Below are 54,407 nucleotides of genomic sequence, written 5' to 3'. Positions count from 1 at the left end.
AGGTCTCGGAGAAGCGCAGCCGCGCGCTTGTCCCGGGCTTCACCGTATCGAAACGGAACACGACCGCTTCGGTGTCTGCCGTCACGCCTTGTTCATGGGGGTCGGCTTTCAGTATGTCGGCCCCCTTCACGATTTCCCATTTGAGCGGCTGCCCGGTGTCGAGGTTGCGGCCCGACGGATTGGACGCGGCGCTGCCGGCGCGGACGATGTTCACATAGGTGCCGACGCCCGGCCGTGACTCGGTGTAATCGTGATACAGATCGAAGCTGTGCGTCTCGGGCGGGTTCAGGAAATAAACGATCTCGCGATTTTGGTGCGCACGCTCCTCGAGCAAATTCGCAATGCTGGAGGGCGACACCGCAAGAGCGGATGACGGCCGCGCCTTGATCACCAGAGGCGCTTGCGCCGGCGTGTTGTTCCAGAAGGCGACCTTGATACGGCCGTCCGCTTCCTGCAGCAGCTGCGCCGGATAGTTGCACGACACGAGTTCGTAGCCCGGCGGCAGCACGACGGCGTTCCGTTTCACGCCGAGCGGCCGGTCGAACACGATCGTGTCCCCTTCCCGGTAGTAGCTCTTTGCGTCCTCATAGGTCTTGTCGATGAGCACGCGGCCTTCGCCGCCGTCCGCCGGCACCGGGCGCGCAAGCTCGACGCGGATATAGTCCGTGTCCGGCGGGGCGCCGGAGACGCCGCCCGATTTCGCGACCGAGCCGGGGACGACACCGAATTTCAGCGGCTTTCCCGTCGCACGGTCGGTGACGCGCTCGTCGGAGGCGGTGCTCCCGGGTCGGATCGGATTGTAATAGGCACTCGCGCCGGGCGTGGTCGCCGTCACCTCATAGAGAATGCGGAATTTGTGGCTGTCGGGCGCGAGCAGCTCATAGCGGGTATAGTCATCGGATTCCGACTGCTGCGCCTGGGCGTGGGATGCGAGTGCAATCAGGGCGGCCGCGATCGGGCCTTTCCGGACGACCGGCTTCATCATCGCCTCTCCTCCTGCCGTATACGATATCTGGCTAGGCCGGGCGACGCGGTGGGTCAACGCGGGTGCGGCCTCAGCCGGTTTCGCCTTGCTGCGCGTCGGAGGGCGGTTCCCAGCCGAACACGCTACGGCCTCCGTACGCGTGCGAGCGGCTTCGCTCCTCTGCGATGAAAGCCTCGACCGACGGACCGGTCGCCCGCGCTTCCAGCAGCCGCGCTTGCCGGTCCAGCCGCCGAATCGCAGCAAGCTCCTCCTCCCGGCCGAGCTTGGCCTGGCGGACGGCATTGGTCAGGACCGCAACGGTGCGGTCATAGACCTTGGTGGGAACCGGGTAGGGATGCCGGTCCTTGCCGCCATGGGCGAGCGAGTAGCGCGCCGGGTCGGTGAAGCGGCACGGCGCGCCGTGCACCACCTCGGCGACCATCGCCAGCGCTCGCACCGTGCGCGCGCCGACTCCCGGCACCAGCAGCAGCTCGGGAAAGTCGGCCGGCCCGCATTCGGCGGCGGCGGCGAGCGTTGCGTGCAGGCGCCGCGCGACGACGTCCTGCGGGCGGACGTCGTGCCGGTCCGGCAGCACAAGATGCGGCAGGTCGAGCTGGGGCGGTGCGGGCGGGCGGCCCTCAAGCTTCGCCAGCATCGCCGCGATCGCGTCGGGCGCCTGCGATCCAAGCAGAGCAAGCTGGGCGGCTCGCGACGCTTCGGCGCGGCGATCGGCGAGATTGACGATCTCCCCCTGCCCGCGCCCATCGATCGCCGCGTGCGGCGAATCGACGAAGCTCTCCAGCCCTTCGGAGAGCCAGTGGTAGCGGCGGGCCTGGCGACGATCGCCGTTCATGCCCTGCTGCACCACCACCCATTTGCCGTCGTCGGCGACGATGAAGCCGTGCAGATAGAGGTCGAACCCGTCCTGCACGGCGGCGCTGTCGACCTTCGCGACGAGCCGGCTGGTGCGTGCAAGCCCGTGTCCATCGAGGCCGGTGCGATCGCCGATCGCGACCAGCTCCTCGGGCGTGCGCCGCGAATGCCTGCCGCGGCCGCCGCAGACATGCAGCCCGAGCTCGGCGGAGAGCGGCCCGAGCCCGCGCTTCAGCGCGCCCAGCACGCTGGTGGTGATGCCGGACGAATGCCAGTCCATCCCCATCACCGCGCCGAACGACTGGAACCAGAAGGGGTGGGACAAACGCCGCAGGAACTCGTCGCGGCCATATTCGATCACGATCGCCTGCGCGACGACGGCGCCGAGCCGGGCCATGCGCTGGCCCAGCCAGGCCGGCACGCGGCCGCCGTGCAGCGGCAGGTCCGCGCTTCCCGCACGGCGGCTCATCAGAGATGCTCCCGGATCACCGCCGTAGCATAGCGCCAGTTGAACAGATAGGGAACGGATTTTGACGCGGCAAAGCCTGCCGCTTCGGGCACGCCGCTGTCCGCGCTTGCCGGCGAGGCCTCAAACCGACAGCTTGGGGTCGCCTTCGATGATGCGCTGCTCGAGCCTGGGCGGCCCGCCGGCGCGCCATTTCGCGGCGCTGTGGACGACGCGGTAGCGCACCGGGCCCCCATCGGGGGCCGTCACCTCCGCCACCGGGCGCGGGATGCATACGAACTCGGTGTCGATCCGGTCGGCGGCCGCAGTCACGACCGAATAGCCGTGGCCGCCCATGTCGACGAACGTCAGGTGCGGCGCGAGGTCGGGATTGCTGAGCGCCCGCGCGCGGTCGATGTCGCCGCTCCGCGCATATTCGAGCGCGCTTCGAACGCCGTGGCGGAGCATGACGTTCAGCGTGCATTCCTGCTTCGGCTCGCCCGCCCGTTGGACGACGTAGAGCGGCCTCAGCGGATGATCCTTCAGGCCATGCTCCAAGGCTTCCTGCGCGCCCGCGGCGGAGATCGAGCCGGTGATGAAGGCGATGCCCACCGGCTCGAAGCGGGCCGGCGGCAAGGTCTTCGCCGCATAGCCGGCCCAGAAGCTGTGACGATCGCCCGACACGGTCACGAACCCGCCGATGCCGCGATCGCGCACGAAATCGTACAGCTCGGCGCGCTCGGTATAGGCGCCGCTGAGATCGCCGCCGCCGGAGCAGGCATAGCCGCGCCCGGGCCAGGGCTTGCCGAAACCGGCGGGCAGGTTCTGCGGGTCGGCGCGCCAGTCGAGCGTCCCGTTCGAGGCTGCCCAGATTTTCCAGGTCGCGCGGGAAGCCGAGAGCCGCTGCTTGAACCACGCCTTCTGCTCGCGGCCCAGCAGGGTGAAGGGCGGCTCTTCCTTGCGAAAGTTCGGCACGGCCGCGTCGCCGAACGCGATCGTGTCGGGCGCACCTCCGGGAAGCGCGCGGCCGGCGTCCAGAGCCCGCAGCGCCTCTTCGGGGAAGAACATCGGGAAGTCGCGCGAGGAGAAGACCGCCGCCTCGGGCCTCCCGGTCGGGTCCTCCATCATATAGCTGTGCATGTCGGTGATGATCAGGTCGACATGCGCGCCGTAGCGAAGCGCGCGATAGGCGGTCATGCTGCCGATCGCGGCGCGGTTGTTCGGCTCGTCGCCCAGCCCGTGATCGTCAAAGCGCGCGACTGCAGCCTTCTCGACCTTCGGACCGTCGAAGCGGTCGAGGTCTGGGCCCGATGCCTTGGAGACGCGCGAGGGGATATATTCCCACCACGCCTGGTTGGCGGCGACGCGGAGCGGCTGCGCCGGCTCGGGCAGCCCGCCATATTGGATGAAGCTCTGCCAGCCCTGCCACGAGAATTCGTGGTTGTCGCCGATGCAGACGAACGGGAAGCGGGCGCGGGCATCCTGGATGTCCGGATCGGCGATGTGCGCGCGATAGACGGTGCGATAGCCGTCCAGATCCGTCGGCACGTGGAAGTTCAGCACCTTTCGCGCATTGGGTACGCGGCCGATATCCCGGATCGTGCGGTCGTAGCGGTGCGTGACCTCGTCCGGATATTCGACGACTTCGTAGATGAAGTCGCCCAGATGGAGCACGAAGCCGAGCTGCCGTTCCGGCGGCGCCCGATCGTCTTCCCAGATCATCCGCCGATAGGCGTGCTGCCAGCCTTCGTTGACGCTCTGGCACGACACGAAGGCGAAGCGAACCGGGTCGGGATCGTCGGGCCGCGGCGCGGTGACGGTCCGCCCGGCCCGGCTGGCATTCCCTTCGTCGTCGATGAAGCGATACCAATAGACAGTGCGCGGCTTCAGGCCCGCGGCGAGCACGCGGCACGTCCAGTCCGCCTCGGCCAGAACGGGCGCGCGCCGCGTCGCGACGAGCTGCGCGAAGGCCGGGTCGCGCGCCAGCTCGACCGTCAGCTGGCGCCGCTCGCCTTCCGCATAAGGCCGGCGCGTCCACAGGATCACGCTGTCCGGCTCCGGATCGCCCGATGCGACGCCTTCGGGGAACAGGTCGCGCCGTTCGCGCGCCTCGATCCGCTTCGCCCGCACCGCTCCCGGCCAGAGCAAGGTGGCACCCATGGCGGCCGCGCCGGCCAGAGCGGTGCGACGGTCGATCTTCGGAAATGAGTCGCTCATGGAACAAGTCTATGCCGGACTCGCGAGGCGCGCGGAATGGCCCCCTTGCATGTGCTCGTGGCAAGGGCTTGATAGCGCAGTGACCGACGCAAATGCTCAACTCGACGCGATCATCGCCGCGCACCAGGGGCGCGAGGGGCCATTGCTGCCGATCCTGCACGAGGTGCAGCGCGCGTTCGGCTGCATTCCGGAAGACGCGATCCGCCACATCGCGCACGCGCTGAACCTCAGCCGCGCCGAAGTGTCGGGCGTGGTCGGCTTCTACCATGATTTCCGCCGCGCGCCGGAGCCGCTGCCGGTCATCAAGCTGTGCCGCGCCGAGGCGTGCCAAGCGCGCGGCAGCGACGCGCTCGCGCGCTGGGCGGAAGAGGCCGCCGCCGGCCGGGTCGCGATCGAGACGGTCTATTGCCTGGGACTCTGCTCGGTCGGGCCGTCCGCGATGGTCGGAAGCGAAGTCCATGCGCGGCTCGACCCCGCGGCGCTCGACCAGCTGATCGAGCGCGCCGCGTGAGGCTGTTCGTCTCCGACGACGCGGCAGCGGTGGCCTGCGGGGCGGACGCGGTTGCGGCGCGCGCGGATGCGCTGGGCGCCGAAGTGGTGCGCACCAGCAGCTGGGGCCTGCACTGGCTCGAGCCGCTGGTGGAGATCGAGACGGACGACGGCCGGATCGGCTACGGCCCGGTTGCGGCGGCTGACGTGGACGCGCTGCTGGCGGGAGAATTGGAGCAGCGGCGCATCGGCGACATCGCGTCGCACCCCTTCATCCGCCGCCAGACCCGCCTGACCTTCGCGCGCGCCGGCAGGACCCGGCCGCTGAGCCTGGACGACTATGCCGCCACCGGCGGCTGGGCCGGGCTGGAGCAGGCACGGGCGATCGGCCCCGAGGCCATCGTCCAGCAGGTGACCACGTCCGGCCTGCGCGGACGCGGCGGCGCCGGCTTCCCGGCCGGAATCAAATGGGAGACCGCGCGACGTGCGGCAGGCCCGCGCAAATACATCGTCTGCAATGCCGATGAAGGGGACAGCGGCACTTTCGCCGACCGGATGCTGATGGAAGGCGATCCATTCTGCCTGATCGAAGGCATGGCGATCGCCGGTCTCGCGGTCGGCGCAGACAAGGGCTTCGTCTATATCCGTTCCGAATATCCGCATGCGATCGCGAAGATGGAAGCGGCGGTGCGACTGTGCGCCCATCTGGTCGCGCCGTTCGAGATTGAGGTGCGGGTGGGAGCCGGCGCCTATGTCTGCGGCGAGGAGACGTCGCTGCTGAACTCGCTGGAAGGCAAGCGCGGCGAGGTGCGCGTCAAGCCGCCCTTGCCCGCGATCGAAGGCCTGTTCGGCCGTCCGACCGTCGTCAACAATGTGCTGACGCTCGCGGCGGTGCCGTGGATCCTCGCCAATGGCGGCCCGGCCTATGCCGATTTCGGGAGTGGCCGGTCGCGCGGCACCATGCCGGTCCAGCTGGCCGGCAATATCCGGCATGCCGGCCTGTTCGAAACCGCGTTCGGACTGACGCTCGGCGAGCTGGTGCACGATATCGGCGGCGGCACCGCGTCGGGCCGGCCGGTTAAGGCCGTGCAGGTGGGCGGGCCGCTGGGCGCCTATTTCCCGCCGAGCCTATTCGACACTGTGCTGGATTATGAGGCGTTCGCGGCGCGCGACGGCCTGGTCGGCCATGCCGGCATCGTCGTGTTCGACGACACGGTGGACATGGCGCGCCAGGCGCGCTTCGCCTTCGAATTCTGCGCGGCCGAAAGCTGCGGCAAATGCACGCCGTGCCGGCTGGGCTCGGTGCGCGGTTACGAGACGATGGCGCGGGTCCTCGCGGGCGAGGACGCGGCCGCCAATCTCGCGCTGATCGAGGAGTTGTGCGAGACGATGACGTTCGGCTCGCTCTGCGCGCTGGGCGGCCTCACGCCCTATCCGGTGCTGAGCGCGATCCGGCACTTTCCCGAGGATTTCGCGCGGTGAGCGTGCTGGGCGCGGTGCTGGCCGGCGGCCGATCGAGCCGCTTCGGCAGCGACAAGGCGCTGGCGTGCTGGCGCGGCAAGCCGCTGCTGGCACATGCCGTCGATGCCCTTGCCGGCCAATGCGATGCCGTGGTGGTCGTCGGCCGCGACGATCCCGCCTTCACCTGTGTGCCGGACTGGCCGGCGCCCGGACAGGGACCGCTCGGCGGTCTCGCCGGCGCTCTGCGCCACGCGCTCGACGCGGGATTCGACTTCGTGCTGACCTGCGGCGTCGACAGCGTCGGCGTGCCGCATGACTTGCGCAGCCGGCTCGCGCCGGCGCCCGCCTTCGTCGCCGCTCAGCCGGTGCTCGGCCTGTGGCCGGCAGAGGCGGCCGCACTGGTCGAGGAAATGCTGTTCGGCAGCGGCTCGCATGCGATGCACGCTTTTGCCGCAAGGATCGGCGCAAGGCCGGTGAAGCTGCCGCTGGAACCTGCTAATGTGAATGCGCCCGAGGATCTGGCGCGATTGGAGCAGCACCATGGGCTATGAGTTCCAGCCCGATTTCGGCACGCCCGCCTCACGCGCGGACGTGGACGTCACGCTCAGCATCGACGGACGCAGCGTCACCGTGCCGGCGGGAACCACCGTGATGCGCGCCGCCGCCGAGGCGGGGCTGGCGATCCCGAAGCTCTGCGCGACCGATACGCTGAAGCCGTTCGGCTCCTGCCGCCTGTGCCTGGTCGAAGTGGAGGGCGCGCGGGGCACGCCGGCTTCCTGCACCACGCCGGTTGCCGAAGCCATGGTGGTGCGCACCGACAGCGACCGGCTGCGCCGGCTGCGGCGCGGGGTGATGGAGCTGTACCTGACCGATCACCCGGCCGATTGCAGCGCCTGCGCCGAGGGCGATTGCGAGGTGCTGGCGCAGGCGGACGCGGCCGGGCTGCGCACCGTGCGCTACGGCCCGGGCGCGGACCACCAATGCGAGGCGATGGATGTCTCGAACCCCTATTTCGATTTCGATCCCGCCAAGTGCATCGTCTGCTCGCGCTGCGTGCGCGCCTGCGACGAGATCCAGGGCACGTTCGCGCTGACCATCGACGGCCGCGGCTTCGGCTCCAAAGTCGCGGCGGGGCTGCCGAGCGACGATTTCCTTTCGTCCGAATGCGTGTCGTGCGGCGCCTGCGTGCAGGCCTGCCCGACCGGCGCCCTGCAGGAGCGGTCGGTCAAGGAGCTCGGCATGCCCGACCGCGCGATCGTCACGACGTGCGGCTATTGCGGCGTCGGCTGCACCTTCCGCGCGGAAATGCAGGGCGAGCAGCTGGTCCGGATGGTGCCGTGGAAGGACGGCAAGGCCAATCGCGGGCATAGCTGCGTCAAGGGCCGCTTCGCCTGGGGCTATGCGAACCACAAGGAACGCATCCTGAACCCGATGATCCGCGCGTCGATCGACGAGCCGTGGCGCGAAGTGAGCTGGGGGGAGGCGTTCGCCCATGCCGCGTCGGAGCTGAAGCGCATCCAGGCGACATACGGCCGGCTCTCGATCGGCGGCATCACCTCGTCGCGCTGCACCAATGAAGAGACGTTCCTGGTCCAGAAGCTGGTCCGCGCCGGATTCCAGAACAACAATGTCGATACCTGCGCGCGGGTATGCCATTCGCCGACCGGCTATGGGCTGAAGACGACGCTCGGCACGTCGGCCGGCACGCAGGACTTCGATTCGGTCGAGCAGTGCGACGTGATGATGGTGATCGGCGCCAACCCGACCGACGGCCATCCGGTGTTCGCCAGCCGGATGAAGCAAAGGCTGCGCCAGGGCGCGAAGCTGATCGTCATCGATCCGCGCCGGATCGACCTGGTGCGCGCCCCGCACGTGGAGGCGGCCCATCACCTGCCGCTCCGCCCCGGCACCAACGTCGCGGTGCTGACTGCGATGGCGCATGTCGTCATAACCGAAGGGCTGGCCGACGAGGCGTTCGTCCGCGCGCGCTGCGACTGGGACGCCTATTGCGACTGGGCGGCGTTCGTTGCGGACGCCAGGCACAGCCCGGAGGCGCTTGCCCCGGTCACCCTGGTCGACCCGCCGGCACTGCGGGCGGCGGCGCGGCTCTACGCGACCGGCGGCAATGCGGCGATTTACTACGGCCTCGGCGTCACCGAGCACAGCCAGGGGTCGTCGGCGGTGATCGCGCTCGCCAACCTGGCGATGGCGACCGGCAATTTCGGCCGCCCCGGCGTCGGCGTGAACCCGCTGCGCGGCCAGAACAACGTCCAGGGCAGCTGCGACATGGGCAGCTTCCCGCACGAGCTGAGCGGCTATCGCCACATCGCCGACCCGGCGCTGCGCGCCCTGTTCGAAGCGGATTGGGGCGTCCCGCTCGATCCCGAGCCGGGGCTGCGCATCCCGAACATGCTCGACGCGGCGGTCGATGGCGCGTTCAAGGCGCTCTACGTCCAGGGCGAGGACATCCTGCAGTCCGATCCGAACACGAAGCACGTCGCCGCCGGGCTGGCGGCGATGGAATGCGTGATCGTCCACGACTTGTTCCTGAACGAGACCGCGAACTACGCGCACATCTTCCTGCCCGGCTCGACCTTCCTCGAAAAGGACGGCACCTTCGTCAATGCCGAGCGGCGCATCCAGCCGGTGCGCAAGGTGATGGCGCCGCTGAACGGGTTCGAGGATTGGCAAGTGACGCAGGGCCTCGCCAACGCGCTGGGGCTTGGCTGGACCTATACTCACCCGTCCGAGATCATGGACGAGATCGCGCGGCTGACGCCCACATTTGCCGGAGTCTCGTTCGCGAAACTGGACGAGCTCGGATCGATCCAATGGCCGTGCAACGACGCCGCGCCCGAAGGCACGCCGGTCATGCACGTCGACAGCTTCGTGCGCGGCAAGGGGCGGTTCGTGGTCACCGAATATATCCCGACGGACGAGAAGACCGGTCCGCGCTATCCGATGCTGCTGACCACCGGCCGCATCCTCAGCCAATATAATGTCGGCGCGCAGACCCGGCGGACGGCGAACACGGTGTGGCACCCGGAAGACCTGCTGGAAATCCATCCGCACGACGCGGAGCAGCATGGGCTGAAGGAAGGCGACTGGGCCAAGCTCGCCAGCCGGTCGGGCGAGACCACCTTGCGCGTGACCGTCACCGACCGCGTCGCGCCGGGCGTCGTCTATACGACCTTCCATCACCCGGCGACGCAGGCGAACGTCGTCACCACCGAATATTCGGACTGGGCGACCAGTTGCCCCGAATACAAGGTCACTGCCGTCCAGGTGTCGCCGTCGAACGGCCCGACGGAATGGCAGGAAGATTACGAGGCGCTGACCGAACGCTCGCGGCGCATTTCGGCAGAGGCCGCCGAGTGAGCGGCAGTCTCGAACGGCTGATCTACATGGCCAACCAGATCGCGCGGAATCTTGCCACCGATGCAGACCCGGTTGCGGCGACGGCCCAGCATATCCGAAGCTTCTGGGACCCGCGGATGCGCGCGATGATCCTCGCCCACCTCGCGGAAGGCGGGAGCGGACTGGACCCGACCAGCCGGGCGGCGTTGCTACGCCTTCGGGAAGCCGCATGACCGGCTGCCGGCCGCAGCGTTTCCGGGAGCAGCTGGCAGAAGGCGAAGCGCGGGAGGTCGAACGCGGCGTCGCGGTCGAAGATCCCTGCGCGGTCGAGCTGAACGGCCTCGGTTACGCCGTGATGATGCTCACGCCCGAGGATCTGGAGGATTTCGCCTATGGTTTCTGCCTGTCCGAGCGGCTGATCGACGGCGCCGAGGACATCGTCTCGGCCGATGCGCATGCGATGCCTGAAGGGACGTTGCTGCGGATCGGCACGCGTCCGGGTCTGCGCGAGCGCGTGGCCGAGCGGGTGCGGCACCGGATATCGGACAGCTCCTGCGGGCTGTGCGGGATCGAGAATCTGGAGCAGGCGCTGCGGCCATTGCCGAGAGTGGCGCCGCGGCGGCGCGAGATCGATCCTGCCGCGATCTTCACGGCGACGGCCGCAATGCGCGCGCACCAGCCGCTGAATCGCGCGACCGGCGCCGTGCATGCCGCGGCGCTCTGCTCGGAAGACGGGAGCATCCTCGTCGCGCGCGAGGATGTCGGCCGCCACAACGCGTTCGACAAATTGGTCGGGGCGATGCTCCGCGCCGGCCGGGGCTGGGGCGACGGCTTCGCGCTGCTCTCGTCGCGCTGCTCGTACGAGCTGGTCGAAACGGCGGCGCTTTCGGGCTGCCCGACGCTCGTCACCGTCTCCGCGCCGACGACGCTTGCGCTCGCGCGTGCCGAGGAAGCGGGGATCGAGCTGATCGCGCTGGCCCGCTCCGACTCCTATCTGACCGCCCGTTAGCGATAGCGCGCCAGCAGCGCCTCCACCTCGTCCCGATGCGCGGTAAGCCAGGCGTTCAGCTCGGCCCGCAATTTGTCGTCCTCGCGGCGCACGCCCATCGAGACGTCGAACTGCATCGGCAGCTGCGGCCCGTCGAGCCAGGGCGTCGGGGTGAGCTTCAGCGGGACGGCCGAGCTCTTCGCATACCACTGGGCGGTCGGCCCCCAGACCAATGCCACGTCCACCTCGCCCGCTGCGACGGCGCGAACGATCGCCGCCTGCGGGTCGTGCTCCGCATAGTCACCATAGATCAGATAGCCACGCACATTGTCGACGATCCCGCGCTTCGCCAGCGCATGGGCGGGCGGCGTGTTGGAGCCGTCGTCGCCGACCATCTGCACGCCGATCTTCAGCGTCCTCAGCCGCGGATCGTCGAAGCCGGCAATGTCCAGGCTCCGATCGGCTCGCGTCACGAACATGTAGCGCGCGCGGTAATAGGGGCGGGTGGTGCCGACCATCTCGACAGCGCTGCCGATGCCGGGAATCAGGTCGCATTCGCCCGCTTTCAACGTGTTGCGGACGTTGCCGCGCCGCTGCGCCCACCAGGTATATTGGACGGTCCGTCCCCAATCCGCCGCGATGCGTTCGACCAGCTTGTTTTCGAAGCCTTCGCCTTTGGCATTGGAGAAAGGCATGTTGTTCGGGTCCGCACAGACGCGCAGCTCCGCGGCGCCGGCCGGCGCGGCGGCGAGCGCCAGCATCAGCGCGAGACCGCGACGCCCCATGGCTTTCCTCCAAGTTGGACCGAGCGAACCTTGCCGCTCGCCACGTCGATGATGCTCAGGTCGCCGCTGAGGCCGTTGGCGGCGTAAACCCGCGCCCCGTCCGCCGATACGGCCAGCTCCCACACGCGTTCGCCGACCGGAAAGCGGCGCAGGATCGTGAGGCTCGCGGCGTCCACCTCCGCCACTGCGTTGCCGCGCCCCAGCGCGACATAGGCGCGGGCGCCGTCCGGGCGGAACGCGATCCCGACCGGCTGGGCGTTGGGGATGCTGGTAAAATCCACCTTGCCGGCCGGCTGCCAGGCCGCGGCATCGAACACCGTCACCGTCCCGCCGAGCTCCGACGACACCCATAGGTGCTTGCCGTCGCGCGTGAACTCGGCCCAGCGCGGCCGCGCATCGACGGGGAGATTCTCCTTCAGCGTCGCGGAAGCGCGGTCGATCACATGCGCCATGCTGCTGGTTTCCGACGTGGCGATCACGGTTGCGCCGTCCGGGCTGACGGCGACGCCCTCCGGCTCGATCCCGACCGGCACTTCGTGCGTCACCCTGGCGCTGCCCACGTCGATAAACGAGACCAGATTGTCTTCCTCGTTCGACACGAACGCAGTCGCCGCATCCGGCGCCACCGCGATCACTTCCGGGTCCGGCCCGGAGGGCAGGCGGCCGGCAACTTTGCCATTCGCAAGATCGACGATCGCCACGTCATTGTCGTTGCTGACAGCGACGAACAGCCGCTTGCCGTCCGGCGCCATCGCCAACCCGCGTGGCCGCTTGCCGACCGCTATGTCGCCGCGCCGCGCGCCGGTCGCGCCGTCGATCACATGCACCACGTCCGACGCTTCGTTGGAGACGTAGACGGTGTCGGCCACTGCCGGGGCAATCGTCATCGTCATCCCGGCGAAAGCCGAGGCCCACCTTTTCTTCAGGGTGGCGGTAAAGAAAGTGGGTCCCGGCTTTCGCCGGGATGACGGGGTCTCGCTCATAACGTGTACAAATAGGCCGCGATGTCGCGGGCCTGCGGTTCGGTCACGCCCAGTTCCGGCATTGCGGTCTGCGGGTCGACGGCGCGCGGATGCTGCACCCAGGCGATCAGGTTCTCGGGCCGGTTCTCCAGCCGGCCGGCGAGATAGACGCGCTCGCCGACTCCAGAGAGCGGCGGCCCGACCTTGCCTGCCGCCTGCGGCACGCGCGGGATGGTGTGGCAGCCGCCGCAGCCGTATTGCTGGATGAGCTGCCAGCCGCGCACCGGGTCGCCGCCGGTCAGCAGGTGCGCGCGCGTCGCGACCTGACGCTGCGCGTCGAGATAATTCCAGGTATAGCCGCCGGCGATCAGCAGCAGCGCCACGCCCCCGGTCCAGCCGATGATGCTAGCCGATCGCATCGGCCTGCCTTTCCGGGCGGAACAATCGCGCGAGCAGCACGAGAGCGGCGCCCGCATGGGCCATGCCGCCCGGAATCCACATCACGAGCCCGGCAAGCTGCTGGTCCTGGGCGGGCGTCAGCCCGAACGGCATCATGCCCATGGCGGCATAGCCCGCGTACCAGGGGCTGGTGGAGAAGGCCATCAAAGCGCCCAGCCCGCCGCCGATCAGCGACGTCACGAACAGGCAGCTCGCCGCGACCAGCGCGTTTCGCCCCGCCGCCCGCGTCATCGCCCACCAGAACAGCAAAGCCGTGACCAGGAACGACAGATGCTGGGCGATATGCCAGCCCTCATGCCCCAAGGCCCGGTCGAACAAGGGCGGGGCGTGCCAAAGGATCAGCGCCAGCGCCTGGAGCGCCGTCGCGACCACCGGGTCGGCCAGGCCCTGCCACCAGCGCGCTCCGCCGCCGAGGCCTTGGCGAAGCGGCAGGGGCAGCGCCCAGAACATCACGCCCAACGGCCGCGCGCTGGCGATCAGCAGCGCGGCGGGAACCATGATCAGCTCGTGCTCGATCATGTGCAGGGTGAAGCTGCGCTCCCCGCCTTCGTGCAGCGGCGAGACGATCGCCAAGGCCAGCACCGCCCAGCCCGCAGCGAAGCGCCACGCGTGGCGCCGGTGCTGCGGCCGCCCGGCGTCGGCGCGGCGTTGCAGCCGTACATAGCCGATCGCGTAAAGCGCGGCCGCAAGCAGCAGCGGCACCGTGACGCTCGGCGCCCAGGTCCAGCCCGGCGCCTCGTCCGGCAATCGGTGCGCGCCGGCATGCAGCATCGCGAGCGCGATCATCCGAAGCACCCGGGCAGGAGCAGGGCGGCCGCCGTCTGCATGAAGATCGCGACTGAAAGCAGCGCGGCCATCAGCACGCCCACATAGGCGACGAACTTCCGGCCGCCATGCTCGCCCGGCACCGCGCGCCAGCTGACCAGCCCGCCGAAGCCTGCGATCGCGAAGCCGATCAGGCCGATCAGGATCATCACCACCGGGTTCGCGGCATTGCAGTTGTCCTGCGCGAGATCCGATCCGACCTGATGCGACAGCGCCCAGCCGAAGCCGGCGCCCAGCATTCCCGCCCACGGGGCGAGCAGGTATTTGGCGCGCCGTATTAAGGGGGGAGGAGGGGTCACCACCGCGGCACCCAATAGATCAGCAGGTAGATGGGCAGCCAGGTCAGCCACACGAAACGCCAGTAGAGCGAGTTCTCGCTGACATCGACGAAGCGCTTGCCCGTCGGCCCATGCCGGGTGAACATCAGCGCGGTCAGCACCAGCGTGTCGACCCAGTCGGTTACAATGTGCGTCGTGTGCAGCACCAGCAGTGCCCAGACGATCGAGCCATAGGGATTGTCAGTCCACAGCACGTTCAGGCTGCCGAACTCGAACGCACGGATCACCAGCAGCAGCCCGCCGATCGCCGCGATGATCGGCAGCAGCAGCCGCACCGGCGCGATCTCTTCCGCCTCGGCCTTTTTCTTGACGATCGTGTTCGGGATTTCACTTGCCAGCATCACGAGCGTGAAAAGCGTGCCGGCAAGCAGGTCCGGCGGCAGGATGGGCGAGGGCGGCCAATCCCCCTGATGGCTTTTCAGGATAAAATAGGCGCCGCCCGCCAGCGCGAAGCCGGCTCCCTCCATCAGCATGAACAGGATCACGCCCCACCAGGTGAGGCTGCGGTTGCCGAACGCATGCGTCGGCAGCGCGGACACGTCCCGGACGAAGCGATGGGGCGCGCTCATGCGGACACCGGCTCCTCGCCCGGCTCCAGGGCCTTTTTAGGCCAGAACCAGGCGATCAGCGCGATCGCGACCGGGATCGAGCCCCAGACGATCGCCCATGGGGTGAAGACTGACCCGACGAACAGGATTGCCGTCACGATCGCGGCGACCAGCGGCCAGATCGAGGGTTCGGCCGACGCTTCGAGCACGTCGGGCTCGGCATCGATCAGCGTCGTCATCAGCGTTTCGCGCTCGTCGACCTGCAGGCCCGTCATCACGGGCAGCGGCCCGCCGTCCACGTCCCATAAGGGCGTCCGGCTCTCAACCACCGGCACATGTGCGAAATTGTAGGGCGGCGGCGGCGAGGTCGTCGCCCATTCCAGCGATGTGCCGCCCCAGGGATTGGGCCCGGCCGGTTCGCCTTTCCAATAGGAGGTGAAGACGTTCACCAGGAACAGGATCACCGCGACGGCGATGCCGAACGCGCCGATCGTCGAGACCAGGTTCAGCACGTCCCAGCCCATGCCGGCCGGATAGGTATAGACCCGCCGAGGCATGCCCATCAGCCCGGTCCAGTGCATCGGCATGAACGTCAGGTTGAACGCGGCAAACAGGAGGCCGAAGCCCCAGCGCCCCAGCCGCTCCGACATCATCCGTCCCGTGATCTTCGGGAACCAGTAGGTGACGACGCCCAGCAGCGGGAACACCGCGCCGCCGATCAGCACGTAATGGAAGTGCGCGACGACGAAATAGGTGTCGTGCATCTGCAGGTCGAGCGGCACGCTCGCGACCATCACGCCGGACAGGCCGCCGATCACGAAGGTGATGATGAACCCGACCACGTACAGCATCGGCACCGCGAAGCGCGGGCGCCCGCTCCACATCGTCGCGATCCAGCAGAAGATCTGGATGCCGGACGGGATCGCAACCGTCATGCTCGCGGCGGTGTAGAAGGCATAGCCCAGCCGCGGCAGCCCGGTCGCGAACATGTGGTGCACCCACAGCCCGAACGCGAGCAGCCCGGTCGCGACCAAGGCCAGCACCATGAACGGATAGCCGAAGATCGAGCGGCCGGAGAAGGTCTCGGTGATCTGGCTGACGAAGCCGGTGGCCGGCAGGAAGATGATGTACACTTCCGGGTGGCCGAAGAACCAGAACATGTGCTGCCACAGGATCGGGTCGCCGCCTTCCGCCGGGTTGAAGAACTGCGTCCCCACCAGCCGGTCCGAGATCAGGAAGGCGGAGGCGAGCGCGATCGCCGGCATCGCGAAGATCACCATGAACGACACGACCAGCATCGCCCAGGCGAACAGCGGCATCCGGTCCAGCCGCATGCCGGGCGCGCGCAGCTTGAAGATCGTGCCGATGATCGAGGCGGATAGGGCGAGCGCCGCGACCTCGGTGAAGGTGATCATCTGCGCCCACATGTCGGCGCGCTTGCCGGGATCATATTCGGGACCGGAGAGGGGCGTGTAGGCAAACCAGCCGATATCGGGGCCGATGTTCAGGGCAAAGGCGATCCAAAGCATCAGCCCGCCGCCCAGATACATGTAATAGCTGAAGGCGTGCAGGCGCGGGAAAGCGATGGTCCTGGCGCCCACCATCAGCGGGATCAGGTAGATCGCGATGGCGTCCATCACCGGCACGGCGAACAGGAACATCATCGTCGAGCCGTGCATCGTGAAGATCTGGTTGTAGCGGTCGGCGGAGATCAGCCCGCTCTCCGGCGTCGCCAGCTGCGTGCGCATGATCAGCGCCAACACGCCGGCCAGCGCGAAGAAGATGAACGCGGTGACGGCGTAACGCCGGCCGACTTCCTTATGGTCGACGGTCGAGAGCCAGCCGATCAGCCCGGGCTTGCGGCTCCAGGTCCGTGCCAGCCGGTCGTGCAGCTCCGCGCCCTGCAGCTCCGGCCCGTCGCGCGCGATCATTTGAGACTCTCGAGATAGGCAACGACCGCATCCAGCTCCCGCGCCTCAAGACCGATATAGGGCATGTGCGCGCCGGGCTTCACGCCCTGCGGGTCGGCGATCCAGGCATAGAGACCGCCCCGGCCCATCGGCAGCGTGCCCGCCGCGATCGTGCTGCGGCTGGCGACATGGGTGAGGTCCGGCCCGACCGACGCCGAGGCGCTGGTGCCCGCGATGGCGTGGCAGGTCGCGCATTCGCGCGTCGTCACATAGGCCATGCCGGCAAGCTGCTGCGCCGTGGTGGGCGTACGCGCAGTAGCGAGTTGCCGGCGCGACCAGGCACGGAACTGGGCCTCGGGCTCGACGATCACTGTCAGCGCCATGTGCGCGTGCTGGGCGCCGCAGAACTCCGCGCATTGTCCGCGAAACACGCCCGATTTCCGCGGCAGCAGTGCGATGTCTCCCGTGCGGCCGGGAATCAGGTCCTGCTTGCCGGCGAGGTTCGGCACCCAGAAGCTGTGGATCACGTCATTCGACTTGAGCTCGATCAGCGCGGGCCGCCCGACCGGCAGGTGCAGTTCGTTCGCCGTGCGGATATCCTCGCTGTGGCTGGCGCCGAAATAGGTCACGTCCCACCACCATTGGTTGGCGGTCAGGCGCACGCGGACCGGCGAGCCCTGCTCGCTATAGCTCGCCATCGCCCGGTCGGTGAGCCAGCTCGCGAAGGCGAGGCCGACCAGCGAGACGCTGACCAGCGCGACCCAGGCGCGGAACAGCATCGGCACGCCCGTATCGCCCTCGCGCCGCCGCCTGAGGATCGCCGCGCCGAGGAAGCCGATCACCAGCAGGTAGAAGAACCCGCACACGACCAGGAAAATGACGAACAGGTTGTTGAACGCCGCGGTGTGGGCGCCGCCCGAAGGCGCGATCGACTGGACGCCCGCACAGCCGGTCAGAAGCAGCAGGCCGCCTCCCATCCCGGCTTGGGTGGCTTTGCTCACCGCGCCGGGCCCTTCGCGCCCGCCGGGTCGGATGCACTCGGCGGCTCGGGCTCGGCCAGCGTGCGCGGATAGATGTTCGACATCGTATCGTTCCGGCTCGGCGCCGCGTCCTTGGGCACGTTCGCCGACAGCGTCCGCACATAGGCGGCGAGCTGCCACATCTGGGTCGGCGTGAGCTTGCCGCGCCAGCTGGGCATCCCGTTCGGCCTGCCCTGGTCTATGCTGGCGACGATCTGGTCCATGCGGCCGCCGTAGCGCCACTGGTCGTCCATCAGCGCCGGCCCCATCCCGCCGCCGCCGTTCGCGTGGCAGCCGACGCAGTTCATCTGGCGATAGAGGCGGCCGCCTTCGGAAATGTGATACGCGTTCTCGGCATACATTTCCGCGCGGGGGTCTTCGGGGCCGGCGCTGCCGCCGCCGGGGAACAATGTCGACGTCTGCGCGGCGACGGCCGTCTCGGGCAGCGGCTTGCCCCGCACTTCCCGCGCCTCTCGATCGCAGCCGGAAAGAAGGGCGAGGCCAAGAATCATCATTCCTCCCCAAGCTCGCTTGGGGAGGGGGACCGCGCGCCGTAGGCGCGTGGTGGAGGGGCCGCAGCGAAGCGAGGACTGCCGACCGCCCGCTCCGCGGTGGGCCCCTCCACCACTCGCTTCGCGAGCGGTCCCCCGCCCCTGCAAAGGCAGGGGAGGATTTCTAAGGCAGAACGAAGTCATACAGCATGCCTCCGCCCGTGGTCTTGCCCGGCAGGTCGGCGGTCGCGCCGGCAAAGCCCAGCGCCGCGGTCGGGTCGCGCGGGTCCAGCCCGCCCGCGACCACCGCGCCGGCCCAGCCGCCGACGCCGGCCAGCACCGCGATGTGCTGCTTGCCGTCGGGCGCGCGATAGCTGATCGGCTGGCCGATGATTCCGGAGCCGGCCTTGAACTGCCACAGGAGCTTGCCGTTGGTGGCATCGAGCGCCTTGAACCAGCCGTCCATGGTTCCGTAGAAGACCACGTCGCCGGCAGTCACCAGCGCGCCGCTCCACAGCGGCAGGTCCTCCTTGATTTCCCATACCGCCTTGCGCGCGCCCGGATCCCAGGCGGTGAAGACGCCGCGATTGCCGCCGGGCCCCGCGTACATCTTCACGTCCGCGCCGACATAGGGTGTGCCGGCGATGTAGTTCGCCTCCATCGCGCCATAGTCCATGCACAGGTTCATGTGCGGGATGTAGACGAGCCCGGTGCGGGGGGAGAACGCGGCCGGGTTCCAGTCTTTCATGCCGGGCGAGGCGGGGCAGATGCCGCGCACGACCTTTCCCTGCGTCGTTACCTTGTCCGGGTTGGGGATCAGCCGCCCGGTCTTCAGGTCCACCCCCAGCGACGCGTTGACGTTGCCGTAGGGATCGGCGGCGATCACCTGACCCGTCACCCGGTCCATCACGTAGAAATAGCCGTTGCGTTCGGCCCGCAGCAGCACTTTGCGCGGCTTCCCGTTGACCTTCATCGTGATCAGGATCTGCTCGTTGATCCCGTCATGGTCGAACAGGTCGTGCGGGGAGAATTGATAATACCAGCGCGCCTGGCCGGTGGTCACGTCGCGCGCGAAGATGCCCGCCGTCCACTTGTTGTCGCCGGGCCGCTGGTCCGGATTCCACGGCCCCGGGTTGCCGGTGCCGTAATAGACCAGCTTCAGCTCCGGATCGTAGCTGATCCAGCCCCAGACGTTGCCGCCGCCGATCTTCCAAGCCTCGGGCGGCCAGGTCTTGACGCCCAGATCCTTGCCGCGGTCCATCGCGTAGTAGGGCTTGAAGTCGGGACCGATCAGCACGTCCTTGTCGGGACCCGTCGACCAGGCGCGCCACACGATCTTGCCCGTTCCGGCGTCGAGCGCCGTCAGCCAGCCGCGCACGCCCATCTCGCCGCCGGAATTGCCGACCAGCACCTTGCCGTCGGCGACCAGCGGCGCCATCGTCATGGTCTCGCCCAGGTTGATGTCGCCCAACTTGGTGCGCCAGACTTCGGCGCCCGTCTCGGCATCCACCGCGACCGTGTAGTCGTCCAACGTGTTGAAGAAGATGCGGCCGTTCGCATAGGCCGCGCCGCGATTGACGACATCGCAGCAGGCGACGCCCTGCGAGGCAGCGGCGGGCTTGGGGTCATATTTCCATTTGAGCGGGGCGCCGGGCCGGTTGAGGTCCAGCGCGTAGAGGTAGTTCGGAAACGGCGTGACGATGTACATCGTCGACCCGACCACCAGCGGCGCCGCCTCATGGCCCTTCAGCAGCCCGGTCGAGAAAGTGAAAGCGATCTTCAGCTGGCCGACATTGCCGCGGTTGATCTGGTCCAGCCGGCTGAAGCGCGTGCTCGCATAGTCATGGGCCGGCATCACCCACTGGCCGTCGTCGGTGCCGTTTCCCTGCGCGCGTGCCTGCATCGCCGGCCATATCGCCAGCGCAGCCATTACGCACGCCCGCATCCGCCAGCGCACCCGCATTCCTCCCGATATCGGCTTGGCGCCGAACGATTATTTCAGCGCCTTAACCGATGTTGCGGGACAAAGTTCCGGGTGCGAATCGATGTCGAGAATAATCCTTGTCAGTTGCTCGCTGCCGGTCCGTAATAGATGCCGTTGAACAGCAGCTTGAACGTGGCGAACGGCTGCGCGCGGGAAGTGACTTCGGGCCCAAGCAGGAACACCCGCCCCTTGCCGAGCGACGCGTCGACGATCGCCGTCGTGCCCTTCAGCGCCTTCTGCCCCCAGGCCCAGCCGGAGCGGAGCGGCGCCTCGCTATCGAACCAGGCTACCTTCTTCGCGCCCGGCCCGGTCACGGTGAACACCGGGCTGTTGTAGAAGAACACGTCTGCCGTCTCCGGCATGCCATAGGCAAGCGGGTCGGTAACGTCGAACTTCGCGCTGAGGATCGATCCGGGAATGTAGAACTCGGTCGAAGGCAGCGGCACGCGCTTGCCGTCCTTGTCCGCCCTTGTCAGCGGATCGCTGACCGGCAACCCCAGCGCTTCCCCGAGCGACCCCGCGTCGCCGACCGTGATGACGGTGCCGCCGGCCTTCGCGAACGCGGCGATCTGCGGATAGCTCTTCTCCCTGGTCACCGCGCCCAGCATCGGCCGGTATTCGGCGGGAATGTCGGCGGCGGCCGGCTGCCGGCGGGTCCGCCCTTCGCGGCCCAGCACGTCCGACTGGAACACCAGCACGTCATATTTCCTGTCGAGCCCGCCCTTGTCGAGCTCCTGCGGAAAGACCTGGGTGTAGGGGAATTCGAACTGCTCGAAGATCCAGCGGGTCCAGCCTGAGGCCATCGAGCCCCCATAGACGTCGACAAGCCCGATCCGCACCGGCTTGATCGCGATCGTCTCGCCCTCGGGCTTAGCTGCGGTATAGGCATCGATGCCGAGCGGGCCGACGCTGGCCTCGACGATCCGGCGCGCCTCGGCCGAGGCGGGGATCCACAGCGCACCGGGCGCGAGCACCTGCCCCGCGACTGTCACCGGTGCCTTCAGCCAGAACACCGGCTGCTTCGCCTTCAGCAGGCGGTTGGAAAGGATGAAGCTGTTGTTCGTCGCGTGGCTGACGATGAAGCCGTCGCCGCCGTTCCCCACGACATGGCCGGGCGGCGGCGCAAGCTCGTCGGGCACGGCCGGGAATTGCTGCGGAAACGCGTCCAGCACCCGGTCGAACGTCACGTTCATCTGGTAGGACAGGTTGTAGCCAGTGACATCGTAGGGCTTGACCGGCGGTCCGCCCGGATAGGCGAAGTCCTGCGGATGGTCCTGCGGCTCGAACATGTCGAGCACGTGCGGGCGGAACGCCTGGTCGCTGCGGACGACGAACGATCCCGCCGGATATGTCTTGCCTCCGAAGGTGAAGGGCTGGTCGGCGCGCTGGACCTCGACCCCCAGCTTGATCAGGGCGTTGAGGAACCGGATCGTCGTCGGCATGTCCGCCTGGCGGTCGGCCGGGATCAGGAAGGCGCGCGGCGCGCGGGCGGCGGGATCGCGCAGCACCGTGTCGTAGAGCTTGGAATCGACGACCTGCGCGCCGCGGAACTCGCCACTGTCCTCGGGCTTCGGCAGGTGCTTCGCGGCTTCCCTGACCGCCGCGATCCGCTTCGGCGTGACGACCCAGCTGTCCTCGCTGCCTTTGCGGATCTGGTTCCGCCCCATCACATAGCGGTTGTAGAGCAGCGTCTCGCTGTTGCGCGATGCCCAGTCCATCACCGCCCGGTCCAGCGACTTCACATAGTCGATCGATTGCTGGAAATGCCATGGCTGCGGCGCGACCGGCGCGATCAGGTCTTCGCGGGCAAGCTGGTTGTCCGGCACCAGCGGGATGGCCATCGGCGTGGGGCTGCCGATGATCTCGGTCAGGATGCCGATCGCGTTGTGGAAATAGCCGGCGGTGCGCACACTGCCGTTGAACCAGGTCGAATAGGGCGCGCCCGATCGCATCGTGGAGCCCGGCTTGCCTTCCGCGATCAGCCGGCCGTGCATCTGATAGGCAAGCGCGTCGGTCTGGTTGATGACCAGCGGATCGTAGTTGAAGTTCGGGTAATCGCGGAACGGCGGGATGAAAACGACGGTGCCGACCGGCCCGGTCTGATGCTCGTTGTAGATGATCTGCGGGAACCACTCGCGGTACGACGCTCGGTTCATGTTCGTCGTCTCGGCGAGGTTCGACATGTAGCTGTCGCGATTGTTATCGTGCCCGACATATTTCTGGTACAGGACCGGGATCGTGTCGGTGCGCCGCGCCAGCTTGTCGGCGGGGCGCATGTACCAGTCAGCGACCAGCTCCAGCCCGTCGGGATTGGCGAACGGGAACAGCACGATCTCGTCGTCGAGGATGCGCAGCGTTTCGGGATCGTTGCCGGTCAGCAGCTCGTAGATGATCTGCGGATGGGTCTGGGCATTGACCACTTCGGTCGCGTGCAGGCCGGCATCGATCCAGACGATCGGCTTGCCTTCCCTGGCGAGCGTCCGCGCCTGCTCGTTGGTTAGGTCCTTGGCGAGCGCCAGCTTCTTCGAGATCTCCTTGTAGTGGTCGAGCTTCGCCAGGTTCGCCGGCGAGGAGACCACCGCCATATATTGCTCGCGCCCCTCGGCCGTCTTGCCGATGCTGAGCAGCTTCATCCGGCTGCTTTCGGCGGCCACCGTCTTCAGCCATTTGGTGATCGTCGAATAGTCGGCGAGGAAATAGTCGCTTCCCGCCTTGGTGCCGAACGCGGCGTCCGGCGTCGTGATGCGGTCGGCCGTGGCGGGCGCGGGCGCTGCCGAAGCCGGGAGCGCCCCGGCCGCGATGACGAGGGCAATGGCGGTCGCGGACCAGGCACGGCTCATGTCTGTCTCCCCAGTGTTCGAGCAAGCCGGGTCTTATCGTATCCCGTATACGATACAAGCGCCGGGGCGCCGGCCGGGGCGCTAACGCGCGGAACGCGAAGGAGATGGTGCCCAGGGGCGGAATCGAACCACCGACACTGCGATTTTCAGTCGCATGCTCTACCAACTGAGCTACCTGGGCACGGGAGCTTAGGCCAAGCGAGGCGCGGCCTATAGCGAGGGGTCTGCGCGGCTGTCCAGTGGGTTCTCGTGCGCGGGCGGGCCGGGCACGCGATAACCTTCGCCCAGCCAGTTCAGCAGGTCCCGATCCTTGCAGCCGCGGCTGCAGAAGGGTTGGTGCTCGGCAGCCGTCGGCTTGCCGCACAACGGGCAGGTGTCGCTCTTCGCCATGACGGGGAGATGGGGCCGGGAGCGGCGGCGCTCAAGCCGTTCCGTTTGATCGGCTCGCCATTCCGCCTAGATTGATGGCGACAGGGAGAGAATCATGGCCGACCAGACCGACGTCCCCCACCCGCCGAGCCTGGAGGACATGCAGCGCTGGACCTGGGTGATCGGCCGCGCGCAGCAGCTGATGCTCGAGCACGGCGTGGAGATGGCAATGAAGGCGGCCGAGGCGCCGCCGCCTGCCGCCTTTCCCAACATGATGGATTCGACCGCGCTGACCCGGGCGGCCACGGACTTCTGGTCCGACAGCCTGAAGCTGTGGCAGCGATTCGTGACGCCGGGCGAGGCTGGCGCGGACCCTAAGGACAGGCGCTTCGCTGCGCCCGAATGGCGGCAGCATCCGCTCTACGACCTGATCCGCCAGACCTATCTGACGATCGCCGATCACATGCTGAAGTCCGTCGATCTACTGGACGGCGTGGACGCGGCGCAGAAGGAGAGGCTGCGCTTCGCGACGCGCACGGTGGTCGAGGCGATGAGTCCGTCCAACTTCGTGCTGACCAATCCGGAAGTGATGAAGCGGACGCTGGAGACAGGCGGCGAAAACCTGCTGAAGGGCCTGGAGCATCTGCTGCGCGACCTTCGCCAGGGGCAGCTCAGCCATGTAAGGCAAGGGGCGTTCGAGGTCGGACGCAATCTCGCGACCACGCCCGGCAAGGTGGTGAAGCGCACGCCGCTCTACGAGCTGATCCAGTACGCGCCGACGACCGACCAGGTATTCGAGACGCCGCTGGTGATTTTCCCGCCCTGGATCAACCGCTTCTACATCCTCGACCTGAATCCGGAAAAGAGCTTCATCCGCTGGGCGGTCGAGCAGGGGCTCAGCGTATTCATGGTCAGCTGGAAATCGGCCGACGCTTCGATGAAGGACGTGATCTGGGACGATTATGTCGCCGCCCAGATCGATGCGATCGACACCATCGGCGAAGCGCTGGACGTCAAGTCGGTGCACGCGATCGGCTATTGCGTCGCCGGAACCACGCTTGCCGCGACGCTGGCGGTGCTCGCCGGGCGCGGCGAGGCGGACAAGGTCAGGAGCGCGACCTTCTTCACCGCCCAGGTCGATTTCAGCCATGCGGGGGAGCTGAAGAACTTCGTCGACGACGAGCAGCTGAAGCTGCTGGAAGGTCTTGCGCCGGACGGGTTTTTCGACGGCCGCTATATGGCCGCGACCTTCAACCTGCTGCGCGGGCGCGATCTGATCTGGAACTATGTCGTCAGCAATTACCTGCTCGGCAACGACTATCCCGCGTTCGACCTGCTGCACTGGAACGGCGACACGACCAACCTGCCGGCCAAATGGCACCGGGCGTACCTGACCGACCTCTACCGCGACAACAAGCTGGTGGTGCCCAATGCGCTGACCGTATTGGGCGTGCCGCTCGACCTACGGGATGTGACGACGCCGACCTATGTCCAGGCCGGGCGGGAAGACCATATCGCGCCTGCCGAAAGCGTGTGGAAGATCACCGACCATTTCGACGGGCCAGTGCGCTTCGTGCTCGCCGGTTCCGGTCACATCGCGGGCGTGGTCAACCCGCCCTCGACCGGCAAATACCAATATTGGACCAACGACAGGCCGGTCGGCTCGCTCGACGAATTCGTCGCCGGCGCGACCGAGACCAAGGGCAGCTGGTGGCCGGACTGGATCGGCTGGATCGAGGCGCGGGGCGCGGAGAAGGTGCCGGCCGAAGGCGCGCGCGTGCCGGGCGCGGGCAAGCTCCCCGCGATCGAGGAAGCGCCCGGCAGCTATGTCCGGGCAAGCTGAACCGCGGCTAACATCGGCATTCAGCCTGCCCTCAAGCGAATCAGGTCATAACCATCTCCGACGTGAGGGCGCAGGGGCGCCGCTGACGAAGGAGATTGACGATGATGAAGAAGATCGGCCTGATCGGCGCGGCGCTAGCAACCGTCGCGGGCGGCGCGTTCGCTGCCGCACCCGCCAATGCCCAGTACTATGGCGGCTACAGCAGCCGCGGCCATTACGGGAACGGCTATAACGGCAATCGCGGCTATTACGACAGCCGCTACGGCAACGGCTATTACGGCAACCGTTACTACGGGAACCGCTACGGCAACGGCTATTACGGCAACCGCAGCTATTATGGCCGCCACAGCTATGCCTATCGCTGCCGCGGCAGCGGCACCACCGGCACGGTCCTCGGCGCGATCGTCGGCGGCTTGCTGGGCGACGCCGCGGTCGGCCGTCACGGCGACGGCACCGCGGGCGCGATCGTCGGCGCGGGCGTCGGGGCGCTGGCGGGACGCGCGATCGACCGCAGCGGCGACCGCTGCTGATCGGCAGCGACAGCTTTCCCCTCCGGTGGCGTAACGAGGGGACGGAGGCCGGGGCGGCAACGCTCCGGCCTCTTGCCATCGGCTATTGCTGGTGCACGCCCCGGTAGAGCAAGGTGATCGAGACGCGCCGGTTGCGCGGATCGGCGGGGTTCTTCTCGATATAGGGATCGCGGTCGGCCACGCCTTCGATCCGCTCGAAGCGGCGCTCCAGGACGCTGCCCATTGCCAGCCGGCGCCGGGTCGCTTCGGCGCGGCCGCTCGACAGCATCCAGTTGTTCATCGACCGCGGATCGCCATAGCCCAGGCTGTCGGTATGGCCGCGGATCGAAACCTGGTTCGGCATCGACGAGATTCCCTTCGCGACCGTGTCGATCAAATCGGCCGCTTCCGGATTCAGCGCAGTCGTGCCCAGCGCGAACATCGAATAATCGGCATCGTCGATCAGATCGATGCGCAGGCCCTCGCGAGTGGGGGTGAAGCGGACATGGCTGGCGATCTTCCGGAAACGCGGATCGGCGCCTAGCTGGCTTTGCAGCCGGTGGCTCAGCCGCTTGAAATTCTCGACATCCTCGTTGCGCAGCTTGTTGCCCTGGCCTTCCTTGGCGCCGCCGGTGGCGTCCAGCGGAACGGTCAGCGCGCGGGTGCCGGTCTGCGCCGCCTTGAACGGATAGGCGTCCTTGTCCATCAGCGACGACCCGCCGAGCAGGCCGTTCGAGCCCGCGCTTTCCCGCTTGGTCTCGACCAGGGTCGGCGAGAAATAGTCGGCGATCGACTTGCGCTGCTTCTCGGTGGTCGCGCCGAGCAGCCACATCAGCAGGAAGAACGCCATCATCGCGGTCACGAAATCGGCATAGGCGACTTTCCAGGCGCCGCCGTGATGGCCGCCATGGTCGTCGCCGACGATCTTCTTGACGATGATCTTCGGCGGCTCGTTCGAGCCGGCACGGGCCGGGACGGTGATCCGCTTCGCCATCTTACTTGCCGCGCAGGCCGTCGAAGACTTCGGCGAAGCTCGGCTGCTTCGCATGGACGATGCCGGACCGTGCCGCCTCGATGACCAGAGGCTGCGGATGGCCGTGCAGCGACGCGATGATGATCTGCTTCACCGTCTGGTAGATCGCGGCATCCTCCTCCAGCACCGCCTTCAGCCGGCTCGCCAGCGGACCGACCAGGCCATAGGCGAGCAGCACGCCCAGAAAGGTGCCGACCAGCGCCGAGCCGATCATCGCGCCCAGGATCGCAGGCGGCTTGTCGATCGAGCCCATCGTCTTCACCACGCCCAGCACGGCGGCGACGATGCCGAGCGCCGGCAGCGCGTCGGCCAGGCCCTGAAGCTGGTTGGCCGGGTGCAGCGTCTCGTGGTGGTGAGTCTTGATGCTGTTGTCGACGACTTCCTCGACCGCGTGCACATCCAGCGTGCCCGACGAGACCACGACCAGCCGCAGCGTGTCTGCGATCAGGTGGACCAACGTCGTATCCTTCAACAGCTTGGGAAACTCGGCGAAGATCGCGCTCGACTTCGGGTCCTCGACGTGCGGCTCCAGCGCGATCGGGCCTTCGACGCGCAGCATCTTCATCAAGCGCGAGACCAGGAAGATGACGTCCAGGAAATCCTTCTTGGTATAGCTCGGACCCTTGAACGCCTTGCCCAGGCCCGCGCCCAGCGCCTTCAGCTGCTTGCCCGAATTGCCGATGATCAGCGAGCCGACCGCGGCGCCGCCGATGATGATCATTTCGTGCGGAAGTGCCTCAAGCACAGGGCCGAGGGCGCCGCCGGTAAAGGCAAAGCCGCCGAACACCATGACCAGGAGGACGACAAGACCGATCGCAGGAAACATCGGGCCTTCGCCGCCTCCCCAGAAACAAAACTTCGCGGATGCGCCCGCGCTCGAGTCCTAAGACGGCAGCAGGGCTGGAAGTTTGAGGAATATTGTTGGTTAAAGGTCCGGTAAGGCGTCGAATTTCCCTCCCCCGCGACGCGGGAGAGGGACGCGCCTACCGGATATAGTCGAACAGGCTGAGGCGGCTGAGCATGGTGAAGCTCGACTGCGTCGCCTGCAGCGTGAGCATGGTCTTCTGCAGATCGGTGATCGCCGCCTGGACGTCGACTCCTTCCAGATTGCCGCGCTCGATGTCGTAATTGTTGGCTGCCTTGGCGAGGCTGTCGGCCTGGATGTCGAGCCGTGCGCCGCGAGCGCCGATCGAGGCGCGCGCGGTGGTCACGTTCTGCATCGCCTGGGAGAGGCCGTCGCTGGCATCGGCGAGCGCCTGCTTGCGGTCGGCCGGCGTCGCGCTGCCGCCGAGGTCCAGCGCCGCGGCAAGGTCGGAGACAATCTTGAACACGTCCTTGGCGGTGCCGCCCACCTGGATGCCGCCGAAGATGCGCTGGCCGCTGTCGGTCGCTTGCACGGTGATGCCCTCGCCGACCGGTATCGGCGGCGCTTCGCCTTCGCCGGCGAAGGACACGGTGCCGTCGGCCGCGCGCGTATAGGCCGGGCCGGCCCCGCTGCCGCCGAACAGGGCGGTGCCGCGCACGTCGGTAGTGTTGGCGGTGGCGTAGAGATTGTCGGCGATCGACTTGAGCTCGGCGGCGAGCGCGGCGCGATTGTCGTCGTTCAGCGTGTCGCTTCCGGCGCGGATGAGCAGTTCCTGGACCCGCTGCAAGTCGTTCGAAACGCTTTCCAGCGCGGTGTCGGTCTGGCCGAGCAGGCCCTGGGCAAGCTTCACGTTGCTCGCGAACTGGCTCTGGTCGGCCGCGGTACCGGACATGCGCGCGAGGCGCGCCGAGACGATCGGATCGTCGGAAGGCGCAAGGATGCGCTTTCCGGTCGCGATCTGCTCCTGCAGCTTCGCGGCAAGCCCGGACAGGTCGCCCATCTGGCGATTGCGCGAGTCGAAGAAATAGGCGGTGCCGATCTTCATGGCTCTCGTCCCTTAGTTCACCGCGTCCAGGATCGACTGGAAGATGTCGCGCGAGACCTGGATGATGCGGCTCGACGCCTGATAGGCTTGCTGGAAGCGCATCAGGTCGACCGCTTCCTGGTCCAGGTTGACGCCGGTCACGGCGTCCCGCGCCGCGGTCGCGCCTTCCAGGATCGCGTTCTGCGCGTCCGCCACCTGGCGTTTCGCCGATAGGGCGGAAGCGTTCGACGAGACCATCTCGTTCGAGGTCGCTTCGAACTGACCGCTCTTGCGCAGCTCGTCGAGCGCGGCGAGATTGCCGTTGTCGCGGCTACCGGGCCTGGTCGCGCCGACCGTGAAGCTGTCGCCGTCGGCGGCGCTGCCGTTCACGGTGATGTCGAGGCCGGCCAATGTGACCGGCGTGCCGGGCGTATAGGGCGCGGTGCCGATCACGCTGTTGGTCACCGGATCGGTCGCGGTCAGCACGCCGCCGCTGATCGAGATGCGGGTCGAAGCCAGCGGCGTGCCGTTGGTCTGGATGCTGAGCGTCGCCGCGCCGGCGTTGCCCGCGGTCGCACCAACCGTCCACGGACGCGCCGCCGCAATCTGGCGGCCCGAGAGCGTGTTGACGGCGAGCTTGCCGTCGCCCGAGCTGGCGTCGAACAGCGCCGCGCCCGGCTGGCCGTCGAGATCGACGCCGCCCGCCTGGACCTGGTTGACGCCGTCCGCGAAGGACTGGGCGAGGTTAGTGAGCTGCAGCCGCATGTCGGACACGCGGTTCGCGGCTTCCATGAAGCCGGCGAGCGAGCCGCCCTTCAGCGGCACCGGCTCGGGCGTGCCGTTCGGATCCAGCGTCAGCGCCATCGTGCCCGACGTGTTGAACGCGACGTCGAGCGGCCTGCTCGATACGCCCGCGACCATCGTCGGCCCGCTCGCGTCATTGAGCTTGACCGTCGCGACGCCGCGCTCGTCGGTGGTGACGCTGAGCGAGGCGAGCTGACTCATCTGGTCGATCAGCCGGTCGCGCTGGTCCAGCAGCTGCGCCTGCTCGTTGCTGCCGTCGCGCGCCTTGACGAGCCCGGCATTGGCCTCGACCAGACCGGCGGCGAGGCCATTCAGCTGCTCGACCGCAAGCTTGGCCGAGGCGCGCAGGTCGCCGTCGATGGCGGCGAGCCCGTCGGCGCTGGTCAAAAAGGCCGCGGACACGCCATAGGCGGCATCGAGATAGCCGGTGCGCGGGGCGGATCCGGTCGGATCGGCCGCGATCGCCTGGCCCGCGTTGAAGAATTTGGTCATCGCCGCCGAAATGCCGGCTGTGTTCAGCGTGTTCTCGATCCGCTCCAGCCAGACGATCGTCGAGCCGGTGCGGCCGGATTCCGCCGTCGCGTTGCGCATGTCGGCGGCGCGGAACGCGTCCCAGTTGCGGCCGACCGTGTTCGCCGCAACGCCGCTGCCGACGGTCAGGTTGGAGAGCAGGATGTAGCGGCCGGCGCCGCCCGAAATCTCGGTCAGCTGCGCTTCGCGGCGGACATAGCCCTTGGTGCTCGCATTAGCGATGTTTTCGCCGACGACGTTCAGCGCCGTCTGATAGGCGCGCACGCTGGTCGAGCCGATCGAGAGCAGGTCGCTCATTTCGCTTCTCCGCCTGTCGCGTTCGCGTCCCCGCCCTTCAGGTCAGGCCGGTTGCGGGCCAGGAATTCGGTCAGGGCCTTGCCGATCCCCATCGGGGTATGAAGCGCGATGGTTTCGGAAAGCTTAGCGTCCTGCATGTCGCGGAACTGATCGACCGCGTCGCTGTCGAACAGCCCGTCGTCGAGCTTCGCGGCACGCGCGGCCTTCAGCATCTGGTTGATGAACACCGCCTCGAACTGCGCGGCGGCCTTGGCCAGATTGTCCTTTGTCGCCAGCCGACTGGTGTCGGCGGCGACGCTGGGGCCGCCGACGATCGGCGGCGTGAGGGGCGGAAGATCGCTCACAGCACGATCAGCTCGGCTTTCAAGGCGCCTGCTTCCTTCAGCGCCTCGAGGATCGCGACCAGGTCGGCCGGGCTGGCGCCGATGCCGTTCACCGCTTTCACGATGTCGGCCAGCTTCGGCCCGGGTGCGAGCATGAACATCGGGTTTGCCTTTTCCTCGACCTCGACATTGCTCTGCTGCTCGACGGCAGTGGTGCCGTTGGACAGCGGCCGCGGCTGGACCACGCGCGGGGCCTCGTCGATGCGGACGGTCAGGCGCCCGTGCGTCACCGCCGCCGGCCCGACGCGGACCGCCGAGTTGATGACGACGGTGCCGGTACGGGCGTTGACGATCACCTTCGCCGGCGGCTCGGCCGACACCACGGTCAGGTTCTCGATGTCGCTCATCAGCGCAGTGCGGACCTCGGCGCCCTGCGGCGCCTTGATGCCGATCGACACGCCGTCGATGGTGCGCGCGGTGCCGGCGCCGAGGCGGGCGTTGATCGCCTGGGCGACGCGCTCGGACGTGGTGAAGTCGGCCTTCTGCAGGTTGAAGCGCAACTCCTCGCTGGTCGCGAAGCCGGTGTCGACCGCACGCTCGACGGTGGCGCCGTCGGGGATGCGCCCGGTGGAGGGCACGTTGACGATCACCTTGGACCCGTCGGCGCCTTCGGCGCCCAGGCCGCCGACCGCCAGCGAACCCTGCGCCATCGCATAGATCTGGCCGTCCGCGCCCTGCAAGGGCACCATCAGCAGGCTGCCGCCCCGCAGCGACTTGGCCTTGCCGATCGCCGCCACCGTCACGTCGATGCGCTGGCCGGGCTTCGCGAAGGCCGGCAACTCCGCCGTCACCATCACCGCCGCCGCGTTCTTCAGGCCAGGATTGATGCCGGCCGGCAGGTTCAACCCGAACCGCGAGGCGACGCCTTTCATCGACTGGACCGTATATTCCAGATTGTCGTCGCCGGTGCCGGCCAGGCCGACCACGATGCCGTAACCGACCAGCTGGTTCGGGCGGACGCCCGCGAACGAGCCCAGGTCCTTGATCCGCTCGGCATGAGCGGGGACGGCGAGCAGCGCGAAAAAGGCGATCAGGAAGCGGATCATCACGAAATCCTAGAAGGGGCTGACCAGCGAGAAGAAGCGCTGCAGCCAGCCGGGCCGGGCCTGGCGCTGGAGGTCGCCGCGGCCGGTGTAGCTGATCTTCGCGTCCGCCACGCGCGTGGAGAGGACACGGTTGTCGAAATCGATGTCGGCGATGCGCACGATGCCCTGGATCTGGACATATTCGTCGCCGCGGTTCAGCTGCAGCTGCTTCTGTCCGCGCACCAGCATCGTGCCGTTCGGATAGACTTCGGCGACGGTCACGCTGATCTCGCCCGACAGCATGTTCGACTGGCTCGCGCTGCCCGCGCCCTTGAAGGCCTGGGTGCCGCTCGCCGCCGCTTCCGCGGGGCTGAACAGCGACAGCGGACCCGCCGAGGGCGGGGTCAGCCCGATATTGCCGTCGCGGCCGGACTTGGAGCCGACGTCCTTCTGGGCGACGGTGCGCTCCGCGAGCACGATCGTCAGCGGATCGCCGACGCGGCGCGCGCGCGGGCCTTCATACAGCGCGGCATAGCCGTTCGAGGCCTGGAAGATCGCGCCGTTCGCCGCCGGGGGCGGCGGCGCGACCGGCAGCACCGGGGCATAGTCGATCTTCGGCTTCTTGCGCGCGAGCGCGGGGGACGCGGCAAAGGCCAAAGCGACTAGTGCTCCGGCGAAAGCCGGAGCGGTGCGGGCAAGGCTCCAGCCTTCGCCGGAGCGCAGCTTTGCGCCTGACCGCATGTTACAGGTTCTGGTTGGCATATTGCAGCATCTGGTCGGTGGCCGAGATCATCTTCGAGTTGACCTCATAGGCGCGCTGGGTCTCGATCATGTCGACCAGCTCCTCGACGACATTGACGTTCGAGCCTTCGAGCATGCCCTGGCGGATCGAGCCGCGCCCGTCCTGCCCGGCGACGCCGATATTGGGCGCGCCGCTGGCGGCGGTCTCGGTCAGGAAATTCTGCCCGAGCGGCTGCAGGCCGGCAGCGTTGGGGAAGGTCGCGATCTGGATCTGGCCGATCTCGGTCGGCGCGGTCTGGCCCTGCACGGTCGCCGAGACGGTGCCGTCGGTGCCGATCGTGATCGACGTCGTCCCTTCCGGAACCGTGATCCCCGGCTGCACCTGATAGCCTTCGCTGGTGACCAGCAGGCCTTCGGGCGAGCGCGTGAAGTTGCCGGCGCGCGTATAACCGATCTGGCCGCCGGGCATCTGCACCTGGAAATAGCCGCTGCCGTCCAGCGCCAGGTCCAGCGAGTTGCCGGTGGTCTGGAGCGATCCCTGGGTATCGATCCGCGCCGTGCCCTGGACACGCACGCCAGTGCCGAGGTTGAGGCCGGTCGCGTACTTCGTCTCCGCCGTGCTCGGCGCGCCATTCGCGGTCACGGTCTGGTAGGCGAGGGTCTCGAACGAGGCGCGGTCGCGCTTGAACCCGGTCGTGTTGACGTTCGCCAGGTTGTTCGAAATCACGCGCATCCGCTCGTTCTGAGCGTCGAGGCCCGTGCGGGCGATGTGCATCGCTGCGCTGGTCATTGCATCAATCCTTTCACGGCAGGCGCATCAGGGATGCGCCGCCATCGTCCATGTCCTTGGCGGTCGAGAGCATCTTGGCTTGCACTTCGTAGCTGCGCTGGTTCTCGATCATCTGGATCAGCGTCTCGGTGACGTTGACGTTCGACTGCTCGAGCGAGCCCGACTTCACGGTCGCGTCGAGATTGGCTGGAAGCGTCCCGCCATCCTTGACGCGCAGCAGGTTATCCATGCCCTTCAGCGTGACGCTGCCCTTGGGGTCGACCAGCTTCAGCCGGTCGAGCACCTGCGGCTTGTCGAGGTCGCCGCCGGGCGGCACGATCAGGACCGATCCGTCGTCGGCGATCGTCACTTTCTGCGCCGGCGGGATCGTGATCGGGCCGCTGTTGCCGATGACGGGAAAGCCGTCGCCGGTCTGCAGCACGCCCGAAGCCGCGATCGTCAGATCGCCCCGCCTTGTATAGGCTTCCTCGCCATCGGCGGCCTGGACCGCCATCCACGCATCGCCGTTGATCGCGACGTCAAGGTCGCGGCCGGTCGAGACGACCGGGCCCGCCTTGCGGTCCGCGTCGACGACTTCTTCCGAGGTCAGCGCCCGCGAGTCGAAGCCGGTGCCCTTCAGCGCCAGCTGCTCGAAGTTGAAGCTGTCCGCGCGAAAGCCGACCGTCGACGCGTTCGCCATGTTGTTGGCGATCGACGCCTGCGCGGCCATGCGGCCCCGCATGCCGGAATAGGCGGTATAGACCAGTCTATCCATCGATCGCCCCCAGGCCCTCGCTCATTAGCTGCGGATGTTGATGATCGTCTGGCTGAGCTGCGTGGCGGTATCGATCGCCTTCGCATTCGCCTGGAAGTTGCGCTGCGCGGCGATCAGGCCGACCAGCTCTTCGGTGATGTCGACGTTCGACCGCTCGATCGCGCCGGCCATCAGGTTGCCGAAGCCGCTTTCGCCGGGCTGGCCGACCGTCGCGTCACCGGACAGGCCGGAGACCGACCAGTAGCTGTTGCCGATCTGGCGCAGACCCTGCGGGTTCGCGAACTGCGCCAGCACGATCTTGCCGAGCGCTTCGTTCTGGCCGTTCGAGAAGCTGGCCTTGACCAGGCCGTTCGCGTCTACCGTGACGCCCTGCAGCTGGCCGATCGGCGCGCCGTCCTGCGACTGGGCGATGATCGTGAAAGCCGAGGGGCGCTGCGTGGTGGCGATCGAGAAGTCGACCGTCATGTCCTGCGGCGCGGCATTCGGCGGGGTGAAGGTCGCGAAAGTGGTCGGGCCGGCCGGCGACTGAAGGACGCCGTTCGAATCGAACGTCATCGTCAGCGGCACCGGCGGGTCCGGCTGGGTCGGATCGGCCGAGATCTGCTGGCCGCCGACGAAAGAGTAGACGAGCCAATCGCTGGTCGTGACCGCGCCGCCCGGCTGGGTCTGGCGGACATAGTAATTGGTCAGCGTGTTCGGGTTGCCGACCGAGTCGTAGATCACGGTCGACGACGCGAAATTGTACGTGTCCGGATCGAAGCGGCTGAACGCATAGGGGCTGGCCGCCGTCCATTGCGGGTCCTGCGACGGGATCGGCGCGTTGGCCGACAGGTTGACCGAGACCTTGGCCTGCTTGGTCGCCTTGGGCGTGCCGCTGGTCTGCGGCAGGCGCAGGCTGACGGTGTCCTCAAGGCTGGTCGCGACCACGGTGCCGCTGCCGTCCACCGGGAAGACCTGCACGGTCGCGCCCTGCGAGTCGGTGACGAGCCGGTCGGCCGAGACGGAGAAGGATCCGTTGCGAGTGAAGGCCACTTCGCTGGTGTTCGGATTGGGCTTCACGACGAAAAAGCCCTCGCCGCTGATCGCAAGATCGAGCGACGACTGCGACTGCTGCAGCCCTCCCTGCGAGAATTGCTGGCGGATGCTCTTCACGTAGGAGCCGGAGCCGATCAGCTGGTTCGGGCTCTTGGTCGCGGTCGACGCGATGACGTCGCCGAACTCGACGCGGCTGCGCTTGAAGCCGTTGGTGCTGACGTTCGCGAGGTTATGCGCGATCGTCGACAGCTCGGTCTGAGCGCCCTGCAGGCCCGAAAGCGAGGTGTAGAAAGACATTGTTCAACTCCTACGAAAAGCTCAGCCGACCTGGCGGACGGCGGTGAGAGGCTTCGGGCCCAGGCCGGCCAGGTTCAGCACCGGCGCGCCGCCGTCCGAACCCAGGCTGACCGAGGTAACCGGCGCCCATACGTTGATGGCAGAAGCAACCCGCGTGCCATTTCGAAGCACGCTGGACGTGATCTTGTACGGACCGGCCGGTGCGGCGCCGCCGTCGTCGGTCTTGCCGTCCCAGTTGATGGCCAGGTCGCCGGCGCCCTGCGCCCCGTAATTGATCGTGCGCAGCAGGTTGCCCGCATTGTCGCTGATCTGGACCTGGACATCGTCGGCCGGGTCGGCGAGCGGCAGCACCGCGTCGAGCGAGCCGTCGGTGTTCGGAAAGGCGGTGTCGCCTTCGACCAGCACAGTCTTGCCGACATAGGAGATCGCCTGGGCGGCGTTGGCGCCGTCGAGCCGGGTCGCGACTTCCTTCAGCGTCTTGTTCATCTCCGAAATGCCGGCGACGTTGGAGAAGGTCGCCATCTGAGCGACCATGTCCTCGTTCTTGACCGGATCGAACGGGTCCTGGTTCTTCATCTGCTCGGTCAGCAGCTTCAGGAACGAGTCCTGGCCCAGCGCATTCGCCTGGTCCGCCGTCTGCACTTTGGGGGTGCCGGCGGCGCCGGTGCGCGAAATGCCGAGCTTGGCGAGAGTGTCGTCGAACGACGAGCTGACGGCGTCGGTCATTTGCCGAGCCTCAGCGTGTCGAGGATCAGGCTCTTGGCCGTCTGCAATACCTCGACATTGTTCTTATAGGTCCGTGCGGTTTCGAGCATGTCGACCATCTCCCGGGTCTCGTCGACGGCGGATTCCCAGACGTCGCCGTCTGCGTTCGCCATCGGGTTGTTCGGATCGTGGCGCTTGGTGGGCGCGGGGCCCGCGGTCACGACCTGCGTGACGTCGACGGTCGCCATCCCGCTCGCCTTGTCGTAGCTGGTCTTGAAGACCGGCTTCATCGAGCGATAGGCATCCGCCTCGCTGCCGGCGACGCCGCCGGCATTGGCGAGGTTTGACGCGGTGGTGTTCATCCGTACCAGCTGCGCCGACATGGCCCGCCCGGCGACGTCGAAAATGGTGAGCGGCTGCGCCATTCTTATTCGCCCTTCAGCGCGCGCGTGAGGGTCTGGATGCGGCCGTTCAGGAACGACAGCGTCGTCTGGTAGGCGACGGCGTTCTCGGCGAACTCGGTCTGCTCGGTGTTGAGCTCGACCGTGTTGCCGTCCAGCGACGGCTGCAGCGGCACCCGATATTTGGTGGCGGCGTCGATTGCCGACGATACCGATGCGCCCGGCTTCTCGGCCGCGGCGAGCGCTTCCGAAAAGTCGATGTCGCGCGCCTTGTATCCCGGCGTCGATGCATTGGCGATGTTGGACGCAAGGAGGCCCAGCCGCTGCGACCGCAGCGCCAGCGCCTTTCCATGCACTCCGAACAGATCGTCACCCAAAGCCATGATGGCCCCTCGCGAATGTTGCGCGGGAATATCTGCAAAGGGTGTGCCAACTCCGCGATTGCCGGCCGGCAGGCATCCGCGGCCGCGGTGGCGGCAGCGAACCGGCAACATCTTGCCGCCGCCCGGCAACCTGCCTTGCCGCTGCCGCGGCCGGTTGCCGCCCGCGCGCAATTGGCCCGGGTCTTGCTGAACGCGGAGGCGATGAACCTCGACCTGGCTTCCCTGCTCGTGTTCTACGATCCGGTCGCGCTGGCGATCGTCGGCGGCGGCACGCTGCTGGCGACGGCTGCGCGCGGGCCGATCGGCGACACCGTCGACGCGCTCCGCTGCCTGCCGGTGCTGGTGCGCCGCCCGTTCGACTTCGGGCGGGCCCGCGCCGAGCTGGCCCGCGCCGAGCGCGTCGCCCATGCCAAGAGCCTGCTCGCGATCGACCCGCAGGTGCTGAAGGATCCGGACGTCGCGCGCGGCGTCGAGGCAGTCACGGACGGCGCCACCGCCGACGAGGTCGAGCAGCTACTCGACCGGCTGCGCCAGGCGCGGCTCGACCGCCATGCCACTGTCCAGGAATTCTGGGCCGCGGCAGCGGAAGCGGCGCCTGCAATGGGCATGGTCGGGACGCTGGTCGGCCTGGTGCGGATGTTCCGGTCGATGGACGATCCGGCGACGATCGGCGCCGCGATGGCGGTGGCCCTGCTGGCGACGCTCTACGGCGCGCTGTTCGCCAACCTGGTCGCCGCGCCGATCGCGGCGCGCCTGCGCCGCCTCGCACGCGCGGAAGAGAATGAGCGGCGCGCGCTGATCGCTCCGTTCCGCGCCTTTGCCCGGCGCGAGACGCCGGTCCGGCGGAGCCGCGCCGCGTGATGCTCCGCGTTCTCGCGCCATCGCGGCCGCTCTGGCTGATCACCCTCGCTGACCTTTCGCTCCTGCTGGTCGGCTTTTTCGTGTTCCTGCAGGCGACCTCGCACAAGCCGCGGCCGGAGCGCGAAGCGATTCAGGCCGGCATCCGCGAGGCGTTCGGCGGCGTCGGCGCCTCGCCGCTCGCCGTCGAGGCGAACGCGGTTACCGGCTTCGCGCCCGGCCGTGCGAAGCTTCCGCAGGACGCGTCGGCACTCGCCGGCTGGGCCGGCGATGCACTCGCGGACCCGCGCACGCGGCTGATCGTGACCGGCTATGCCGACGGCTCGAGCGAGGACCGCAGCGACGGCAGCGCGATGGCGCTGGCCGGCCGCCGCGCCGAGGCCGTCGCGGCCGCTCTGGGCCGCACCGTTCCCCGCGAGCGTGTTCGGCTCTCCGCCGCCGTCGCGCCCGGTGCACGCCGGGTGACGCTCGTCATTTCCTACGATCCCTGAAGGAGCCGATCATGCTCTCGCTTCTCCTCCTCCTCTCCGCGACCGCGCCGACCGACCTGGCGCTGCTCGACCGCGCTGCCGAGATTTTCGCCGGCGCGCGCCAGGGCGAGCCCGGCGGCCCGATCGCGCCCATCGATCGCCGGCTGCGCCTGTCGGCCTGCGGGTCGAGCCCGGAGTTCACCTGGCGCACCGATGCGCATGACGCGATCGTGATCCGCTGCCCCGACCCGCGGGGCTGGCGCATCTTCGTCTCGGTCCGCGCCGCTCCTGCCGTGCCTGCGGTGCAGCAGGCCGTGGCCGCGAAGCCGGTGAAGGAAGAGCCGGTGATCCGACGCGGCGATCCGGTGATGCTGGAGGCCGGCGACACCGGCTTTGCCGTCTCGGCCGACGGCGTCGCCATGGCCGACGCGGCGCCCGGCGAGCGGCTGCAGGTCAAGGTCGATGGCGCCAAGGCTCCGGTCCAGGCGATCGCGGTCGAGGCCGGCAAGGCGAAACTTCCGGGCTGGTGAGCAACTTTTCCTAAAGGTTCTGCGCAGCCGGCCGTTCAATCATAGCGAACCCCACTCCAGCGAGGAAAGGACGCGGGCATGATTGATCCGATCGGCGTAACGCCCGGCACCGTCCCTGGCGTTCGCGTAGAGCCGCAGGACACGACCAAGGTCGTGCCTTTGCAAGCCGTTCGTGCGCCCCAGCCGGCGGCGGTCGCGGAAACGAGCGCGCGGGAAACCGCAAAGGCGCTTGGCGCGAAGCCGCCCGTCGACCTGGAGCGCGTGCACCAGATCAAGCGAGCGCTCCAGGAAGGGCGCTATCCGCTGGTCCCCGCCAAGATCGCCGATCGGATGATCGCGGCGCAACTGAGATGGGCAGAAAAGAAATGACCCGCACCGATGCCCTGAAGGCCGTGATCGCCTCGCTGCAGGCCGAGCTCGACGCGCTGAAGAGCTTCGACATCGAAGCGCTCGCCGCCGCGACGGCCGAGAAGGAAGGCCGGATCGGCGTGCTCGCCGCGCGCAACGACAACCCGATCTCGGCCGAAGAGCGCGTACTCGCCGAGGAGGCGATGCGTCTGAACGAGACCGCGCGCGTCTACGTCAACCTGATGAGCGCGAACGTGAAGCAGCGCCTCGAAGCGCTGACCGGCATCAAGCCGGTGGCCTACGCTCCGAGCCGGGCGGTGGCGTAACTGACAGCCCTCTCCCGCTTGCGGGAGAGGGCGACTCGCGCGCAGCGCGAGCGGGGTGAGGGCGCAGAGCGAAGCGCAGCGAGCGTGGACAGGCGAAGACCCTCACCCTCCCATTCGCTTCCCGAGCGGCCCCTCCCTCTCCCGCAAGCGGGAGAGGCTTCAGTTAACTAAAACTGGCACACCCCTTGCAGTTCGGCACCCGAATAGAACCGGGTGCATGAATGACCGTTGCCACGCTTCAATCGCTGCTTTCGACCGGGGGAGTGCAGTCCGCGATCCAGCGGGCGAGCCTGAAGACAGGCGTCGATTTCTCCTACCTGCTCGGGCAGGCGCAGGTGGAGTCGAGCCTGCGCCCTGATGCGAAGGCGCCGACCAGCAGCGCGTCGGGCCTCTACCAGTTCGTCGAGCAGAGCTGGCTTGGCACCGTCAAGCAGCACGGCGCGGAGCACGGCCTCGGCTGGGCGGCGGACAAGATCAGCCAGGGCGCGAACGGCCGCTATTACGTCTCGGACACCGCGACCCGCGATTATATCCTGAAGCTGCGCAACAATCCCGAAGTCGCCTCGCTGATGGCGGCGGAGCATGCGTCAGACAACAAGGCCGAGCTGGAAGCGAGCCTGGGGCGCGAGGTCGGCGGCGCCGATCTCTACATGGCGCATTTCCTGGGGATCGGTGGGGCGAAGAAGTTCCTGTCGACGCTGGCCGGCAACCCCGGCGCGGCGGCGGCGCAGCTGTTCCCGGCGGCAGCAGCCTCGAACCGCAACATCTTCTTCGGCGAAGGCGGCCGGGCCCGCTCGGTTTCGGAAATCTACGACCGTTTCGCTGCCAAGCTGCAGCGCGGCGCCGAGATTGCCGCCGGCGGCAAGGAGTTGCCGCCCATTGCCGCGCCCGGCAAGGCGAACCCGTTCCAGCTCGCAATGCTCGAACGGCAGCAGGGCGGGGACTATCAGGGTGAGGTCGCGACCCTCGACCAGCTGTTGGCGTCCGCCGACCGGCCCGCCTCGCTGTTCCGGCCGACGCCGGACAATGCGAAGCTCGCTTATATGCTGCTCGCGAGCATGGGGGCGTAACGGGTGGCGTCGATCGCTCTGACCCCCGCCGCCGCGGGCAAGGCCGGCCGCCTCGCGGCGCTTCCGGCCGGCATCCTGATCCTCGTCCTGCTGATGGTCGTGCCGATTCCGGCCGCGCTGCTGGACGTGTTCTTCATCATGAACATCATGATCTCGGTGGCGGTGCTGATGGTGGCGCTGAACGCCGAGAAGCCGCTCGACTTCTCCAGCTTCCCGACCGTGCTGCTGCTGGCGACCCTGTTCCGCCTGTCGCTGAACGTCGCCTCCACCCGCGTCGTGCTGGTGCACGGCCATGAAGGCAAGGGCGCCGCCGGCCATGTGATCGAGGCGTTCGGCGCGTTCCTGATCGGCGGCAACTATGTCGTCGGCCTGCTGGTGTTCGCGATCCTGGTCATCATCAACATGGTGGTGATCACCAAAGGCGCCGGCCGCGTGTCCGAAGTGTCGGCGCGCTTCACCCTGGACGCCTTGCCCGGCAAGCAGATGGCGATCGACGCCGACCTGAACTCCGGCCTGATCACGCCCGAGGAAGCGAAGGCCCGCCGCGTCGAGACGGCGGTCGAAGCCGACTTCTACGGCTCGATGGACGGTTCGTCCAAGTTCGTGAAGGGCGACGCCGTCGCGGCGCTGCTGATCCTGGGCGTCAACGTGATCGGCGGCCTGATCATCGGCGTCGCCAGCCACGGCCTCGGCATCGGCGAAGCGGCCAAGGCCTATGTGCTGCTCGCGGTCGGCGACGCGCTGGTCGCGCAGATCCCGGCGCTGCTGCTGTCGATCGCCGCCGCCGCGATCGTTACCCGCGTTGCCTCCAGCCACGATTTGGCCGGCCAGATCGGCCATCAGTTTGCCTCCCCCCGGACCTGGGCGCCGGTCGCCGCGATCCTGGGCATCATGGGCGTGCTGCCCGGCATGCCGCACATGCTGATGCTGCCGGCCGCCGCGATCGCCGGCTTCGGTGCCTGGCATCTGGCGAAGAAGAAGGCCGCCGCGGAGGCGCTGCCCGAACCGGCCAATGACGACGTGCCCGCCGACCTCAGCCGCATCGACTGGTCCGAAGTCTCGGACGCGATGCAGGTCAATCTGGAGATCGGCTACGGCCTGGTGCCGCTGGTCGACGAACGCCAGGGCGCGCCGCTGATGGCCCGCATCACCGGCGTTCGCCGCCAGCTGTCGAAGGAGCTGGGCTTCGTCGTGCCGCAGGTGCGCGTGCGCGACAACATCTCGATCGCGCCATACAATTACCGCATCCTCGTGGGCGGCGTCGTCGTTGGCGAGGACATGGCATCGCCGGACGAGATGCTGGCGCTCGACACCGGCCAGGCGATCGGGAGCCTGCCGGGCAAGGTCGCCAAGGACCCGACCTTCGGTCTCGACGCCGTCTGGATTTCGCCGAACGACGCCGATGCCGCCACTGCGGCCGGCTATATGGTCGTCGATTCCGGCACGGTCATCGCCACGCACCTGAACCATGTTCTGGGCGCGCATGCGGCCGAGCTGCTCGGCCCGGACGAAGTGCAGAGCCTGCTCGATCGGCTGAAGGAGTCGGCCGCGCAGCTGGTCGCTTCGCTCTGCCCGGCGCCGGTGCCGCTGACCGCTCTCACCCAGGTGCTGCGCGCGCTGCTTGCCGAAGGCATTTCGCTGAAGGAATTCCGCCGCATCGCCGCCGCGATCGCGATCGCCGCCCAGCGCACGCTCGACCCGGAGGAACTGGTGGAAGCGATCCGGCCCGAGCTCGGTGCGCTCATCATCCAGCGCCTGTGCGGTCCGCGCGAGCCGCTCCGCGTGATGACGCTGGAGGGCGGTCTCGAAGCGATCCTGGGCCAGGCCGTGCGCTCCGACCCCGCCAATCGCCACATGGTGGAGCCGGAGCTCGGCCGCCGCATCATGGACGCGCTGCAGCAGGCGGCGCGTCCGCTGATCGCCGAAAGCAAGCCGTTCGCGCTGGTCGTCCAGCCCGCGGTGCGGCTGGCGGTGCGCAAGCTGGTGCGCACCGCGCTGCCTGACACGCCGGTGATGAGCTTCCTTGAAGTCCCCGAAGACAAGGCCGTCGAGGTCGTTGCCGTGATCGGCGCGCCCGAGCGGCTGGCTGCGTGAGAAAGACAATGGCTGCGCAACCGCTCTCCTCTCCCACCTATACGCGCACCGGGCCCGGCGCCGCGGCGGCGCACGAGGCGCTGATCCGCGATCACATGCCGCTGGTCCGCCGGATCGCGTGGCACGTCCACGGCTCCGTCTCCAGCTCGGTTGAGGTCGAGGATCTGGTGCAGACCGGCCTGGTCGCGCTGGTCGAGGCTGCCGGCTCGTTCGAGGATCGCGGGCAAGTCACCTTCGCCCAATATCTCGGCACCCGCATCCGCGGCGCGATGATCGACGAGCTCAGGCGGCAGGCGACGATCACCCGGGGCGCGATGCGCCGCCGCCGCGAGATCGCCGAAGCCGAGTCCGCGCTCTCGGTCCAGCTCGGCCGCGCGCCGACCGACGAGGAGCTTGCCTTCCAGCTGGGCGTGCCGACCGAGCGGCTGCGGCAGGAACGCGACGCCGCCCAGCCGATCCGCTTCGAGCCGATCGACGGCGTCTATTCGGACGACAATCCCTGGTTCATGAGCGACGATCCGAACCCGTTCGAGCTGCTCGAAAGCGAGGATTTGCGCCAGGCACTGATCGAGGCGATCGGCCGGTTGTCGGAGCGCGAGGCGCAGGTGATCCAGCTCTACTATGTCGAGGAATTAAACCTCGAGGAAATCGGCCTGGTGCTGGGCGTCGGCGCCGCCCGCGTCTGCCAGATCAAGAAAAGCGCGCACGACCGGCTGAAAAAGGCGCTGGAAGCGCGGATCGGCTAGGCGTCGTCCATCTGCAGCTCCGGCGTCAGCGGCTTTTCCTTCAGGAACTGCCGGATCGCCGCGTTCACCGCATCGGGCGCTTCCCAGGTGACGAAGTGGCCGGCGTCCACTTCGTCGACTGTCAGGTCGTCGACAAAGGCGGAGAGGCCATCGAGCTGCACCGGCAGCAGCGCCGTGTCGCGCATGCCCCAGATCACCAGCGCCGGCATTTTCAATGACGGGAACGGCGCATCCAGGAAGGCCGGACGCTCGACCCGCTCGTCCGTTGCCGGAACGATGATCGAGGACGCGCGGTACCAATTCAGCATCGCCGTGAACGCGCCTGGCGTGCGCCACTGGTCGAGATAGGTTTCCTTTTCCTCTTCGCTCAAAAGCTGCGCGTCGGCGGAGCGCATGAAGCTGATCTCAAAGAATTTCTCGAGGCCAGTGGCGCCTAGCTTGGTCTCGAACGCCGGGTCGCGGAAGGTGCGGATATATTGGGACGCGGCGCGCTGCTCGGGATCGTCGATCAGCGTGCGCTGGAAGAGGAACGGATGCGGCGCGTTGGCGATGACCAGCCGGCCGATCCGGTCGGGGTGGCGCAGCGCGGCCAGCCACGCGATCGCGCCGCCCCAATCGTGCCCGACCAGCGTGAAGCGCTCCAGCTCCAGCGCGTCGGCGAGCGCGATCAGGTCCGCGACCGGCTTTTCGGGCGCATAGTCCTCGACCTCCGGCGGCTTCGACGACCCCGCGTAGCCGCGCTGGTCGGGAGCTACGACGAAATAATCGTCGCACAGCGCGGCAAGCTGATGCCGCCAGGTCCGGTGCGATTCGGGAAAGCCGTGCAGGAAAATCAGCGCTTCGCTGTCCCGGGGGCCGCCCATCGTCACGTCCAGCTCGACGCCGGTGGTCAGGTGAAAGCGTTGCTGCTGCAGGGTCATCTCACTCGCCTCCTCGTCCGTGCGCCCAAACGAACGGATGCGCGGAAGGTCGCAATCAGGGATAGCTGACCGTGATCGGCACCTCGGGTAACGGAATGAATTCTTCCTTGTCGCCAGGGACGCTCGGAAAGCGACCGCCTTTCCAGTCGTGCTTGGCCTGGTTGATCCGGTCGCGGCTGGAGGAAACGAAGTTCCACCAGACGTGCCGCGGTGTCGCGAAGGCCTCGCCGCCCAGCAGCATCACCCGCGCGCCGCCTTCGCTGCGCAGCGTCATCGGCACGCCCGGCTTCAGGATATAGAGGGTGTAGAGCTCCAGCGGTTCGCCATCGAGGCTGGCGTCGCCCAGTGCGATCAGCACCGCCCGCTCGTCGGCGCCAGCATCGATCGGGACCGATGCACCCGTATTCAGCCGGATATCGGCGTAGATCGTCTCGGCATAGCAGGTGGTCGGCGCGGTGCGGCCCCAGAGCGAGCCCATGATCACCCGCGCCGTGATCCCATCACCTTCGATGCTCGGAAGCTGGTCCGCCGCGACATGCTCGAAGGCCGGGTCGATCTCCTCGCGACCGTCGGGCAGCGCCAGCCAGGTCTGCATGCCGGACATGATCGCGCCGCCCTGCCGCTCGGACGCGGGCGAGCGCTCCGAATGGACGATGCCGCGCCCCGCCGTCATCAGATTGACCGCACCCGGCTCGATCCGCGCGCAGGTGCCGAGCGAATCGCGATGGTCGATGGCGCCGCCGAACAAATAGGTGACGGTCGCCAGGTTGATGTGCGGGTGCGGGCGCACGTCCATGCCGTCCCCCGGCGCGAGTTGGGCCGGGCCGAATTGGTCGACGAAGATGAACGGGCCGACCATGGTCCGCGGCTTTGAGGGCAGCGTCCGCCGTACCTTGAACCCGCCCAGATCATGGGTCGTGGGCGTGATCGTCAGCGTGAACAGGTCCGTCATCAGGCTTCTCCCGGCGCTTTCGTCACCATCGCCAGCGCGTGGACGCGGTCGCGCAGCAGGTCGGCGAGGGCGGCATTGATCATCCGCTGCCGGGCCACGCGTCCCTGGCCCGCGAACGCGGCGCTGACGACCGTCACCGTGAAATGGCTCTCGCCGCGCGGATCGTGGCCGGCATGGCCGCGATGCTTCTCGCTGTCGTCGACGACGTGCAGCCGTTCGGGCGCGAGCGCGTCCCGCAGCCGCTTTTCGATTTCGGCCGCGACGGGCCCCTTCGCAGTTCCGGTCATTCTCCCCATATACGCGCTTTTGCTCCGGACAGAATGCGTCAGCCTCCCAAGGATCGTCCCAACGCCCGCTTCCACGGACGTGTCGAGAACGCGGCCGATCGCTGTGCGCATCCCGGCTGCGAGGCGCCCGGCGAGTTCCGCGCGCCGCCGCCCGACGAAGGACGCCCCGGCGACCGGCCGCCCGAATGGCGCTGGCTCTGCCTGGATCATGTCCGCGAATTCAACGCGGGCTACAACTTCTTCTCGGGCATGAGCGCGGAGCAGATCGAGGCGGCGCAGCGGCCCTATGCCGGCTGGGACCGCGAGACGCGGGCCTTCGCCCATAGCGGCGCCGACCGTCCGCCGCGCTGGGCCGACTTCGCGGACCCGCTGGACGCGATCGGCGCCCGTTTCCGGCGGGCTGCGCCGAAGCAGCGCGCCGACGGCAAGCCGCTGTCGGGCGAGAACCGCCGCGACCTCGACACGCTCGGCCTGGAGGCCGATGCCGACCGCAAGGCACTGCGCCAGCGCTACACGGAGCTGGTCCGTCGCTACCACCCCGACCGCAACGGCGGCGACCGCAGCCATGAAGGCCGGCTGCAGCAGGTGATCGACGCCTATCAGCGGCTGAGGAAGGCGCCGGCGTTCGCCTGAAGTCGCGCAGTCACCTCAGGCATCAGCCTTGGCATGTTCGGCGAGCTCGGCCAGCTGCTCGGCGACCTTGCCCCAGCCGTCGGCGAAGCCCATCGCCTGGTGCTGCTGCTTGGCGACTTCGGTCCAGTGGCGGGCGCGGCCGGTGTAGCGGGTCTTGCCGTCCTCCTCCTCGAACTCGAAGAAGCCGACCATGAACGGGCCCTGCGGCACCCAGTCACCCTTGAACGTATCGGTGAAGACGACGCGCTTGCCCGGAATGGCCTCGAGGATGATGCCTTCCATCCGGTTCTCCTCGCCATTCGGGCCGTACATGACGGTCGACGAGCGACCGCCGGCGCGCAGCTCCCAATCGACTTCCGCACGCCACGGCTTGGGGCAGAACCATTCGTTCGTTCGCTCGGTGAAGATCCGCCACACCACGTCCAGCGGCGCGTCGATCAGACGGGTAACCGACAGCTCCAGTTCGTCGCTCATCCCTGCCTCCCGGGCTATTTGTTGAGCGCGTGGGCGATCGACCAGCGATAGCCGAACGGATCGGTGACCTGGCCGTAGCGGTCGCCCCAGAACATGTCCTGCAGCGCCATCGTCTCGGTCGCGCCGGCCTGCTTGGCGCGCTCGAACCAGCGATCGGCATCGTCGACCTGAAGGTGCAGGGTCAGTCCTGCCGGTGCTCCTTCTGCACTGCCGCCGCGATATTCGGGGAAGTCGTCGTTCAGCATCAGCGAGCTGCCGTTGATGAGCAGATGGGCATGCATCAGCCGCTTGCCGTCGTCCGCCGGCATCCGCATCCGCTCGGTCGCGCCGAACGCGCGCGCGTAGAAGTCGATCGCCTCGGCAGCACGGCCGCCGCCGATCGTCAGATGCGGGGTCAAGCCGCTGGTCGGGCCTTGTTCTTCGGTCGCCATATTTGCCTCCTCTTCCTCAATCGCGGTCCGGCGCGCCGAGCGGGAACAGCGGCCGGTAGGGCCGCGCCTCCTCGACACAGCGCGAAATCGACGGGCGAGCGAGCAGCCGCGCCCGATAGGCTTTCACATTGGCCAGCTCGTCCGGAATCCGGTGCACCCAGTCGGCATAGAACAGGGCGGGCCCAAAGGCGCAGTCGGCCATGCTGAACCGGCCGGAGGCCGCCCATTCGCGCCCGCCCAACCAGCCGTCGAGCCAGCGATAGGCGGTCTCCAGCGCCGCTTTCGCCTGGTCCACCTCGACGGGGTCGCGCCGCTCGGGCGGACGCAAGGCGTTCGCGACCACGCGCTGCATGTTGCCCATCACGTAATTGTCGGAAATCCGGTCGAGCATCCGCACCTCGATCGCCTGCTCCGGGCTTTCCGGGATCAGCCGGACCGGGCCGGGATGGTGCAGCTGGAGATGCTCGATGATCGTGCTCGACTCCATGACGGTCCGGCCGCCGTCGACCAGCATCGGAAATTTGCCGATCGGCCACAGCTCGGCGAAGCGCGCGCCGTTTTCCGGCTGATCGGGCCCCAGCGCGCGGAAGGCGAAGGGAATGTCGTTCTCATAAAAGGCGATCAGCGCCTTCCAGGTGTAGGACGAGAAAAGATGCCCGAAGAGCTCCATCACCATGTTCCTTCCGCCATCCGGCGCTGCCGTTGCTGCTCGCTTTCGCTGTCGACCGGCGGTCCAGCCCAGCCATAGGTTAGCTCGCCTGCGGGCGCATAGGTGGCGATCACGGCCCCTTTCGGCGTGATCCTGTGCTCGATCAGACGGAAGACCTTGCCTGGGGTGCCGTCGCCGAACAGCCGCTTGCCGGCTCCCAGAACCAGAGGGAAGGTCATCAGCACCAATTGGTCGAGAAGCCCTGCCGCCAGCAGCTGCGGGTAGAGCGTGCTGCTGCCCTGGATCAGGAGGTCGGGCCCGCTGCCTGCCTTCAGCGTCGCCAGATCGTCGATGCTGGCCAGACGATGGGAGTTCGCCCAACTGAGCGGCGCGTTCCCCCGGGTCAGGACATATTTGCCGGCACGGGTGAAGGCTTCGCCCATCGCCGCCGCCTCGCCCCCCACATGAGGCCAATAGGCAGCGAAGATGTCATAGGTGCGCCGGCCGAGCAGCAGGTCATAATCGCGCGCGAAGAGCTGATCGATCTCGCGCCCGACCTCTTCATCGAAGAACTGGGGCAGCCAGCCGCCATGCGCGAAGCCGCCGGTGGGGTTTTCGTTCGGACCGCCCGGCGCCTGGATCACGCCGTCGAGCGACTGGAAAACGCCGCCCAGGATCCTACGCATCGACGCCTTCGCCCGCCGCCGCGCGCTCGATCGCCGCGATGTCGATCTTGCGCATGGTCATCATAGACGCCATCGCCCGCTTCGCGCGCTCGGTATCCTTGTCGGTGGTGAGCTCGAGCAGCCGCCTGGGCGTCACCTGCCACGACACGCCCCATTTGTCCTTGCACCAGCCGCAGGCGCTTTCCTTGCCGCCATTGTTGACGATCGCGTTCCACAGCCGGTCGGTTTCCTCCTGGCTGTCGGTCTCGATCATGAACGAGACCGCTTCGGTCTGCGGAAAGATCGGCCCGCCATTCAGCAGGCAAAAGCGCTGGCCGGCCAGCGTGATGATCGCGGTCAGCACCTGGCCCTCGGGGCCAGACGGCGTGTCGATCGGCGAGCGGTTGATCGACTCGACCCGACTCTCCGGAAGCAGCGACACATAGAATTCCGCTGCCTCCTCGACGCCGCCGTTGAACCAGAGCGTGGGGGTGATCTTGGACATGCGTCTCTCCTCAAGCGAAAGGCGGGGTGCCGACGATGGCGCTATGGCCCAGCAGGGCCACGGCTGTGACCAGATAGCCGGCCAGACCGATCAGCAAGGTGCGCGCCGTGGTCACGCCGACACCTTGGCGGTGTCGAGGATCGGCTCGAACCCGCCCCAGAACATGCGCGGCCCTGCGAACGGCATGTCGCCTTCCGGCTTCATCCGCTCGTCCGCCATCATCTTCTGCCAGCCGGCGTCGCGCGTGGCCTTGTCTGGCCATTCGATGAAGGAAAAAACGATCGCCTCGCCCTCTTCCGCCTTCACCGCGCGGTAGAAATCGGTGACCCGACCTTTCGGCACATCGTCGGCCATCGCCTCGATCACGCGTAGGGCACCGTGCTCCCGGAAGACGGGCGCTGCCTTTGCGGCCATGGCGCGATAAGCCTCACCTTTGCCGGGCAGGACCGGCACGACGAAGCCGTCGATATAGCTGCCCTGGCCGGCGCCCTCGTCGACGATCGCTTCGAACCCGCCGAAGATCATGCGCTTGCCGTCAAAGGGTGCCGAAGTGGCGAGTTGCTCCATCCGCGGATCGCTCATCATCCGCTGGTTGGCAGCATCTCGCGCGTCCTTCGATGGATATTCGAACCAGGAAAAGACCACCGCTTCGCCGGCTTCAGCCTGCACCGCGCGCTTGAAATCGGTCACCTTGCCGTCGGGCAGGTCGTCGCCCCAGCTCTCGACCATCCGGCGCGCACCGAATTCGAGCAGCAGCGGCGCAGCGCCCCGCGCGTGCGCACGGTAAGCATCCTTCTTGTCCGCTGGCACCGGGACAAGAAATCCTTCGACATAGGTCATGCTGTCCTCCCCTTGTTCGTGGGCGCGGTCCGCCGGCCGCTGGTTGGAAGGCGGCGCGCGCTTTTCTCTCGCGTCCGTTTCAGGCCGCATCCTGCCGAGGCATTGCGGACGGTGCGGCCTCGACGTCCATCCACACTGGTCCGAAGCCGTGGCCGTCCGGGTCCTCAAAGGCGCAGCTATACATGAAACCCAGGTCCTCGGCGGCATGATGTTCGCGTCCGCCGGCACCGATCGCGGCTTCCATCATCGCATCCACCTCGGCGCGGCTGTCGCACGACAGCGCCAGCAGCACTTGGCTGACCGCATGCGCGTCCGCGATCGGCTTCGATGTGAAGCCCTGATAGAAGCCATGCGTCAGCAGCATGAAGCTGACCGCGTCGGACCAGACCATCATCGCCGCCTGATCGTTGGAGAAGCGCGGATCCCTTGTGCAGCCGATCGCTTCGTAGAAGGCGATCGAGCGGTCGAGATTTTCGACCGGCAGGTTCACGAAGATCATCTTGGCCATTTCGTGTCTCCCCTTCGGCTTCGGTTCAGTAGGCGAGCGACGGGTACCAGTCCTTGCCACGGCCTTCCGGCGTCATGTCGAGGATGTTCCAGAGCGGCGTCGGATCGGGCGCGAGGTGCGGATCGAAGCCGGGGTCCGCGGTCTCGGGCCCGCCCTCGGCTGCCCAGAACAGGCGCACCGTATCGCCATCGCGCCTCCAGACGAACACGCCGGCGCCTTCGTTGCCGTCGATCACCAGGCCAAGATCGTGCGGGAAATCCTCGCCGATGGTCTGGTAGAAATTCAGATGCGCCCAGCCGCGCTCGCGGGCGACGGCCAGCTGCCGCTCGACTGGCGATCGGCCGATGATCGCCAGCGCCAGGCGCTGCTCGATGTCCGGCGCGGGGATATCGAGCGATCCGACAAACGAGGTGCACATCGGGCAGGGCCGCTCCCGCTCCGGCCCGAACATCCAGAAATAGGTGAGCAGCGTGTCGTGACGGCCGAACAGGTCGGCCAGCGTCAGCTCGCCGTCCCTGTCGCGGAATCGATAATCCTTGGCGACCGGGCCGGGAGGAAGGGCGCGGCGATGTTCGGCGACGCGCTGGATCTGGCGGCGCAGCTCGATCTCCTCGGCCAGGAGCGCGCTCCGCGCGCGGCGATACTCGGCGCTTTCGCCCGGCCAACGCGTCGGATTGGCTTCCGCCATGTCGGTCGCACGCTTCAGTTTCTCCAGCGGCGGCAATGTCGCAGTGTCAGCCATCTCCACATCCTTTCTGTGGGGCAGAAGCGAATCACTTGTTGATCTTGATGGGCGACTCAGTTACAAAAAGCAACTGTGAAGTTAGAAAAAGGAACTATTGGCCCAAAGCTGCCCCGGCAACGCTGGTATGACGACGCCTGCGGCACAGCGATGGCGCTGGAATTGGTCGGCGAGCGCTGGTCGCTGCTGATCGTGCGCGAGCTGATGTTCGGCCCCCGACGCTTCAACGAGCTGAGGAACGGGCTGCCGGGCATCAGCGCCAATGTGCTGACGCAGCGACTCGAAGGCATGGAAGCGTCGGGCATGCTGACTCGCCGCAAGCTCCCGCCGCCGGCTTCCGTCCAGGTTTATGAGCTGACACGCCTCGGTTACGCGGCGGAGACGGTGGTGAAAGAGCTCGGGCGCTGGGCGGCCCAGTCGCCGCTCCACGACCCGACGCTGCCGCTTTCCGCCGCATCGGTCATGCTGTCGTTCCGCACGATGCTGGACGCTGGGCGGGCCGAAGGCATCGACGCGCAGATCGGCTTTCGCTTCGGCGAGGAGGAATTCCGCGCGCACCTCGCGGACGGCGCGATCCCGATCCGGCGCGGCGAGGCCGCCGGTGCCGAGCTGGTCTTCACAACGATGCCGACGGTGCTTGCCGCCGCCGTCTATGGCGGCGTCCCGCTCGCCGAACTTGAAAAGGCCGGGGTGCTCTCGATCGAAGGGAACCGGAGCCTGGCCGAGCGCTTCGTGACCTTGTTTCCGCTGCCGCCCAAGCTCATCTGAGGGGCGGCTTGCGGCGAGCGCCGCGCGCCCCTAACGCAGAGCCGCCATGACCGACCTCGCCAATACCCAGCCCGACAGCCGCGACAGTACCATCCTTGCTGCGCCCGATCGCCAGATCAGCGTGCGCGAGCTGTTCGGCATCGAAACCGACATGGTCTGCCCGGCCTTCAGCGAGCCGGACGAGCGGGTGCCCGATCTCGATCCCGCCTATGTGTTCGATCCGGATACGACGCTCGCGATCCTGGCCGGCTTCGCGCACAACCGGCGGGTAATGGTCCAGGGCTATCACGGCACCGGCAAGTCGACCCATATCGAGCAGGTCGCGGCGCGGCTTAACTGGCCCTGCATCCGCATCAACCTGGACGCGCATATCAGCCGCATCGACCTGGTCGGCCGCGACGCGATCGTGCTGCGCGACGGCCAGCAGGTGACGGAGTTCCGCGAAGGCCTGCTGCCCTGGGCGCTGCAGCACCCGGTGGCGCTGGTGTTCGACGAATATGACGCGGGCCGGCCGGACGTGATGTTCGTGATCCAGCGCGTGCTGGAGACAGAGGGCAAGCTGACCCTGCTCGACCAGAACCGGGTGATCCGGCCGAACCATTATTTCCGCCTGTTCGCGACGGCGAACACGGTCGGCTTGGGCGATACGACCGGCCTTTATCACGGCACCCAGCAGATCAACCAGGGCCAGATGGATCGCTGGAACATCGTAGTCACGCTCAATTACCTGCCCGCGCAGGTCGAGGCGCAGATCGTGCTCGCCAAGTCCGGCGAGTACGACCAGCCGGAGGGCAAGAAGACGGTGGACGACATGGTCAAGGTCGCCGAGCTGACTCGCCAGGGTTTCATCGCCGGCGACATCTCGACCGTGATGAGCCCGCGCACCGTCATCACCTGGGCGCAGAACACGCTCATCTTCGGCGACGTCGGCTTCGCTTTCCGCCTCTCGTTCCTGAACAAGTGCGACGAAGCCGAACGCCCGCTGGTCGCCGAATATTACCAGCGCGTGTTTGGCAAGGACCTGCCGGAAAGCGTGGTCGGGAAAGCCTAGGCGGTCCGCAGCCGCCGCCGCTGCATGCGGAAGGCGGTGCCCATCACGCCGAAGCCCAGGATCAGCATCGCCCAGGTCTGCACTTCCGGCACCGCGGTGACGGCGGCCAGCTGGCCCACCCGCACGTTGCTGAAGGCCAGGCTGCCGGCCTTGCGGTTGAAGCGGATCTCGTCGATGCCTTCGTCGACGAAGAAGTTCACATAGCGATAGACCCCGCCGTAGCGCGCGGGATCGCTGCCGAAGCCCGCCGCGGCGGCGCTGTCGACCAGCGTCAGATAGCCGAGATTGTGGCCGTGGCTGAACAGCTCGATCGTGTCGTTGCCGTCGAAGGCGCCGGTGAGGAAGCTGAGATAGCCGGCGGTGCGGTCGAGCCTGAGGCTGGCGCTGCCGCCGGTCGTCGCATAGCCGCCGCCGGCTTGCGCGGTGAGGCCGGTGAACGACACGGCAACGCCGGACTCGCCAAGAGCGACGGAATTGGCCGCGATCGCTGCCTGCCGGTCGGGCGAGGTTTCCACATGCACCGTGACCCAGGCCTGCGCCGGCACCGCCATGCTCGCGGCCAGCGCCGCCGCCACAATCGACCAAAGCCGTGTCATTCTGCGTCCCCCGATCCGGTTTCGACCGTCCTTACGCCGCGAAGGTTGACCGAAGGTTAGGCAGCGGCGCCGTTTACGCGCTTGCAACCGGGCCGCCTCCGGCCACATTGAGCGGCGATGGCCGATTCCCCTCTCGACCGCTTCCGCTCCGTCCTGACCGGCGCGTCGCGCGCGATCGCGCACGAGCCTGAGGTCGAGCTTGCCTTCACCGCCGATGCGCCGGCGCAATCGGGCAAGAACATGCGCGTGCCGATGCCGGCGCGGTCGCTGCCGCCCGAGCAGGTCGCGGAGGCGCGCGGCTTCGCGGACAGCTTCTCGCTGCGTCTGCGGCATCATGATGCGGCCCTGCATGCGAAGGGCGCGCCGCCGGACACAGTCGCGCGCGCCGTGTTCGACGCGGTCGAGACCGCGCGGATCGAGGCGCTGGGCGCCAAGGGCATGGCAGGGATCGCCGCCAATCTGGGCCACGCGCTCGACATGCGGATGCGCTCCGACCCGATCACGCGCGCGCGTTCGGCGGACGAAGTGCCGCTGTCGACGGCGCTGCAATTGCTGGTGCGCGAGCGGCTGACCGGGCAGGCGCCGCCCGAGGCCGCCGCGGCCGGGCTGGCGCTGGTGCGGCCCTGGATCGAGGGCAAGGCGTCGGCCGACTTGGACGGCCTCGCGCTGGCGCTCGACGACCAGTCCGCCTTCGCGAAGCTCGCCACCAAGCTGCTCGAGGACCTTGAGCTCGTCGACGGCGAGGCCGAGCCGACCGAGGACCCGGAAGCAGGCGAGGAAGGCGAGGGCGACGAGCCGGAGGAGGGCGAGCAAGGCGACGACGAGGACGAGGGCTCGGCCGGCGCCGACGGCGAGATCCAGTCCCGCGCCGAGCGGCAGGAGGGCGACGACAGCGACGCCGAGAGCGGCGAGTCCGAAGAGGATTACGAGGCCGAGGGCGAATCGCAGGCCGGCGACGACGGCGACGAAGGCATGCTGCCCGTCCGCCCCAACCGCCCCTTCTCCGACCTGTCGCCGCAGTTCGACTATAAGGTCTGGACCACGCGTCACGACGAGGTGATCGAGGCGGGCGCGCTGTGCGACGAGGACGAGCTGGGGCGTCTGCGCGCCTATCTCGACCAGCAGCTGGTGCATCTGCAGGGCGCGGTGACGAAGCTTGCCAATCGCCTTCAGCGGCGGCTGATGGCGCAGCAGTCGCGC

The 54,407-nt window shown here is 67.9% G+C and carries 60 protein-coding genes, 1 tRNA gene and 1 pseudogene (2 of these 62 cut by a window edge); 20 read left to right on the top strand and 42 right to left on the bottom strand.

The window, feature by feature from the left end; all coding sequences use genetic code 11:
* From GON01_RS13325 to GON01_RS13315, 3 genes are all read right to left on the bottom strand, one after another.
* Window positions 1-985, bottom strand: the 5' portion of a protein-coding gene (locus tag GON01_RS13325) for a hypothetical protein (RefSeq protein ID WP_157027869.1). It extends 227 nt beyond the left edge of the window; only the first 985 of its 1,212 coding nucleotides appear in the window; the start codon lies at window positions 983-985; the stop codon falls past the left edge of the window.
* Between the two features lie 70 nt (window positions 986-1,055).
* Window positions 1,056-2,306: a DUF763 domain-containing protein gene (locus GON01_RS13320; protein WP_157027868.1), complete on the bottom strand. Its 1,251-nt coding sequence runs from the start codon at window positions 2,304-2,306 to the stop codon at window positions 1,056-1,058.
* A 120-nt stretch (window positions 2,307-2,426) separates the two neighbouring features.
* Window positions 2,427-4,499, bottom strand: a complete 2,073-nt coding sequence (locus GON01_RS13315; RefSeq protein ID WP_157027867.1) for an alkaline phosphatase D family protein — start codon at window positions 4,497-4,499, stop codon at window positions 2,427-2,429.
* A 79-nt stretch (window positions 4,500-4,578) separates the two neighbouring features.
* Between GON01_RS13315 and GON01_RS13310 the strand changes: the two genes are divergently transcribed.
* Genes GON01_RS13310 through fdhD form a run of 6 tightly spaced genes read left to right on the top strand, consistent with a single transcriptional unit; the run spans window position 4,579 to window position 10,815 of the window.
* Window positions 4,579-5,010, top strand: coding sequence for an NAD(P)H-dependent oxidoreductase subunit E (locus tag GON01_RS13310; RefSeq protein ID WP_309503261.1), 432 nt, complete (start codon window positions 4,579-4,581; stop codon window positions 5,008-5,010).
* Complete coding sequence (locus tag GON01_RS13305; RefSeq protein WP_181599973.1) at window positions 5,007-6,470, top strand: NADH-ubiquinone oxidoreductase-F iron-sulfur binding region domain-containing protein; 1,464 nt, start codon at window positions 5,007-5,009, stop codon at window positions 6,468-6,470. Before GON01_RS13310 ends, GON01_RS13305 begins: the two co-directional genes overlap by 4 nt.
* Window positions 6,467-7,000 carry a molybdenum cofactor guanylyltransferase gene (gene mobA, locus GON01_RS13300; protein ID WP_181599972.1) on the top strand — a complete coding sequence of 178 codons (534 nt, stop codon included), beginning with the start codon at window positions 6,467-6,469 and terminating at the stop codon, window positions 6,998-7,000. Before GON01_RS13305 ends, mobA begins: the two co-directional genes overlap by 4 nt.
* The gene (fdhF, locus tag GON01_RS13295) at window positions 6,990-9,827 is read left to right on the top strand and encodes a formate dehydrogenase subunit alpha (RefSeq protein WP_157027866.1); all 2,838 of its coding nucleotides are present in this window, start codon (window positions 6,990-6,992) and stop codon (window positions 9,825-9,827) included. Before mobA ends, fdhF begins: the two co-directional genes overlap by 11 nt.
* Window positions 9,824-10,039 (top strand): formate dehydrogenase subunit delta, encoded by a 216-nt coding sequence (locus GON01_RS13290; RefSeq protein ID WP_309503260.1) that lies wholly within the window; start codon window positions 9,824-9,826, stop codon window positions 10,037-10,039. The genes fdhF and GON01_RS13290 overlap by 4 nt, the downstream gene beginning before the upstream one ends.
* Window positions 10,036-10,815, top strand: a complete 780-nt coding sequence (gene fdhD / locus GON01_RS13285) for a formate dehydrogenase accessory sulfurtransferase FdhD (RefSeq protein ID WP_157027864.1) — start codon at window positions 10,036-10,038, stop codon at window positions 10,813-10,815. The genes GON01_RS13290 and fdhD overlap by 4 nt, the downstream gene beginning before the upstream one ends.
* On the opposite strand, the gene GON01_RS13280 is transcribed toward fdhD, so the two are convergent.
* The 13 genes from GON01_RS13280 to GON01_RS13220 form a co-directional block, all read right to left on the bottom strand.
* Complete coding sequence (locus GON01_RS13280; protein ID WP_157027863.1) at window positions 10,812-11,579, bottom strand: quinoprotein dehydrogenase-associated putative ABC transporter substrate-binding protein; 768 nt, start codon at window positions 11,577-11,579, stop codon at window positions 10,812-10,814. The genes fdhD and GON01_RS13280 overlap by 4 nt on opposite strands.
* On the bottom strand, window positions 11,555-12,466 hold the full coding sequence (locus tag GON01_RS13275; RefSeq protein ID WP_198159862.1) for a PQQ-dependent catabolism-associated beta-propeller protein: 912 nt from the start codon (window positions 12,464-12,466) through the stop codon (window positions 11,555-11,557). Before GON01_RS13275 ends, GON01_RS13280 begins: the two co-directional genes overlap by 25 nt.
* Window positions 12,467-12,558: 92 nt before the next feature.
* A complete protein-coding gene (locus GON01_RS13270; protein ID WP_181599971.1) occupies window positions 12,559-12,960 on the bottom strand; it encodes a c-type cytochrome in 402 nt (133 codons plus the stop codon).
* Entirely contained in the window at window positions 12,947-13,786 is an 840-nt protein-coding gene (locus tag GON01_RS13265; RefSeq protein WP_198159861.1) for a cytochrome c oxidase assembly protein, read from the bottom strand. The genes GON01_RS13270 and GON01_RS13265 overlap by 14 nt, the downstream gene beginning before the upstream one ends.
* On the bottom strand, window positions 13,783-14,124 hold the full coding sequence (locus GON01_RS13260) for a hypothetical protein (RefSeq protein ID WP_157027860.1): 342 nt from the start codon (window positions 14,122-14,124) through the stop codon (window positions 13,783-13,785). Before GON01_RS13260 ends, GON01_RS13265 begins: the two co-directional genes overlap by 4 nt.
* Window positions 14,121-14,732, bottom strand: coding sequence for a cytochrome c oxidase subunit 3 (locus GON01_RS13255; RefSeq protein WP_157027859.1), 612 nt, complete (start codon window positions 14,730-14,732; stop codon window positions 14,121-14,123). Before GON01_RS13255 ends, GON01_RS13260 begins: the two co-directional genes overlap by 4 nt.
* Complete coding sequence (gene ctaD / locus GON01_RS13250) at window positions 14,729-16,642, bottom strand: cytochrome c oxidase subunit I (RefSeq protein ID WP_157027858.1); 1,914 nt, start codon at window positions 16,640-16,642, stop codon at window positions 14,729-14,731. Before ctaD ends, GON01_RS13255 begins: the two co-directional genes overlap by 4 nt.
* A complete protein-coding gene (locus GON01_RS13245; RefSeq protein ID WP_157027857.1) occupies window positions 16,639-17,622 on the bottom strand; it encodes a cytochrome c oxidase subunit II in 984 nt (327 codons plus the stop codon). The genes ctaD and GON01_RS13245 overlap by 4 nt, the downstream gene beginning before the upstream one ends.
* Window positions 17,619-18,155 carry a c-type cytochrome gene (locus GON01_RS13240; RefSeq protein WP_157027856.1) on the bottom strand — a complete coding sequence of 179 codons (537 nt, stop codon included), beginning with the start codon at window positions 18,153-18,155 and terminating at the stop codon, window positions 17,619-17,621. The genes GON01_RS13245 and GON01_RS13240 overlap by 4 nt, the downstream gene beginning before the upstream one ends.
* Window positions 18,156-18,315: 160 nt before the next feature.
* Window positions 18,316-20,061, bottom strand: a complete 1,746-nt coding sequence (locus GON01_RS13235; protein WP_198159860.1) for a methanol/ethanol family PQQ-dependent dehydrogenase — start codon at window positions 20,059-20,061, stop codon at window positions 18,316-18,318.
* Between the two features lie 134 nt (window positions 20,062-20,195).
* Entirely contained in the window at window positions 20,196-22,955 is a 2,760-nt protein-coding gene (locus tag GON01_RS13230) for a M14 family metallopeptidase (protein WP_157027854.1), read from the bottom strand.
* 105 nt (window positions 22,956-23,060) lie between these two features.
* Window positions 23,061-23,136: transfer RNA gene (locus GON01_RS13225), tRNA-Phe, on the bottom strand.
* A gap of 29 nt (window positions 23,137-23,165) precedes the next feature.
* The gene (locus GON01_RS13220) at window positions 23,166-23,345 is read right to left on the bottom strand and encodes a DNA gyrase inhibitor YacG (protein ID WP_157027853.1); all 180 of its coding nucleotides are present in this window, start codon (window positions 23,343-23,345) and stop codon (window positions 23,166-23,168) included.
* A gap of 94 nt (window positions 23,346-23,439) precedes the next feature.
* On the opposite strand from GON01_RS13220, the gene GON01_RS13215 reads away from it, so the two are divergent.
* Together GON01_RS13215 and GON01_RS13210 are read left to right on the top strand one after the other, a co-directional pair.
* Entirely contained in the window at window positions 23,440-25,167 is a 1,728-nt protein-coding gene (locus GON01_RS13215) for a PHA/PHB synthase family protein (protein ID WP_157027852.1), read from the top strand.
* Between the two features lie 101 nt (window positions 25,168-25,268).
* The gene (locus GON01_RS13210) at window positions 25,269-25,697 is read left to right on the top strand and encodes a glycine zipper domain-containing protein (protein WP_408640927.1); all 429 of its coding nucleotides are present in this window, start codon (window positions 25,269-25,271) and stop codon (window positions 25,695-25,697) included.
* A gap of 82 nt (window positions 25,698-25,779) precedes the next feature.
* Here GON01_RS13210 and GON01_RS13205 read toward each other — a convergent pair whose 3' ends face one another.
* The 13 genes from GON01_RS13205 to flgB all read right to left on the bottom strand — a co-directional run bounded on the left by GON01_RS13205 (window position 25,780) and on the right by flgB (window position 36,744).
* On the bottom strand, window positions 25,780-26,670 hold the full coding sequence (locus GON01_RS13205; protein ID WP_157027851.1) for a flagellar motor protein MotB: 891 nt from the start codon (window positions 26,668-26,670) through the stop codon (window positions 25,780-25,782).
* A 1-nt stretch (window position 26,671) separates the two neighbouring features.
* Window positions 26,672-27,535 (bottom strand): flagellar motor stator protein MotA, encoded by an 864-nt coding sequence (gene motA, locus GON01_RS13200; RefSeq protein ID WP_157027850.1) that lies wholly within the window; start codon window positions 27,533-27,535, stop codon window positions 26,672-26,674.
* A gap of 157 nt (window positions 27,536-27,692) precedes the next feature.
* The gene (gene flgL / locus GON01_RS13195; protein ID WP_157027849.1) at window positions 27,693-28,619 is read right to left on the bottom strand and encodes a flagellar hook-associated protein FlgL; all 927 of its coding nucleotides are present in this window, start codon (window positions 28,617-28,619) and stop codon (window positions 27,693-27,695) included.
* A 12-nt stretch (window positions 28,620-28,631) separates the two neighbouring features.
* Window positions 28,632-30,230 carry a flagellar hook-associated protein FlgK gene (locus GON01_RS13190; protein WP_157028236.1) on the bottom strand — a complete coding sequence of 533 codons (1,599 nt, stop codon included), beginning with the start codon at window positions 30,228-30,230 and terminating at the stop codon, window positions 28,632-28,634.
* Window positions 30,227-30,574 carry a rod-binding protein gene (locus GON01_RS13185; RefSeq protein WP_309503259.1) on the bottom strand — a complete coding sequence of 116 codons (348 nt, stop codon included), beginning with the start codon at window positions 30,572-30,574 and terminating at the stop codon, window positions 30,227-30,229. Before GON01_RS13185 ends, GON01_RS13190 begins: the two co-directional genes overlap by 4 nt.
* Window positions 30,571-31,659, bottom strand: a complete 1,089-nt coding sequence (locus tag GON01_RS13180) for a flagellar basal body P-ring protein FlgI (protein ID WP_157027848.1) — start codon at window positions 31,657-31,659, stop codon at window positions 30,571-30,573. Before GON01_RS13180 ends, GON01_RS13185 begins: the two co-directional genes overlap by 4 nt.
* A gap of 9 nt (window positions 31,660-31,668) precedes the next feature.
* Complete coding sequence (locus GON01_RS13175; protein ID WP_157027847.1) at window positions 31,669-32,379, bottom strand: flagellar basal body L-ring protein FlgH; 711 nt, start codon at window positions 32,377-32,379, stop codon at window positions 31,669-31,671.
* A gap of 1 nt (window position 32,380) precedes the next feature.
* Complete coding sequence (gene flgG, locus GON01_RS13170) at window positions 32,381-33,169, bottom strand: flagellar basal-body rod protein FlgG (protein ID WP_157027846.1); 789 nt, start codon at window positions 33,167-33,169, stop codon at window positions 32,381-32,383.
* 13 nt (window positions 33,170-33,182) lie between these two features.
* Window positions 33,183-33,923: a flagellar basal-body rod protein FlgF gene (gene flgF / locus GON01_RS13165; RefSeq protein ID WP_157027845.1), complete on the bottom strand. Its 741-nt coding sequence runs from the start codon at window positions 33,921-33,923 to the stop codon at window positions 33,183-33,185.
* A gap of 24 nt (window positions 33,924-33,947) precedes the next feature.
* Window positions 33,948-35,255 carry a flagellar hook protein FlgE gene (locus GON01_RS13160; RefSeq protein WP_157027844.1) on the bottom strand — a complete coding sequence of 436 codons (1,308 nt, stop codon included), beginning with the start codon at window positions 35,253-35,255 and terminating at the stop codon, window positions 33,948-33,950.
* A gap of 21 nt (window positions 35,256-35,276) precedes the next feature.
* Complete coding sequence (locus GON01_RS13155) at window positions 35,277-35,981, bottom strand: flagellar hook assembly protein FlgD (RefSeq protein WP_157027843.1); 705 nt, start codon at window positions 35,979-35,981, stop codon at window positions 35,277-35,279.
* Entirely contained in the window at window positions 35,978-36,385 is a 408-nt protein-coding gene (gene flgC / locus GON01_RS13150) for a flagellar basal body rod protein FlgC (protein WP_157027842.1), read from the bottom strand. The genes GON01_RS13155 and flgC overlap by 4 nt, the downstream gene beginning before the upstream one ends.
* Before the next feature lie 2 nt (window positions 36,386-36,387).
* A complete protein-coding gene (gene flgB, locus GON01_RS13145) occupies window positions 36,388-36,744 on the bottom strand; it encodes a flagellar basal body rod protein FlgB (protein WP_157027841.1) in 357 nt (118 codons plus the stop codon).
* Window positions 36,745-36,831: 87 nt separating this feature from the next.
* On the opposite strand from flgB, the gene GON01_RS13140 reads away from it, so the two are divergent.
* From GON01_RS13140 to GON01_RS13105, 8 genes are all read left to right on the top strand, one after another.
* Complete coding sequence (locus GON01_RS13140) at window positions 36,832-37,605, top strand: motility protein A (RefSeq protein WP_332308486.1); 774 nt, start codon at window positions 36,832-36,834, stop codon at window positions 37,603-37,605.
* Window positions 37,605-38,093 (top strand): OmpA family protein, encoded by a 489-nt coding sequence (locus tag GON01_RS13135; RefSeq protein ID WP_157028233.1) that lies wholly within the window; start codon window positions 37,605-37,607, stop codon window positions 38,091-38,093. Before GON01_RS13140 ends, GON01_RS13135 begins: the two co-directional genes overlap by 1 nt.
* 11 nt (window positions 38,094-38,104) lie before the next feature.
* Window positions 38,105-38,602: a flagella basal body P-ring formation protein FlgA gene (locus GON01_RS13130; protein ID WP_157027840.1), complete on the top strand. Its 498-nt coding sequence runs from the start codon at window positions 38,105-38,107 to the stop codon at window positions 38,600-38,602.
* Window positions 38,603-38,680: 78 nt separating this feature from the next.
* On the top strand, window positions 38,681-38,971 hold the full coding sequence (locus tag GON01_RS13125; RefSeq protein ID WP_157027839.1) for a flagellar biosynthesis anti-sigma factor FlgM: 291 nt from the start codon (window positions 38,681-38,683) through the stop codon (window positions 38,969-38,971).
* Window positions 38,968-39,276 (top strand): flagellar protein FlgN, encoded by a 309-nt coding sequence (locus GON01_RS13120; protein WP_157027838.1) that lies wholly within the window; start codon window positions 38,968-38,970, stop codon window positions 39,274-39,276. Before GON01_RS13125 ends, GON01_RS13120 begins: the two co-directional genes overlap by 4 nt.
* 221 nt (window positions 39,277-39,497) lie before the next feature.
* Window positions 39,498-40,346 carry a lytic transglycosylase domain-containing protein gene (locus tag GON01_RS13115; protein WP_157027837.1) on the top strand — a complete coding sequence of 283 codons (849 nt, stop codon included), beginning with the start codon at window positions 39,498-39,500 and terminating at the stop codon, window positions 40,344-40,346.
* Between the two features lie 3 nt (window positions 40,347-40,349).
* On the top strand, window positions 40,350-42,440 hold the full coding sequence (gene flhA, locus GON01_RS13110) for a flagellar biosynthesis protein FlhA (protein WP_408640926.1): 2,091 nt from the start codon (window positions 40,350-40,352) through the stop codon (window positions 42,438-42,440).
* An 8-nt stretch (window positions 42,441-42,448) separates the two neighbouring features.
* Window positions 42,449-43,186 carry a sigma-70 family RNA polymerase sigma factor gene (locus GON01_RS13105; RefSeq protein WP_157027836.1) on the top strand — a complete coding sequence of 246 codons (738 nt, stop codon included), beginning with the start codon at window positions 42,449-42,451 and terminating at the stop codon, window positions 43,184-43,186.
* Here GON01_RS13105 and GON01_RS13100 read toward each other — a convergent pair.
* The 3 genes from GON01_RS13100 to GON01_RS13090 are packed head-to-tail and all read right to left on the bottom strand — an operon-like array spanning window position 43,183 to window position 45,345.
* Window positions 43,183-44,106, bottom strand: coding sequence for an alpha/beta fold hydrolase (locus GON01_RS13100; RefSeq protein ID WP_157027835.1), 924 nt, complete (start codon window positions 44,104-44,106; stop codon window positions 43,183-43,185). The genes GON01_RS13105 and GON01_RS13100 overlap by 4 nt on opposite strands.
* Before the next feature lie 55 nt (window positions 44,107-44,161).
* Window positions 44,162-45,058, bottom strand: a complete 897-nt coding sequence (locus GON01_RS13095; protein ID WP_157027834.1) for a pirin family protein — start codon at window positions 45,056-45,058, stop codon at window positions 44,162-44,164.
* Window positions 45,058-45,345, bottom strand: a complete 288-nt coding sequence (locus GON01_RS13090; RefSeq protein WP_157027833.1) for a BolA family protein — start codon at window positions 45,343-45,345, stop codon at window positions 45,058-45,060. Before GON01_RS13090 ends, GON01_RS13095 begins: the two co-directional genes overlap by 1 nt.
* A gap of 33 nt (window positions 45,346-45,378) precedes the next feature.
* Between GON01_RS13090 and GON01_RS13085 the strand changes: the two genes are divergently transcribed.
* Entirely contained in the window at window positions 45,379-45,978 is a 600-nt protein-coding gene (locus GON01_RS13085) for a J domain-containing protein (RefSeq protein ID WP_157027832.1), read from the top strand.
* A 15-nt stretch (window positions 45,979-45,993) separates the two neighbouring features.
* Here the strand turns inward: GON01_RS13085 and GON01_RS13080 are convergent, their stop codons facing one another.
* From GON01_RS13080 to GON01_RS13045, 9 genes and pseudogenes are all read right to left on the bottom strand, one after another.
* Window positions 45,994-46,452: an SRPBCC domain-containing protein gene (locus tag GON01_RS13080; protein WP_157027831.1), complete on the bottom strand. Its 459-nt coding sequence runs from the start codon at window positions 46,450-46,452 to the stop codon at window positions 45,994-45,996.
* 14 nt (window positions 46,453-46,466) lie between these two features.
* Complete coding sequence (locus GON01_RS13075; RefSeq protein ID WP_157027830.1) at window positions 46,467-46,883, bottom strand: VOC family protein; 417 nt, start codon at window positions 46,881-46,883, stop codon at window positions 46,467-46,469.
* 16 nt (window positions 46,884-46,899) lie between these two features.
* Window positions 46,900-47,553 (bottom strand): glutathione S-transferase family protein, encoded by a 654-nt coding sequence (locus tag GON01_RS13070; RefSeq protein WP_157027829.1) that lies wholly within the window; start codon window positions 47,551-47,553, stop codon window positions 46,900-46,902.
* On the bottom strand, window positions 47,553-48,218 hold the full coding sequence (locus GON01_RS13065; protein ID WP_157027828.1) for a dihydrofolate reductase family protein: 666 nt from the start codon (window positions 48,216-48,218) through the stop codon (window positions 47,553-47,555). Before GON01_RS13065 ends, GON01_RS13070 begins: the two co-directional genes overlap by 1 nt.
* Window positions 48,211-48,702, bottom strand: a complete 492-nt coding sequence (locus GON01_RS13060; protein ID WP_157027827.1) for a VOC family protein — start codon at window positions 48,700-48,702, stop codon at window positions 48,211-48,213. The genes GON01_RS13065 and GON01_RS13060 overlap by 8 nt, the downstream gene beginning before the upstream one ends.
* 111 nt (window positions 48,703-48,813) lie before the next feature.
* Window positions 48,814-49,227 carry a DUF1428 domain-containing protein gene (locus GON01_RS17065; protein ID WP_258558408.1) on the bottom strand — a complete coding sequence of 138 codons (414 nt, stop codon included), beginning with the start codon at window positions 49,225-49,227 and terminating at the stop codon, window positions 48,814-48,816.
* 18 nt (window positions 49,228-49,245) lie between these two features.
* Window positions 49,246-49,542, bottom strand: a pseudogene (locus GON01_RS17060) (DUF1428 domain-containing protein); the annotation flags it as partial.
* A gap of 79 nt (window positions 49,543-49,621) precedes the next feature.
* Window positions 49,622-50,050 carry a VOC family protein gene (locus GON01_RS13050; RefSeq protein ID WP_157027825.1) on the bottom strand — a complete coding sequence of 143 codons (429 nt, stop codon included), beginning with the start codon at window positions 50,048-50,050 and terminating at the stop codon, window positions 49,622-49,624.
* Between the two features lie 25 nt (window positions 50,051-50,075).
* Entirely contained in the window at window positions 50,076-50,792 is a 717-nt protein-coding gene (locus GON01_RS13045; RefSeq protein WP_181599970.1) for a DUF899 family protein, read from the bottom strand.
* A 150-nt stretch (window positions 50,793-50,942) separates the two neighbouring features.
* Between GON01_RS13045 and GON01_RS13040 the strand changes: the two genes are divergently transcribed.
* Window positions 50,943-51,560: a winged helix-turn-helix transcriptional regulator gene (locus GON01_RS13040; protein ID WP_157027824.1), complete on the top strand. Its 618-nt coding sequence runs from the start codon at window positions 50,943-50,945 to the stop codon at window positions 51,558-51,560.
* Between the two features lie 46 nt (window positions 51,561-51,606).
* Window positions 51,607-52,611 carry a cobaltochelatase subunit CobS gene (cobS, locus tag GON01_RS13035; protein ID WP_157027823.1) on the top strand — a complete coding sequence of 335 codons (1,005 nt, stop codon included), beginning with the start codon at window positions 51,607-51,609 and terminating at the stop codon, window positions 52,609-52,611.
* Here the strand turns inward: cobS and GON01_RS13030 are convergent.
* Complete coding sequence (locus GON01_RS13030) at window positions 52,608-53,207, bottom strand: Npun_F0296 family exosortase-dependent surface protein (protein WP_157027822.1); 600 nt, start codon at window positions 53,205-53,207, stop codon at window positions 52,608-52,610. The two genes, cobS and GON01_RS13030, sit on opposite strands and share 4 nt — an antisense overlap.
* 117 nt (window positions 53,208-53,324) lie before the next feature.
* Here GON01_RS13030 and cobT point away from each other — a divergent pair, with 117 nt between their 5' ends.
* Window positions 53,325-54,407, top strand: partial view of a cobaltochelatase subunit CobT gene (cobT, locus tag GON01_RS13025; RefSeq protein ID WP_157027821.1) — the 5' portion only. Its footprint extends 744 nt past the window's final position; the window shows 1,083 of its 1,827 coding nt (coding positions 1-1,083); its start codon is at window positions 53,325-53,327; its stop codon lies off the right edge, out of view.

The sequence above is a fragment of the Sphingomonas horti genome, assembly GCF_009753715.1.
Classification (GTDB): domain Bacteria; phylum Pseudomonadota; class Alphaproteobacteria; order Sphingomonadales; family Sphingomonadaceae; genus Sphingomonas_B; species Sphingomonas_B horti.
The sequence above is the reverse complement of the archived record's forward strand: the minus strand, read 5'-3'. Positions and strand labels throughout refer to the sequence as shown.

Bases quoted from the DNA above. Each gene is read 5' to 3' on its own strand.
- GON01_RS13265 (WP_198159861.1), bottom strand. From the start codon at position 13,786: ATGATCGCGCTCGCGATGCTGCATGCCGGCGCGCACCGATTGCCGGAC.
- GON01_RS13220 (WP_157027853.1), bottom strand. From the start codon at position 23,345: ATGGCGAAGAGCGACACCTGCCCGTTGTGCGGCAAGCCGACGGCTGCC.
- GON01_RS13175 (WP_157027847.1), bottom strand. From the start codon at position 32,379: ATGCGGTCAGGCGCAAAGCTGCGCTCCGGCGAAGGCTGGAGCCTTGCC.
- GON01_RS13090 (WP_157027833.1), bottom strand. From the start codon at position 45,345: ATGACCGGAACTGCGAAGGGGCCCGTCGCGGCCGAAATCGAAAAGCGG.
- GON01_RS13080 (WP_157027831.1), bottom strand. From the start codon at position 46,452: ATGAGCGACGAACTGGAGCTGTCGGTTACCCGTCTGATCGACGCGCCG.
- GON01_RS13120 (WP_157027838.1), top strand. From the start codon at position 38,968: ATGACCCGCACCGATGCCCTGAAGGCCGTGATCGCCTCGCTGCAGGCC.
- cobS (WP_157027823.1), top strand. From the start codon at position 51,607: ATGACCGACCTCGCCAATACCCAGCCCGACAGCCGCGACAGTACCATC.
- GON01_RS13045 (WP_181599970.1), bottom strand. From the start codon at position 50,792: ATGGCTGACACTGCGACATTGCCGCCGCTGGAGAAACTGAAGCGTGCG.
- GON01_RS13030 (WP_157027822.1), bottom strand. From the start codon at position 53,207: ATGACACGGCTTTGGTCGATTGTGGCGGCGGCGCTGGCCGCGAGCATG.
- GON01_RS13060 (WP_157027827.1), bottom strand. From the start codon at position 48,702: ATGTCCAAGATCACCCCCACGCTCTGGTTCAACGGCGGCGTCGAGGAG.
- GON01_RS13050 (WP_157027825.1), bottom strand. From the start codon at position 50,050: ATGGCCAAGATGATCTTCGTGAACCTGCCGGTCGAAAATCTCGACCGC.
- flgL (WP_157027849.1), bottom strand. From the start codon at position 28,619: ATGAAGATCGGCACCGCCTATTTCTTCGACTCGCGCAATCGCCAGATG.
- GON01_RS13070 (WP_157027829.1), bottom strand. From the start codon at position 47,553: ATGGAGCTCTTCGGGCATCTTTTCTCGTCCTACACCTGGAAGGCGCTG.
- fdhF (WP_157027866.1), top strand. From the start codon at position 6,990: ATGGGCTATGAGTTCCAGCCCGATTTCGGCACGCCCGCCTCACGCGCG.
- GON01_RS13085 (WP_157027832.1), top strand. From the start codon at position 45,379: ATGCGTCAGCCTCCCAAGGATCGTCCCAACGCCCGCTTCCACGGACGT.
- GON01_RS13255 (WP_157027859.1), bottom strand. From the start codon at position 14,732: ATGAGCGCGCCCCATCGCTTCGTCCGGGACGTGTCCGCGCTGCCGACG.
- motA (WP_157027850.1), bottom strand. From the start codon at position 27,535: ATGTTTCCTGCGATCGGTCTTGTCGTCCTCCTGGTCATGGTGTTCGGC.
- flgC (WP_157027842.1), bottom strand. From the start codon at position 36,385: ATGGCGCAGCCGCTCACCATTTTCGACGTCGCCGGGCGGGCCATGTCG.
- GON01_RS13180 (WP_157027848.1), bottom strand. From the start codon at position 31,659: ATGATCCGCTTCCTGATCGCCTTTTTCGCGCTGCTCGCCGTCCCCGCT.
- GON01_RS13135 (WP_157028233.1), top strand. From the start codon at position 37,605: ATGCTCCGCGTTCTCGCGCCATCGCGGCCGCTCTGGCTGATCACCCTC.
- GON01_RS13040 (WP_157027824.1), top strand. From the start codon at position 50,943: ATGGCGCTGGAATTGGTCGGCGAGCGCTGGTCGCTGCTGATCGTGCGC.
- GON01_RS13130 (WP_157027840.1), top strand. From the start codon at position 38,105: ATGCTCTCGCTTCTCCTCCTCCTCTCCGCGACCGCGCCGACCGACCTG.
- GON01_RS13320 (WP_157027868.1), bottom strand. From the start codon at position 2,306: ATGAGCCGCCGTGCGGGAAGCGCGGACCTGCCGCTGCACGGCGGCCGC.
- GON01_RS13105 (WP_157027836.1), top strand. From the start codon at position 42,449: ATGGCTGCGCAACCGCTCTCCTCTCCCACCTATACGCGCACCGGGCCC.
- GON01_RS13210 (WP_408640927.1), top strand. From the start codon at position 25,269: ATGATGAAGAAGATCGGCCTGATCGGCGCGGCGCTAGCAACCGTCGCG.
- flgG (WP_157027846.1), bottom strand. From the start codon at position 33,169: ATGACCAGCGCAGCGATGCACATCGCCCGCACGGGCCTCGACGCTCAG.
- GON01_RS13230 (WP_157027854.1), bottom strand. From the start codon at position 22,955: ATGAGCCGTGCCTGGTCCGCGACCGCCATTGCCCTCGTCATCGCGGCC.
- GON01_RS13115 (WP_157027837.1), top strand. From the start codon at position 39,498: ATGACCGTTGCCACGCTTCAATCGCTGCTTTCGACCGGGGGAGTGCAG.
- GON01_RS13155 (WP_157027843.1), bottom strand. From the start codon at position 35,981: ATGACCGACGCCGTCAGCTCGTCGTTCGACGACACTCTCGCCAAGCTC.
- GON01_RS13160 (WP_157027844.1), bottom strand. From the start codon at position 35,255: ATGTCTTTCTACACCTCGCTTTCGGGCCTGCAGGGCGCTCAGACCGAG.
- ctaD (WP_157027858.1), bottom strand. From the start codon at position 16,642: ATGATCGCGCGCGACGGGCCGGAGCTGCAGGGCGCGGAGCTGCACGAC.
- GON01_RS13240 (WP_157027856.1), bottom strand. From the start codon at position 18,155: ATGATGATTCTTGGCCTCGCCCTTCTTTCCGGCTGCGATCGAGAGGCG.
- flgB (WP_157027841.1), bottom strand. From the start codon at position 36,744: ATGGCTTTGGGTGACGATCTGTTCGGAGTGCATGGAAAGGCGCTGGCG.
- GON01_RS13190 (WP_157028236.1), bottom strand. From the start codon at position 30,230: ATGAGCGACCTGCTCTCGATCGGCTCGACCAGCGTGCGCGCCTATCAG.
- GON01_RS13065 (WP_157027828.1), bottom strand. From the start codon at position 48,218: ATGCGTAGGATCCTGGGCGGCGTTTTCCAGTCGCTCGACGGCGTGATC.
- GON01_RS13215 (WP_157027852.1), top strand. From the start codon at position 23,440: ATGGCCGACCAGACCGACGTCCCCCACCCGCCGAGCCTGGAGGACATG.
- flgF (WP_157027845.1), bottom strand. From the start codon at position 33,923: ATGGATAGACTGGTCTATACCGCCTATTCCGGCATGCGGGGCCGCATG.
- GON01_RS13280 (WP_157027863.1), bottom strand. From the start codon at position 11,579: ATGGGGCGTCGCGGTCTCGCGCTGATGCTGGCGCTCGCCGCCGCGCCG.
- GON01_RS13100 (WP_157027835.1), bottom strand. From the start codon at position 44,106: ATGACCCTGCAGCAGCAACGCTTTCACCTGACCACCGGCGTCGAGCTG.
- fdhD (WP_157027864.1), top strand. From the start codon at position 10,036: ATGACCGGCTGCCGGCCGCAGCGTTTCCGGGAGCAGCTGGCAGAAGGC.
- GON01_RS13075 (WP_157027830.1), bottom strand. From the start codon at position 46,883: ATGGCGACCGAAGAACAAGGCCCGACCAGCGGCTTGACCCCGCATCTG.
- GON01_RS13125 (WP_157027839.1), top strand. From the start codon at position 38,681: ATGATTGATCCGATCGGCGTAACGCCCGGCACCGTCCCTGGCGTTCGC.
- GON01_RS13235 (WP_198159860.1), bottom strand. From the start codon at position 20,061: ATGGCTGCGCTGGCGATATGGCCGGCGATGCAGGCACGCGCGCAGGGA.
- GON01_RS17065 (WP_258558408.1), bottom strand. From the start codon at position 49,227: ATGATCTTCGGCGGGTTCGAAGCGATCGTCGACGAGGGCGCCGGCCAG.
- GON01_RS13270 (WP_181599971.1), bottom strand. From the start codon at position 12,960: ATGCGATCGGCTAGCATCATCGGCTGGACCGGGGGCGTGGCGCTGCTG.
- GON01_RS13315 (WP_157027867.1), bottom strand. From the start codon at position 4,499: ATGAGCGACTCATTTCCGAAGATCGACCGTCGCACCGCTCTGGCCGGC.
- GON01_RS13095 (WP_157027834.1), bottom strand. From the start codon at position 45,058: ATGACGGACCTGTTCACGCTGACGATCACGCCCACGACCCATGATCTG.
- GON01_RS13205 (WP_157027851.1), bottom strand. From the start codon at position 26,670: ATGGCGAAGCGGATCACCGTCCCGGCCCGTGCCGGCTCGAACGAGCCG.
- GON01_RS13275 (WP_198159862.1), bottom strand. From the start codon at position 12,466: ATGACGATTGCCCCGGCAGTGGCCGACACCGTCTACGTCTCCAACGAA.